40 protein-coding genes and 1 pseudogene (1 of these 41 running past the window's edge) are annotated in these 57,671 nt (G+C 38.7%); 26 read left to right on the top strand and 15 right to left on the bottom strand.

All coding sequences use genetic code 11. The annotated features are described in order from the left end of the window. Positions 1-45: 45 nt before the first annotated feature. Both EWM59_RS28425 and EWM59_RS17415 read left to right on the top strand, forming a co-directional pair. Positions 46-477, top strand: a complete 432-nt coding sequence (locus tag EWM59_RS28425; RefSeq protein WP_130021386.1) for a helix-turn-helix domain-containing protein — start codon at positions 46-48, stop codon at positions 475-477. Then, positions 417-1,067, top strand: coding sequence for an IS630 family transposase (locus tag EWM59_RS17415; RefSeq protein ID WP_229239289.1), 651 nt, complete (start codon positions 417-419; stop codon positions 1,065-1,067). The genes EWM59_RS28425 and EWM59_RS17415 overlap by 61 nt, the downstream gene beginning before the upstream one ends. 93 nt (positions 1,068-1,160) lie before the next feature. Here EWM59_RS17415 and EWM59_RS17420 read toward each other — a convergent pair whose 3' ends face one another. Further along, positions 1,161-4,457: a VCBS repeat-containing protein gene (locus EWM59_RS17420; RefSeq protein ID WP_130022516.1), complete on the bottom strand. Its 3,297-nt coding sequence runs from the start codon at positions 4,455-4,457 to the stop codon at positions 1,161-1,163. 321 nt (positions 4,458-4,778) lie between these two features. On the opposite strand from EWM59_RS17420, the gene EWM59_RS17425 reads away from it, so the two are divergent. The 22 genes and pseudogenes from EWM59_RS17425 (at position 4,779) to EWM59_RS17525 (ending at position 35,670) form a co-directional block, all read left to right on the top strand. Continuing rightward, positions 4,779-7,817 carry a SusC/RagA family TonB-linked outer membrane protein gene (locus EWM59_RS17425; protein WP_229239380.1) on the top strand — a complete coding sequence of 1,013 codons (3,039 nt, stop codon included), beginning with the start codon at positions 4,779-4,781 and terminating at the stop codon, positions 7,815-7,817. 32 nt (positions 7,818-7,849) lie between these two features. Next, positions 7,850-9,397 carry a RagB/SusD family nutrient uptake outer membrane protein gene (locus tag EWM59_RS17430; RefSeq protein WP_130022520.1) on the top strand — a complete coding sequence of 516 codons (1,548 nt, stop codon included), beginning with the start codon at positions 7,850-7,852 and terminating at the stop codon, positions 9,395-9,397. Between the two features lie 286 nt (positions 9,398-9,683). Further along, positions 9,684-10,277, top strand: a complete 594-nt coding sequence (locus EWM59_RS17435; RefSeq protein ID WP_374755953.1) for a glycoside hydrolase N-terminal domain-containing protein — start codon at positions 9,684-9,686, stop codon at positions 10,275-10,277. A gap of 45 nt (positions 10,278-10,322) precedes the next feature. Further along, positions 10,323-12,002: a glycoside hydrolase family 43 protein gene (locus EWM59_RS17440; RefSeq protein ID WP_130022521.1), complete on the top strand. Its 1,680-nt coding sequence runs from the start codon at positions 10,323-10,325 to the stop codon at positions 12,000-12,002. After that, positions 11,999-13,576, top strand: coding sequence for a glycoside hydrolase family 43 protein (locus EWM59_RS17445; RefSeq protein WP_130022523.1), 1,578 nt, complete (start codon positions 11,999-12,001; stop codon positions 13,574-13,576). Before EWM59_RS17440 ends, EWM59_RS17445 begins: the two co-directional genes overlap by 4 nt. 24 nt (positions 13,577-13,600) lie before the next feature. Beyond that, positions 13,601-14,416: pseudogene (locus tag EWM59_RS28275) on the top strand (sialate O-acetylesterase); the annotation flags it as partial. 69 nt (positions 14,417-14,485) lie between these two features. After that, entirely contained in the window at positions 14,486-15,310 is an 825-nt protein-coding gene (locus EWM59_RS28280) for an alpha/beta hydrolase (RefSeq protein ID WP_207220008.1), read from the top strand. An 11-nt stretch (positions 15,311-15,321) separates the two neighbouring features. Further along, the gene (locus EWM59_RS17455; protein ID WP_130022526.1) at positions 15,322-16,884 is read left to right on the top strand and encodes a carboxylesterase/lipase family protein; all 1,563 of its coding nucleotides are present in this window, start codon (positions 15,322-15,324) and stop codon (positions 16,882-16,884) included. Positions 16,885-16,911: 27 nt separating this feature from the next. Beyond that, positions 16,912-18,996 (top strand): alpha-L-fucosidase, encoded by a 2,085-nt coding sequence (locus EWM59_RS17460; RefSeq protein WP_165372206.1) that lies wholly within the window; start codon positions 16,912-16,914, stop codon positions 18,994-18,996. A 29-nt stretch (positions 18,997-19,025) separates the two neighbouring features. Further along, positions 19,026-20,135 carry an esterase gene (locus tag EWM59_RS17465; RefSeq protein ID WP_130022528.1) on the top strand — a complete coding sequence of 370 codons (1,110 nt, stop codon included), beginning with the start codon at positions 19,026-19,028 and terminating at the stop codon, positions 20,133-20,135. A 29-nt stretch (positions 20,136-20,164) separates the two neighbouring features. Beyond that, complete coding sequence (locus EWM59_RS17470) at positions 20,165-21,325, top strand: alpha/beta hydrolase (protein WP_130022529.1); 1,161 nt, start codon at positions 20,165-20,167, stop codon at positions 21,323-21,325. An 18-nt stretch (positions 21,326-21,343) separates the two neighbouring features. Next, positions 21,344-22,423 (top strand): esterase, encoded by a 1,080-nt coding sequence (locus EWM59_RS17475; RefSeq protein WP_130022531.1) that lies wholly within the window; start codon positions 21,344-21,346, stop codon positions 22,421-22,423. Between the two features lie 37 nt (positions 22,424-22,460). Beyond that, entirely contained in the window at positions 22,461-23,582 is a 1,122-nt protein-coding gene (locus EWM59_RS17480; RefSeq protein ID WP_130022532.1) for an alpha/beta hydrolase-fold protein, read from the top strand. Between the two features lie 76 nt (positions 23,583-23,658). Then, on the top strand, positions 23,659-25,581 hold the full coding sequence (locus EWM59_RS17485) for an alpha/beta hydrolase-fold protein (protein WP_130022533.1): 1,923 nt from the start codon (positions 23,659-23,661) through the stop codon (positions 25,579-25,581). An 87-nt stretch (positions 25,582-25,668) separates the two neighbouring features. After that, complete coding sequence (locus EWM59_RS17490) at positions 25,669-27,210, top strand: alpha-N-arabinofuranosidase (protein ID WP_130022535.1); 1,542 nt, start codon at positions 25,669-25,671, stop codon at positions 27,208-27,210. A 196-nt stretch (positions 27,211-27,406) separates the two neighbouring features. Next, positions 27,407-28,105, top strand: a complete 699-nt coding sequence (locus EWM59_RS17495) for an NUDIX hydrolase (protein WP_130022536.1) — start codon at positions 27,407-27,409, stop codon at positions 28,103-28,105. A 166-nt stretch (positions 28,106-28,271) separates the two neighbouring features. Then, a complete protein-coding gene (locus EWM59_RS17500; RefSeq protein WP_130022537.1) occupies positions 28,272-29,909 on the top strand; it encodes a ribulokinase in 1,638 nt (545 codons plus the stop codon). Next, positions 29,902-31,392 carry an L-arabinose isomerase gene (gene araA, locus EWM59_RS17505; RefSeq protein ID WP_130022539.1) on the top strand — a complete coding sequence of 497 codons (1,491 nt, stop codon included), beginning with the start codon at positions 29,902-29,904 and terminating at the stop codon, positions 31,390-31,392. The genes EWM59_RS17500 and araA overlap by 8 nt, the downstream gene beginning before the upstream one ends. Beyond that, positions 31,389-32,093, top strand: a complete 705-nt coding sequence (locus EWM59_RS17510) for an L-ribulose-5-phosphate 4-epimerase (RefSeq protein ID WP_130022541.1) — start codon at positions 31,389-31,391, stop codon at positions 32,091-32,093. Before araA ends, EWM59_RS17510 begins: the two co-directional genes overlap by 4 nt. Positions 32,094-32,124: 31 nt before the next feature. Continuing rightward, on the top strand, positions 32,125-32,781 hold the full coding sequence (fsa, locus tag EWM59_RS17515) for a fructose-6-phosphate aldolase (protein WP_130022542.1): 657 nt from the start codon (positions 32,125-32,127) through the stop codon (positions 32,779-32,781). A gap of 49 nt (positions 32,782-32,830) precedes the next feature. After that, positions 32,831-34,486, top strand: a complete 1,656-nt coding sequence (locus EWM59_RS17520; RefSeq protein WP_130022543.1) for a sodium/sugar symporter — start codon at positions 32,831-32,833, stop codon at positions 34,484-34,486. A 95-nt stretch (positions 34,487-34,581) separates the two neighbouring features. After that, a complete protein-coding gene (locus tag EWM59_RS17525) occupies positions 34,582-35,670 on the top strand; it encodes a Gfo/Idh/MocA family protein (protein WP_130022545.1) in 1,089 nt (362 codons plus the stop codon). A 73-nt stretch (positions 35,671-35,743) separates the two neighbouring features. On the opposite strand, the gene EWM59_RS17530 is transcribed toward EWM59_RS17525, so the two are convergent. The 8 genes from EWM59_RS17530 to EWM59_RS17565 all read right to left on the bottom strand — a co-directional run bounded on the left by EWM59_RS17530 (position 35,744) and on the right by EWM59_RS17565 (position 46,541). Continuing rightward, positions 35,744-36,082: a hypothetical protein gene (locus EWM59_RS17530; protein ID WP_130022546.1), complete on the bottom strand. Its 339-nt coding sequence runs from the start codon at positions 36,080-36,082 to the stop codon at positions 35,744-35,746. Positions 36,083-36,186: 104 nt separating this feature from the next. Beyond that, on the bottom strand, positions 36,187-37,290 hold the full coding sequence (locus EWM59_RS17535; protein WP_130022548.1) for an endo-1,4-beta-xylanase: 1,104 nt from the start codon (positions 37,288-37,290) through the stop codon (positions 36,187-36,189). A gap of 138 nt (positions 37,291-37,428) precedes the next feature. Further along, positions 37,429-38,259 (bottom strand): fumarylacetoacetate hydrolase family protein, encoded by an 831-nt coding sequence (locus EWM59_RS17540; protein ID WP_130022549.1) that lies wholly within the window; start codon positions 38,257-38,259, stop codon positions 37,429-37,431. A 102-nt stretch (positions 38,260-38,361) separates the two neighbouring features. Continuing rightward, positions 38,362-39,636 (bottom strand): mandelate racemase/muconate lactonizing enzyme family protein, encoded by a 1,275-nt coding sequence (locus tag EWM59_RS17545; RefSeq protein ID WP_130022550.1) that lies wholly within the window; start codon positions 39,634-39,636, stop codon positions 38,362-38,364. A gap of 71 nt (positions 39,637-39,707) precedes the next feature. Then, the gene (locus EWM59_RS17550) at positions 39,708-40,649 is read right to left on the bottom strand and encodes an RraA family protein (protein ID WP_130022552.1); all 942 of its coding nucleotides are present in this window, start codon (positions 40,647-40,649) and stop codon (positions 39,708-39,710) included. A 33-nt stretch (positions 40,650-40,682) separates the two neighbouring features. Then, on the bottom strand, positions 40,683-41,636 hold the full coding sequence (locus tag EWM59_RS17555) for a bile acid:sodium symporter family protein (RefSeq protein ID WP_130022554.1): 954 nt from the start codon (positions 41,634-41,636) through the stop codon (positions 40,683-40,685). Between the two features lie 187 nt (positions 41,637-41,823). After that, positions 41,824-43,344 (bottom strand): SusD/RagB family nutrient-binding outer membrane lipoprotein, encoded by a 1,521-nt coding sequence (locus tag EWM59_RS17560; protein WP_130022556.1) that lies wholly within the window; start codon positions 43,342-43,344, stop codon positions 41,824-41,826. 11 nt (positions 43,345-43,355) lie between these two features. After that, positions 43,356-46,541 (bottom strand): SusC/RagA family TonB-linked outer membrane protein, encoded by a 3,186-nt coding sequence (locus EWM59_RS17565; protein WP_130022558.1) that lies wholly within the window; start codon positions 46,539-46,541, stop codon positions 43,356-43,358. A gap of 294 nt (positions 46,542-46,835) precedes the next feature. On the opposite strand from EWM59_RS17565, the gene EWM59_RS17570 reads away from it, so the two are divergent. Continuing rightward, positions 46,836-47,993 (top strand): LacI family DNA-binding transcriptional regulator, encoded by a 1,158-nt coding sequence (locus EWM59_RS17570; RefSeq protein WP_130022560.1) that lies wholly within the window; start codon positions 46,836-46,838, stop codon positions 47,991-47,993. 169 nt (positions 47,994-48,162) lie between these two features. On the opposite strand, the gene EWM59_RS17575 is transcribed toward EWM59_RS17570, so the two are convergent. The 6 genes from EWM59_RS17575 to EWM59_RS17600 form a co-directional block, all read right to left on the bottom strand. Further along, entirely contained in the window at positions 48,163-48,864 is a 702-nt protein-coding gene (locus tag EWM59_RS17575) for a hypothetical protein (protein ID WP_130022562.1), read from the bottom strand. Between the two features lies 1 nt (position 48,865). Next, positions 48,866-53,098, bottom strand: a complete 4,233-nt coding sequence (locus EWM59_RS17580) for a DUF6443 domain-containing protein (protein ID WP_130022564.1) — start codon at positions 53,096-53,098, stop codon at positions 48,866-48,868. Positions 53,099-53,127: 29 nt separating this feature from the next. Next, positions 53,128-53,787 carry a hypothetical protein gene (locus tag EWM59_RS17585; protein ID WP_130022566.1) on the bottom strand — a complete coding sequence of 220 codons (660 nt, stop codon included), beginning with the start codon at positions 53,785-53,787 and terminating at the stop codon, positions 53,128-53,130. Further along, positions 53,784-53,978, bottom strand: coding sequence for a hypothetical protein (locus EWM59_RS17590; RefSeq protein WP_130022567.1), 195 nt, complete (start codon positions 53,976-53,978; stop codon positions 53,784-53,786). The genes EWM59_RS17585 and EWM59_RS17590 overlap by 4 nt, the downstream gene beginning before the upstream one ends. Positions 53,979-54,068: 90 nt before the next feature. After that, complete coding sequence (locus EWM59_RS17595; protein WP_130022568.1) at positions 54,069-55,112, bottom strand: hypothetical protein; 1,044 nt, start codon at positions 55,110-55,112, stop codon at positions 54,069-54,071. Positions 55,113-55,501: 389 nt separating this feature from the next. Next, positions 55,502-56,548, bottom strand: a complete 1,047-nt coding sequence (locus EWM59_RS17600; RefSeq protein ID WP_130022570.1) for a phage integrase SAM-like domain-containing protein — start codon at positions 56,546-56,548, stop codon at positions 55,502-55,504. Positions 56,549-57,162: 614 nt separating this feature from the next. Here EWM59_RS17600 and EWM59_RS17605 point away from each other — a divergent pair. Beyond that, positions 57,163-57,671 carry the 5' end (the start) of a tyrosine-type recombinase/integrase gene (locus EWM59_RS17605; protein ID WP_130022571.1) on the top strand. The gene runs 844 nt beyond the window's last position, so the window shows 509 of its 1,353 coding nt (coding positions 1-509); its start codon is at positions 57,163-57,165; its stop codon lies off the right edge, out of view.

Below are 57,671 nucleotides of genomic sequence, written 5' to 3' on the forward strand. Positions count from 1 at the left end.
TTAAGTAATGCGACAAAATTATTTTAAAATTGTTAACTTTGCTCTATGCGAGCAAAACGATATATTAAATTAGAGCCAAGTGAGGTCATCACAATGGAAGAAGGGTACAAAAATGCTACCCATCATCAATTCAAACAACGTTGTCATTGTCTATTGCTAAGTCATCAGGGGTATGATATGTATAGCCTAAAATCTATATTTCAAGTAAGCCACCCTACCATCACTAACTGGTTTGACAGTTGGGAAACGCATGGGATAGTAGGTTTACGCAATCAATTGGGTCAGGGTCGCAAACCTATTTTCAATGCAGCTGATGAATCATTGGTAAAAAGCAAAGTAAAATCAAGCCCTCAGACTCTGAAAAAAGTACGTCAAGAACTGAAAGAAGCATTACAGAAAGACTTCTCTCAAAGAACATTAGAGCGTTTTTTAAAAACACTTGTCGAGCCAGTTGGAAAAGAGCCAGAAAAAGTTTAAAGTCAAAGCAAAACACTTCTGAGTACGCATATAAAGAAGACTGCTTAAATGACTTACTCGAGCTCCACCAACAAAGTCATATTGACTTATTTTATGGTGATCAGGCTGGTTTTTCGCTCAATTGTGTCGTACCTTACTGCTGGCAATTTCCAGATGAACCCGTTTATATTCTGCCACAAAAAGGCAAGAATATCAATGTATTTGGGTTGATGAATGCTGATGGAAATGAACTTTACACTTTTGATGTAAAAGGTACTATTAATGCTGATTTTGTCATCAATTCAATAGAAATATTTATTGATAAAATTAGAAAACCAACAGTTTTAGTAATTGATAATGCCAGAATTCATCACGCCAAAGTTTTTCAAGAAAAGTTAGAATTGTGGCAAAACAAAGGGCTCTATATTTTCTATTTGCCTGCTTACAGTCCACATCTAAACAGAATCGAAAGGCTTTGGAGGCATACTAAATATTATTGGCTTAAGCCTAGTGATTATCAAGATTTGGAAACCCTCAAAAAAGCCCTTGACAAAATTTGGTCTAAATTTGGTTTTGACTATCAAATCGACTTTTCTAAAATTAAAATTTAAAATAATTTTGTCGTATTACTTATTAATTTTTCAATATTTTTCGCACCAACTTACGAAAGTACAATTTGATTATATTGTATCTTATGTAGTTCCTTAGTAAAGAATTTTCAATTTGTATGACTGAACTCTGCCTGAATTAGAAAAAACCTGTAAGATACCATTATCTTTAAAAAACAAGCATTTACGAATATCACCAATAAGATTAAGCCCACTTTGTTCAAAATTCAAGGGCTGAAATCCTCCTTTTCCATTACCTAACAAAATAGTTCCTCTTGAAGCATCCTGCCTGCCTTGATGGGCTTCATTGGCAAAAAAATTACCTGCCAGCAATAAATCAGTATTACCGTCATAATTGTAGTCTTTTGGTATTATTGAGAAGACAGGAGATTGTTGTGCCTGCCACGGAAGTGGCGTAAGTTGAAAATTACCTTTGCCATCATTGATACCTATACAACTTCTTAACTCATATACTTCCTTTTGAATGGCTCCCTTTTTATCGCTTGCAGAAAATAAATTATCAAATAATACGCCTGAATAATCTTTGAAAGTAGTGAATCGTTTCCGAAAGTTATTGATTTGCAAATTCAGGTTTTCGCGAGGATGAACAGGAACTAACTGGTTATTGATATACTGACCCATTATGGGGTCAATTCTGTTATTGTTATCAAAATCTTTAGCCAATAAAATTATGGGTTGTTGAGAACTTGCTTTATAAAATGAGTTTAAGCCTTCATTGCCAAGTATTAAGTCATCGAAACCATCTTTATTCAGGTCAGCGGCTTCAACAGTGTTCCACCAGCCCTCTGTTTTTTCTTTTTGAGAAAAAGATAGCTGACCTTTGTTATTCTTTAGAATAGTCAATGGCATCCATTCACCAACTACTATTAAATCCTTATATCCATTATTATCTACATCAATTGCTTTAGCATCACAAACCATTCCGATTTTATTCAGAAATGGAGCAATTTGAGCAGTCGCATCTACAAATTTCCCTCCATCATTTCTAAGAATATAGCTTTGGGTTTCATTAGGATATTCGTTGGGTAACATACGGCCACCTATGAAAACATCGAAATCAGTATCGTTATCTATATCAAGTGTTGTAATAGCATGGCTGCTTATATTAATCGCCGGGAAATCTTTTGTGATTTTGAAATTCCCTTTACCATCATTGAGCCATAACTGAGGCTGAAATGCTTGCGGTACATTTAATAGCCGCTCACAACTTCCTCCGACAAAAATTAAATCCTGATCACCATCTTTATCTGCATCAAAAAAATGGATGGCGCCTACCTCCATATCTTTGCTGGTAGGTATTTCTAAAACCCTTTTAAATTTTCCTGATTTATCCTGAGTAAAAATCTGTGTTTCACTACCCAGTAATGACCCTCCGATAGCCAGGTCTTCTATCCCATCACCATTGATATCTGCTTTAGCAACAGCCGGGCCAAGTTTAGAAAGCATCTTATGAAGAGTAGCCGTCTGATTAAAATCTACATAATTGAATTCTTTGTGTTCAAAGTCCAATACTTCATTACTAACCTGAAAAAGCTTGTTGGTAGAAATAATTGGATTACTTATTTGAGTAGCTTCAGCATATTTTACAGTTAAGTTTCGGGTTGTACTATCAATCGAATATTTTTTCTGAATCTTACCATCAGGCCAGGTAATAAACAATGAATCAATTTTTTTATTTTTGCCCAATCCTATTAAAATATTTTGAGGTACAGAAGAAAGGTAACCTCTGACCGGATAATTTTCAAATAAAAGCAACTCATCGCCAATCCAGGCACTTATTTTAGCTCCAATTCCTGAATTATTAGCTTTATTTCCTTCAAACTTTATTTTTAGGCTACGATTTTTATTTTGTTGGTCAGATAAATTTCTGAAAATAGAAGCTTCACTATCTACATTGTTTACAATTAAGTCTAAATCACCGTCATTATCAAGGTCAGTATATGTAGCACCGTTAGCGTAAGAAAGTTCATTTAATCCCCATTTTTCAGATACATCTTCAAAATTAAGATTACCACTGTTATGATAAGCGTAATTTCTGAGAGGTATCTCAGGAACTTTCTTGATTAAATTCTTTCGATTTTCTGCTCTTGCTTTATCAGAGCCAAACATATCTTTGTTGCGGTAATAGCTGATAAAATCAAGGTCTGTTACATTTTTCCTGTATCCGTTAGAAACGAAAACGTCTTTCAATCTATCATTGTCCAAATCGCAAAGTAAGGTGGCCCAACTCCAGTCTGTTTTGGCGATTCCTGCCAAAAGTCCGTTTTCACTAAATTGAGGGATATTATCCTCATTGCCCAGATTTATTTGCAGCATATTTCTCATGTACTGCAATTCATAGTTATAAGGAGCCTGAATACTCATTTGTTTTTTATCATAATCAGGCTTTCCGAGCATTTGTTTTTGTCTGGCATTATCTTCCGGCAGCATGTCAAGCTGAAAAATATCTATTTTCCCGTCCTGATTAACATCTGAGGCATCTATACCCATACCTGATAGGGCAGTGTGAGGCATAGCGCTTTTAATTACATTTTCGAATGTACCATTACCCTTATTTAAATAGAGTACATCTGAACTTAGAAAATCATTAGAACAGTAGATATCTGGCCAACCATCACTATTATAATCTGAAACTACTACCCCGAGCCCTAATCCTTCATAAACAATACCTGCCTCTTTTGAGACATCCTTATAAATAGGGTGATTATCTGCAATACCATAATTTTGAAATAATTTACTGGTTGAGGGATGAGAGCCATCATTAATAGGAGGCCTTAAATAACTTGGATTTTGTGTATCTGGCGAAGTATTTAATAAAAATACGTCCAGGTCTCCATCAATATCATAATCAAAGAAAGCAGCCTGGGTAGAGTATCCGGCATAATCAAGCCCATAAGCCGCCGCTGTTTCTTTGAAGGTCGGAACCGGTGTTTTCTGATTAATATATAAGAGATTGTGAGTATTTGCCATAGATGGATGATATGCCACTGAAATATAAATATCGTCCCAGCCATCATTGTTAATATCAACTATCGAAACTCCGTTGCACCATCTGTCTGTAGTAAGGCCTGCCGCTTTGGTGATTTTTTCAAACTTCAAATCACCCTTATTCATATATAGTTCACAACTAACCTGATTGCCTGTAAAGAATATATCATCAAAACCATCATTATTAAAATCTCCAATGCCAACACCTCCTCCATTATAAAAATTGGTGAAAGTAAAGGCATTTAAATTCTCATTGTCTTTGAGTGTATTTATAAAATCAACTCCCGTTTTAGACCCTGATAGTTTTTCAAAGAGTTTGTTGGGTTCTGTTTTGCATCCTGATAAAAATAATAGGTAGATTAGGATAATTAGAATTGGTTTCATAGGTAAATAATAGAAATTGATTGTGATTTTAATGAAATATTTCAAGAGTAACTCAAGCAATTGTTAAAATAATACTAGCTAATAAAAAAAAAATCATATTCAGTTTGATTTTATATTATTATGTGTACATTTGACACATATTTATTTGTGTTAAATTGACACATATCAAAATTACACAAAAAAAATAATAAAGTTTCTATTCTTACAATTTATTTTAACTTTTTAAAAATGAAGGTAAACAATTACAAACCGACCATCCAGCGAGGTTTATCACGGAAGTCGATAAGGCTACTGCTGTTTTTTTCATTGTCTTTATTTTCTATGGGAACACTACTGGCGCAGGTCAGAGGTGTTGTTAAAAATGAAAATGGTGAGGCATTTCAAGGAGTGAATGTCGTGATTAAGGGCGACAACAAAGGTACAATTACAGATGCCAACGGGCGCTATGAAATAGTGGCTGCTAATGGCTCGACCTTGGTATTTAGTTTCTTGGGGTACAAGTCTCTTGAAGTACAGGTAGGCAATCAGCAGGAGATTAATGTTTCATTAGAAGTAAATGCAGACATGATGGAAGAAATTATTGTGGTAGGATATGGTACACAAAAGAAATCATCTCTTACAGGTGCAGTATCATCTATCACTACTAAAGAACTTTCAACACAGCCTGTAATTAGTGCTACCCAAGCCATGCAAGGCCGTGTGCCGGGGGTATCTATCGTCAATAACAGTAGCCCTGGTGCAGAACCAACAGTACGTATCAGAGGGGTAGGGTCTATCAGTTTAAATCCGAACCCATTGTATGTCATTGATGGTGTTCCGGCAGGAGGACTGAATACCATTTCTCCGAATGATATTGAATCAATTGAAGTACTGAAAGACGCCAGTGCTGCTGCTATCTATGGCTCACGAGCGGCCAATGGTGTAGTGCTGATTACTACCAAAAAAGGTAAAGCAGGAAAATTAAGCATCAGTCTTGATTCATACATAGGTACGCAATCAGCCTGGAAAACGCTCGATTTACTTGACAGAGATGAATACATTAAATATGGTACAGCTTTGTTGACAGCTTCAGGACAACCGGTTCCTGGTCGTTTTGCAGCTATGAATACACCTATTTATGAAGGAGCTGCAACAACATTTGCGCAGACCCAAACCAACTGGCAAGATGTGATGTTCAAAAATGGCCCGATTCATAACAACCAACTTTCATTGGCTGGCGGAACAGATAAATCGAAGTTCTATCTGTCTTTAGGCAACTTTAAGCAGGAAGGAATTCTGCCATTTACTGAATATGCCCGCCAGAGCATTCGCTTAAACTCTGACCATAGTGTGGCAAGATTTATTTCAATTGGGCAGACCATGATGGTTTCAAGAGATAAGCGTATCGCTGAAAGAGATGCAGGTGGCAGAAGCATGGTGATGAACATTATGCGTATGACTCCCTATTGGCCGGTAAGTGACCCAACTAAATTAGGTGGTTATAGTACAACTGCCCAAGGACTTGATGCAACTGACCCGGAAAACCCCATGCGTATTGCCGTACAAGAACAGCAAGACCAGATAGACCGCTCATTCAAGATACTGGGTACGGTATATGCTGATGTCAAGCTCATGAATTGGTTGAAATATAGATTTACGATGGGTGGCGATTATTCAAGTTCGATTTTTACCGGATTTGTTCCTATCTACAATGATGGTAACCGTAGTCGTCAAACAGCTGAACTTTCTCAGAACAGAGGGCAGTATTTCTCTACTATTTTCACCAATCAACTCACCTTTGATAAAACATTCGGAAAGCACTATGTGAATGCGATTGCTGTATTTGAAAGACAGGATGCTACTTTCAAGTCTATTAACCTTACAGGGCAAAGACCTGACAACAATGTGAAGGAGATTCAGGGGGCAGCAAATATCAACGGTAATACATCTACTTCAGAAAATACTTTACTCTCTTATGTAGGTCGTTTGAACTATGAGTATGATAATAAGTATCTCCTGAGTGCTTCAGTACGCCGCGATGGTTCATCAAAGTTTGCTCCGGGTAATAAATGGGGCACTTTCCCGTCTGTATCTGTAGGTTGGCGAATCAGTGAAGAAGCATTTATGAAAGATGTACTGGCAATTAATGAACTGAAATTGAGAGGTAGTATTGGGGTAACAGGCTACAATGCTATTGGTGATTATGACTGGCAACCATTAATTTCAGCAAATAATACGAATTACTCTTTTGGAAATGCTTCACAATTAGGTTCATATTTTAATAGCCTGGGTAATACCGGATTAAGTTGGGAAGAAACAACCATGAAAAATATTGGCTTAGATCTTTCTTTATTCGGTAATAAAGTAAGCATCTCAACAGAGTTTTATTCACGTAAGACAGATGGATTATTGCTCAGAGTTCCGCTTCCGGATTCGGAAGGGTATTCAAACAGCCCCTTGGCTAACGTAGGTAGTATGCAGAACAATGGTTTTGAATTAGCATTAGGGTATCATATTGATAAAAAAGACTTTAAGTCAACTATTACAGGTACATTCGACCTGGTCAGAAACAAAGTGTTGAGCTTAGATACGCCGAATGCTACAATCAATGCAGGTAACAATGCAGATTTCGGAGGATTTGATATTACTCGTACAGAAGCAGGGCATCCGTTGCAATCTTTTTACGGCTGGCAGGTAGAGAAAATTTTTCAGAATGAGGGTGAAATAGCCGCAGCTAATGGGGCTGATGGAAATGCCCAAACTCCTTATCAGAATGAAATGACAAAACCCGGAGATATTAAATTCAGAGATTTGAATAACGACGGTAAAATTGATGCGAATGACAGAACCTATCTTGGCAGCTATCTGCCTAAATTCTCTTATGGACTGAACTATTCAGGAACTTACAAAAACTTTGATTTTAGTGTATTCTTCCAAGGAGTTTATGGTAATAAAATTTATAATGGAACTAAGGTGATTGGTCAGGGAATGCTAAGATTATTTAATGCTACTACTGATGTATTAAATGCCTGGACACCAACTAATACTAATACAGATGTGCCAAGAGCAGTAAGTGGAGACCCTAATCAGAATGCCAGAACTTCTGATCGATTTATTGAAGACGGCTCTTACTTAAGATTAAAAAACCTTACTATTGGCTACACTTTGCCGTCTGACAAGATTGCGAAACTGACCAATAATGTATTGACTAAAGCAAGAATTTATTTCACGAGCCAAAACCTGCTGACTTTTACAAAATATAGTGGCTATGACCCGGAAATTGCATCCAGAAATAATAACCTGCTTACCAACGGTGTAGATTACGGAATGTATCCGCAGGCACGCACACTTACGATTGGTTTGAACCTTGGTTTTAATTAAGAATTGCCAAAAAAGATTAAAAATACTTCGAAATGAAAAAAATAATATTTCTAACAGGTTTCTTTGGCTTATCCACCGTGATGAGTTGTAATGACTCTGTATTGGATAAGGTAAATCCAAATGGGGTAACTTTTGAAACATATTTTACGAATGATAGTGAACTTGTTGCAGGGGTAAATGCGGCCTATGCTACTATACAGGGCTTTGGGCTTGCGGCCAGAGAATGGTTCTTTGTGCATGACCTGAGAGGTGATGAAATGGCAACCGGTGGTGGTCAGTTGGAAGCACCTCGTAATCAATTACTGATTGGCGTAAATGATCCGGCAAATGGTGTGGCAAATTCAGTTTTTACCGGTTGGTTCAGAACTATCCATAGGGCTAACGTAGTACTTGAAAGTGCTAATAAAAAGGATGTTTCTTTTTCGACCGATATCAAGAATCGTGTTACGGGTGAGGCAAAGTTTTTACGGGCATGGGCTTATTATGAGTTGGGTACTTTATGGGGTGGAGTGCCTCTCTATACTGAATATGTTAAGTCGGTTGAAGGCGCAAAGGCAAGAGCAAGTCAGCAAGACGTTTATAAACAAGTAATTGATGACTTAAAGTCAGCCGAAAGTTTATTACCAGCTACCTATCCGGCTACTCAATACGGAAGAGCGACCAAAGCTGCTGCACAGGTACTTATGGCGCGTACTTATCTTCAGATGGGCGATTATAATAGTGCTAAAACAGAGTTAGAAAAAGTAGTGAGTTCAGGTCTTTATAAATTAGTTGATAATTATCTTGACCTGACTAACGAAGAAGGTGAATTTAATGCGGAGTCAATTTTTGAGGTGGTATTTTCACCTTCTAATGGCGCTTTTAACTGGAGTGGACCAGATGGAGACGGTACCAGTGCTCAGGAAGAGACTATCAGAACACAGGAGTATTCGCCAATTGGCTGGAGAAACCTTATTCCATCTGATAAAATGATAGACAACTATGAAAGAACTGCCAAAGGAGACGCTAAAAATGACCCACGTTTTGATATGTCTTTCTGGAAAGCTGGTGATAAATTTAACAATGGAAATGATGTAATCAACGATGATAATGTTCAGGGTAACTCATCAAAAATGGATGGAAAGACTTTTAAAATCAGTTGGAGAAAATACTCTGTGCTTTATAAATCAAACTCCGGATTTATTACCAGTGGCATTAATATGAGAATCATGCGTTATGCAGATGTATTGTTGATGCTGGCAGAGTGTGAAAATGAATTGGGTAACTCTGCCAAAGCTATTCAATTAATGAATCAGGTGAGAGCAAGAGCATCGGTAAATATGCCGCCTTATCCAACCAAAAATTACCCTTGCGATTCAAAAGCGAGTGTATTTGCCGCACTTCAGCACGAGCGTTATGTTGAATTAGCTGCCGAACAGGTACGTAACTTCGATATTATCAGATGGAGAAAGAATAAGAAGGCAACTTCTGAGCCTATCTCTTATTTTGTGGCAGGTAAGCATGAATTATTGCCACTTCCTCAGACAGAAATAGATAATAATCCAAATATTGACCCAAAAGATCAAAATCCAGGGTATTAAGATTATGCAAGAATAGACCGTTGCATGGCGGTCTATTCTTCTCAAAATATTATGTGTTATTAGATACACGTTCTTCTTTAGTAATAAAATTTGGTTTCAACAGCGTAATCAAGATAGGCCTATATATGAAAGCTCATAGATGAGCAACTTTCATAAAAGGGTAGTAGCTGCCTGAAAAATTGAAATTGTAAAATTATTTCTTTTTTTCCTACAATTAATTTGGCTAATAGGCAATAATACCTAAATTTGTGTATAAATGACACATATAAAATATCCATAAAACTGAATGCTTACAGGTGCTATAAATGCTTTTGAGTACGCATCAATTTCTAATGAAAAAATACTATTAGTACTTTTCTTTATTGTAAAAACCGGACTGTCGCAAGGACAAGCGCCCTTAAAACTTTGGTATAAACAACCTGCCGGAACCACATGGGAGAATGCCTTGCCCATTGGTAATGGTCGTTTAGGGGCAATGATTTATGGAAGTGTAACAAAGGAAATCATACAACTCAATGAACATACGGTTTGGAGTGGTAGCCCAAATAGAAACGATAATCCATTGGCTCTTGAAAAATTAGCGGAAATCAGAAAACTGATTTTTGAGGGTAGACATAAAGAGGCTGAAAAGCTGGCCAATGAAACCATTATTTCAAAAAAATCACATGGGCAAAAATTTGAACCAGTCGGCAACCTGAACCTGATTTTTAAAGGCCATATTAAGTCTGGGACAAAATTAAAGGCGGCTACAGGCAAAAACAGTAACCCTTTTTTTGCTTCTGAAATGATTACCTCAGCAATCATTTCAGAAAAATCAACCATCCAGCCACTCGTTTTGAAAGAAACTCAATTATTTGATTTACCAACACAAAAGGGATAAATTATAAATTTTGTTGGTATATAACTCTAAACCTATCAATCAGAAATGATAAATAAAATATCTAAATACTTATCCATAACACTTTTATGCTTAACAGTAAGCATAGCCCATTCACAAACCACATTAGTGAATCCGATTCTTACAGGCTTTTATCCTGACCCAAGTATTGTCAAAGTAGGGCCAGATTATTATATAGTCAACTCAACGTTTTCTTATTTTCCGGGTCTTCCGGTCATGCACAGCAAAGATCTCAAAAACTGGAAGCAAATCGGAAACGTAATCGACCGCCCGTCTCAATTAGATTTTATGGGCGAGCGCATGACACGCGGGCTTTTTGCTCCGGCTATCAGCTACTATAAAGGTACCTACTATGTAACCTGTACAGATATAGACCACGATGGAAACTTTGTAGTAACCGCCAAAAATCCGGCAGGACCGTGGAGTAACCCCGTGAAAATCCCACAAGTAAGAGGCATTGACCCATCTATTTATTTTGATGAAGAAACGGATAAATCTTATATCATCTATAATAGTGATGCCCCTGACAGGAAACCCTTATATTCTGGACACAGAACTATCAGAATGTATGAATTTGATTACCAGAATCTGAAAGTAATTGGCGAAGAAAAACAACTGGTAAATGGGGGAGTAGACCTTTCTAAAAAACCTGTATGGATAGAAGGGCCGCATATCCTGAAACGGAATGGCTGGTATTATTTGTATGCCGCCGAAGGAGGAACTTCGGTCAATCACTCAGAAGTAATCTTGCGAAGTAAATCAGTATGGGGACCTTATGTGCCTTATGAAGGAAACCCCATCTTAACCCAGAGAGAATTGCCTGCTGACAGGAAATATCCAATCACCTCCGCAGGTCATGCTCAGTTTGTAGATGGTCCTGATGGAAAAATGTATTGTATTTTCCTGGCGGTGCGTCCATATGAAGGTGATTATTACAATACAGGTCGCGAAACATTTATCGCTCCGGTTACATGGAAAGATGAATGGCCGATGATTGAACATGGCGAAAAGGCCATTGAATATAGCTACCAGACCAATATCAAAGAAATTAAACTAAAGGGGGGCTTACCACAATCAGGCAATTTTCAATATACGCTTACTTTTGATAAAGGGCTTGACCCTTCAATACTGTTCATGCGTACGGTTGACAGCAGTTCATTTAAAACGTCAAAAGTTGATGGCTTAACTTTAAAGTTAAAGCCTGAAACTATTTCAGAATTCAAAAATCCTTCTTTTGTTGGCAAGCGCCAGCAACACCTGTATAGCACAGCAGAAACCGAGTTACATTTCTCTCCAAAATCTGCCAACGAAAAAGCAGGATTAGTGATTTTCCAGGACGAGCGACATTTCTACTTTATAGCCAAATCTAAAAATGAAGACAAAGAAGTAGTACAACTTTATAAAAGCCAGCCTAAAGAAAAAAACATGGAGTTGTTGACAGAAGTCCCTATAGCTATGAATGTAAAAAAACTTACTTTCCGGATTAAATCTGAAGGGGCTGACTATAGTTTTTATTACTCGACAGATGCAAAAAACTGGCATTTGCTGAAAGATAAAATAGATGGTAAATTTTTGAGTACCAAAGAAGCAGGCAGTTTTATAGGCTGTGTGTATGGAATGTATGCAACCTCGACGGGCGAGAGTTCTACCAATAATGCTTCCTTTAAATTTCTGAAATACAGCGGCAATGACCCTATGTTGAAATGAGAATAATAGTAGCAATCATCATAATACTATTTACTGTAAATGTAAGTAAAACAGTGCTGGCACAAGAAGGCAAGGCAAAAAATCCAGTCATTTTTGCCGATGTGCCTGATATGTCTATGATACGTGTGGGTAAGAATTACTATATGAGCAGCACTACTATGCACATGAGTCCGGGCGTTCCTATCATGAAATCCAATGATTTGGTAAACTGGCAAATGTTAGGCTATGTGTACGATACGCTGGCTAATATTCCCTCCCTAAATCTTACAGATGGTAAAGGTACTTATGGACGAGGCTCATGGGCCAGTTGTATCAGGTATCATAACGGAATATATTACGTAACAACTTTTGCACAAACCACAGGTAAAACCCATATCTATACCACAAAAAACATCGAAAAAGGCTCGTGGAAAGCCGTCTCTTTTGCGCCAAGTCTACACGACCATTCTTTGTTTTTTGATGACGATGGCAGAGTATATATGATTTATGGCAATGGTAAAATAAAAATCATTGAATTGAATGCTGAGGTTTCAGGTATCAAAAAAGGAGGGCTTGACCAGACGATTATTGAGAATGCCAGTGTTCCGGCAGGTACTAATATCATGTTAGGTGCCGAGGGTTCGCAAGTATTTAAAGTAAATGGAAAATATTATTTGTTTAATATTGCGTGGCCACGAGGCGGAATGCGCACAGTCATTATCCATCGAGCAGATAAAATCACAGGACCTTGGGAAGGAAGAGTAGCCTTACAGGATTTAGGCGTAGCCCAAGGCGGCTTAATTGATACTCCGGATGGTAGATGGTTTGCTTACCTGTTTCGTGATTTTGGTGGTGTAGGACGGATCCCCTATCTGGTACCTGTTAAATGGGAGGATGGCTGGCCTGTGTTGGGAGAAAACGGAAAAGTGCCTGAATTACTGGATTTGCCTGCAAGTAAGGGCTTGATTCCGGGTATTGTTCATTCAGATGAATTTACACGTAAAAAAGGAGAAATGGCATTGCCTTTAGTCTGGCAATGGAATCATAATCCTGATAATAGCTTATGGTCAGTGACTGAACGTAAAGGTTTTTTAAGATTAAAAACAGGTAGAATAGATACCTCTTTTGTATTAGCCCGAAATACACTTACCCAAAGAACCATTGGCCCTGAATCGTCAGGTATCACATCACTGGACATTTCAAAGATGAAAGACGGGGATTTTGCCGGATTAGGTTTGCTCCAGAAAAACTATGGGCTGGTTGGTATTAAGGTAAATAATACTGCTAAATCAATTGTGATGGTTAGTGCCAATACGGGCAAGCCTGTGGAGGTTGAGCAAATACCATTAGCGCAGAATATAGTCTATCTGAAAACTGAATGTAATTTCAGAAACAGAGCCGACATCGCTCATTTCTTTTATAGCCTTGATGGCAAGACGTGGAAGCGTATCGGAGAACCCTTGAAAATGCCTTATACCATTCCTCATTTTATGGGTTATCGGTTTAGTCTTTTTAATTATGCGACCAAAGAAGTAGGCGGTTATGCTGATTTTGATTATTTCAGAATTTCAGATACTATTTCATCAACCAGGTAAATAGTTTACAGCTATTTTAACACTATGAAAAAAAACTTTTTTTATCTGTTAATATCCCTCTTGCTCTGTCAGGAAATAGCGGTTTTTGCCCAAGACCCTAACTTTCATATTTATCTCTGTATCGGGCAGTCGAATATGGAAGGAGCCGGGCGGATAGAAGCACAGGATACCATTAATATCGACAGTCGTTTCAAAATATTGGAAGCCTTGGATTGTCCTGAACTGAATCGGGTAAAAGGGCAATGGTACACTGCTAAACCGCCTTTATGTCGCTGTAAAACAGGGCTTTCACCCGCTGATTATTTTGGCCGCACAATGCTTGAAAATATGCCTCAGGCGCAGTCAATAGGATTGGTACACGTGGCAGTAGCAGGGAGTAAAATAGAGATTTTTGATAAAACAAAATATCAGGTGTATCTCGATTCATCGGCAAAAGAAAAGCCGTGGATGATTAACATGGCCAACCAATATGGTGGCAATCCTTACGAAAGATTGATAGAAATGGCCAGAATTGCGCAAAAATCAGGAGTTATTAAAGGCATCTTATTGCATCAGGGGGAATCAAACACAGGTGATAAAACCTGGCCTGCGCAAGTCAAGAAATTGTATGACGATATATTAGCTGACTTAAAACTGGCACCTAATTCCATTCCTTTATTAGCCGGAGAGGTAGTAGGTGCTGATCAGGGTGGAAAATGTGCCAGCATGAATGAAATCATTGCCACTTTACCCCAAACTTTACCCAAAGCCATCATAGTATCTTCCAAAGGTTTACCTGCCGTGCCAGACAAACTACATTTTAACAGTGCCGGAGTCAGGATTTTCGGTAAACGATATGCTGCGGCCTTGTTGGCATCACAAGGAAAAAGAATAACTATCGACGAAAGCAGCATTGCGCCTTCAGAAAAAATGCTACTCTATCCTGAAGGTGTACCTAATTCAAAACCGGCTACAATGAAAGAAACCGGGGCAGAGAATGGGATTTACAAAGGCATCACCACACCAACCTTAGAGTATTATAAAGCCGAGCCAAGTCTGTCGACAGGTACTGCGGTTATTGTTATTCCCGGTGGCGGATATGGTGTGATAGTCTATAACGGTGAAGGAATTAATATAGCCAAAGCACTGGCCGAAAAGGGAATTGCGGCATTTATACTTAAATATCGCCTTCCGAGCGATGAAATTATGCCAGATAAGAAAATAGGCCCCCTACAGGATGCCCAGCAAGCCCTGAAAATGGTGAGAGAAAATGCTGAAAAATGGGGCATTGACAAGAATAAAATCGGTATTATGGGATTCTCGGCAGGTGGGCATCTGGCCAGTACAGCGGCCACTCACTTCGAAAAAACGTGGGTAAATAACCCAACCAATACGAGTGTCAGGCCAGACTTTCAGATTCTGGTTTATCCGGTAATCAGTATGAGCGATAGCCTGGCACATAAAGGCTCCAGAGAAAATCTATTAGGCAAAAATCCATCGAAAGAGGATAAAGACTATTTTTCTAATGATTTGCAAATCAAAGCCAATACACCTCCGGCCTGGATTACGCACAGTGCCGACGACAAAGTGGTAGATGTAGATAATAGCATCGCTTACTTTGAGCGTTTGCGTAAAAACAAGGTAGATGTAGAAATGCACATTTTCCCGAAAGGTGACCACGGATTTATATTCAGGCACCCGGGCTGGATGAATCCACTCTTTGACTGGCTGAAACGTAATGGATGGACAAAATAAGAAACAAAACCATGAAAAAATACACGCTGATACTTTATTGCTTATTAATAATCCTGCCATTTACGGGTATTTGCCAGCTTTCTGCCCCTATAAAAGTAAATGAAGGATTAGTGCAGGGTACAGTCGAAAACGGGTTATCTATATTCAAAGGCATACCGTTTGCTGCCCCTCCAACAGGCGAACTCAGATGGAAAGCACCTCAGCCTCCTGCAAGTTGGGAGGGTGTGAAAGCCGCTACACAGTTTGCGCCTGCACCTTTTCAAGGGGGTAATCCACCGTCAGGAAAGAGTGAAGACTGCTTGTATCTGAATATCTGGTCGCCAGCCAAAACACCACAGGATAATTTACCTGTTCTGGTCTGGATATATGGTGGTGGTTTTAGTTTTGGGTCAACTTCCGAGCCTGTTTACACAGGCGAAAATCTGGCAAACAAAGGAGTGATACTGGTAAGCATTGCTTATAGGGTTGGTCAACTGGGTTTTTTAGCGCATCCTGAATTAAGCGCCGAAAACCCGCCTCATGTATCAGGCAACTATGGCCTGTTAGATATGATAGCAGGCTTGCAGTGGATTCAGAAAAATATCAAAGCATTTGGCGGAAACCCTGGCAAGGTTACCATTTTCGGTGAGTCAGCAGGGGGCATAGCCGTAAGTATGTTATGCGCTTCACCACTTGCCAAAGGGCTTTTTCATGGGGCTATTTCTCAAAGCGGAGGGTCTTTCGGGCCATATAGAAACACTACCTATCCTGGTGAAAACCTGAAATTATTACCCTTTGCCGAGCAGCAGGGGCTCGAATATATGCAAAAGGCCGGTGTGAATACGTTGGCTGAATTACGAAAAATTCCTGCCGATAAACTGCCGATGGGTTTTGGTATGCCGGGTGCCTGGCCAATTATTGATGGGTATGTGATTCCGGACGACCAGCATATACTTTACCAGAAAGGTCAATATAATCATACCCCCATTTTAATCGGCTATAATTCTGATGAAGGAGCCAGTTTTTCTCCGCCTAAAACACCTCAGGATTATATCAATGGTGTAAACAAGCGCTATGGGAAATTTGCAGATGAACTGATAATGGCTTATCCGGTTGGAGAAACTACTGTGCCTAAAACTGCCCGTGATTTGGCACGTGATGCTGCCTTTGGCTGGCATACCTGGAGTTGGGCAAGACTACAGGCTCAAACCAGCAAGGCAAAAGTATATTACTACTATTTCGACCAGCATCCCGATTTCCCTACCGATTCTCCCAGATATGGTTATGGCTCTCCTCACGGACAAGATGTTGGCTTTGTTTTCGGGCATATAAATCCTTCAAGCCCTGACAAGACCGCTACAGATGCAGCTATATCTGAAGCAATCATGACTTACTGGACAAACTTTGCCAAATATGGTGATCCTAACGGAAAAGGTGTACCTGTATGGGAAACATTTACCAATGATAAACCTCGGGTAATGTATTTTCAACAGAAAGCGATGATGGGACTCGTACCCAGTGAAACAGCTTTAAAATCATTGGATAAATATTTTGAATGGAGAAGAACCCCGGAGGGTAAAGACTGGGCAAAATGAGATTTTTAATTGATATTTTTAGTACTAATGAAGCGCATAATCATATATATTCTATTGTTTAATCTTTTATCGGTAGCAACTTTCGGACAGGTTACTGCACCCGAACCCTTAGGCCCCATACCGAGTGCCAATCAACTGCGTTGGCAAAAAATGGAGTATTATGCTTTTATTCATTTTTCAATCAACACCTATACAGATATGGCCTGGGGATTTGGTAATGAAGACCCGGTATTATTTAACCCTACGAAACTTGATTGCAGACAATGGGCGAGAATCTGTAAAGAAGCCGGAATGAAAGGCATCATATTTACCGCTAAACACCATAGCGGATTCTGCTTATGGCCTTCCAAGTATACTGATTACTCCGTAAAAAATGCCCCTTGGAAAAATGGCAAAGGAGATGTAGTGAGAGAAATGGCTGATGCCTGTAAAGAGTACGGACTAAAATTCGGGGTTTATTTGTCTCCCTGGGATAGAAACCACCCCGACTATGGAAAGCCGGAATATATCACCTACTTTCGAAATCAATTAAAGGAACTTTTGACTAATTACGGAGATGTTTTCGAAGTATGGTTTGATGGAGCCAATGGGGGCTCAGGGTATTACGGTGGGGCTAATGAAACAAGGAAAATAGACGCTAAAACCTATTATGACTGGCCTAATACCTACCAATTAGTGCGTGAGCTTCAACCCAAAATTGTTATATGGAACGACGGTGGCGACAGAGCCGATTTACGTTGGGTGGGTACTGAAGCCGGCTATGTTGGAGAAACCAACTGGAGTTTATTGAATAAGACAGGTGATGTACCCGAGCAAATGCTAAGACATGGTCTGGAAAATGGAGATACCTGGGTACCCGGAGAGGTAAATACATCTATTCGCCCTGAATGGTTTTACCACGAACGTGAGGATAGAAAAGTAAAAACGCTTCCTCAGCTGATGGATACCTATTACAATTCTATAGGACGTAACGGGACATTATTACTCAATTTCCCTGTGATGCCTAACGGATTAATCCATCCAAAGGATGAGCAAGCCGCTTTGAGTTTTGCCAAAGCAATAAAAGAAGCATTTGCCGTTAATTTAGCCCGCAATACCCGAACAAGTGCTTCACAGATTCGTGGAGGTAAACCGGAATTTGGCAGTATGAAAGCCATTGATGCAGACAAAGAAAGCTACTGGGCTACAGACGACACCACAAGAAAAGCATCGCTTACGCTGCATTTTAATGCGCCTACATCGTTTAATCGTTTTTTGGTGCAAGAGCCTATATGGTTGGGTCAGCGTGTCAGAGCATTTAGTGTAGAGGCGCTTATGGACGATAACTGGAAAGAAATTGCCAAAGAAACCACTATTGGCTATAAACGCATTCTCCGGTTTCCGATGGTTAAGGCCACACAGGTAAGATTAACTATTCTTGATGCGAAAAGTAATCCTTTAATATCAAATCTTGAAATTTATAAAACCCCTATCATACTTACACCGCCTACAATTACACGTGACAAATCAGGCGATATACGTATCACACCAGGTGATACTGAGTCAGAATTATATTATACACTCAATGAAGCTATGCCTGGTCCTCACTCTGGCAAATACACTACTCCGGTTAAAACCAGCGACGGAAAAGTAAATGTAAAAGCCATTGCTTATAATCCATATACTAAACAAAGTAGTATAGTAAGCGAGGAAAAATTTGATGTATCACGCAAAGACTGGAAAATTATAAGCACCGATAAACAACAGGCGTATCAGGTATTAGATGGTAATCCTTCTACCTCATGGCACCAGAATAAAAGTCAGGGCATGCCTGCTGATTTGATCATTGACCTGGGCAAACTGGAGAAGCTGGTAGGTTTCAGATACTTGCCCGATCAGAACTGGTGGGCTGATGCGAGCATCATAACACATTATCAGTTTGAGGTCTCGATGGATAACAAGATATGGGAAATGGTAAATGAAGGAGAGTTTTCAAATATAAAAAATAACCCATTCTGGCAAACCAAAAGTTTTAAGCCGATACAAGCCAGATACATCAAATTGCGCGCACTCAAAAATACGCAGGAGGGTTCGGCTTCTGGTTATGCAGAAATTGACATTATTACTCCATAGAATCTGATAACATTTCAATATAGTTAATTATGGCAAAGAATCTTTTGATATTTCTATTATTTGTCGTTTTTACAGGTAAGGCTCAGCCTAATGCACGACCCGTAATTATCTCACCGGAGGTGCATGCAGATAATACCGTTACGTTTCGTTTCTATGCACCTGCTGCCAAAGAAGTAAAACTGAATGCTCAGTTTGAAAAAACGCCATTGCCCATGAATAAAGACGAACGTGGTATTTGGAGCATTACTACAAGTGCTGTAAAGCCCGATATGTATCCTTATGCCTTTAATGTAGATGGAATTCAGACGGCCGACCCTAATAACTCAGCTATTTTTCCGAATGAAGGCTTTCAGAATAGTCTCGTAGAAATTACCGGAAACTCGCCTTTAGTGCATACAGTGCAGCATGTACCGCATGGCACTATCTCTTATCGTTATTACCAATCTGCCGAATTAGGCACTCGTCCGGTAGTCATCTATACACCTCCCGGCTATGAGGCTAATGCTAAAGTTTCCTACCCTGTGCTTTATCTCTTACATGGTACTACCGACACAGAAGAAACCTGGACCAAAGTAGGAAGAGCCAATATTATTCTGGATAATCTGATTGCTCAGGGAAAGGCCAAACCTATGATTATTGTTATGCCTTATGGTCGGGCATATCCGGTCATCAGCAAATCATCAGGAAGCCTGAGAAACTGGGATAATTTACAAGAGTTTAAGAAAGACTTCTTCAATAACCTATTGCCATTTGTTGAGCAGAATTACAGAACCATCAAAGATAAAAATAGTCGGGCTATTGCAGGTTTTTCTGGCGGTGGAGGTACTACCTTATACTTTGGACTGAACAACACCGATAAATTTGGCTATGTATGCGGCTTTGCGCCCGGCATGCTTAAAAATGAATTTGACAGAAACAACGAAGTAGCGTTTAAGAATCCTGAGTTGGTTAACAAAAATCTGAAATTATTCTGGATAGGCGTAGGTAAAGATGATGGCTTATATGGCGTAAATCAGGAATTTATGCAGGTGCTTGACCAGAAAAAAATTAAATACGAAAGCCTGATTTCTGATGGTGGTCATACCTGGATGAACTGCAAGCTCTACCTCAGTACCATTGCGCAGAAATTATTCAAATAACAAATTGATTTTACCGAAAAACCATAACTATGAAAATTAAAGTAATCATTCAGTTTTTGGCGTTTTATATCATACTGGCAATACCCGGTATTGTCAGTAGCCAGCCACCACGAGGGCCATTAGTGATTTCTCCACAGGTAAATGCCGATAAATCGGTAACCTTTCGTTACCTGGCGCCCTTGGCAAATGAAGTAAAACTCAGTGGGCAATTTCTAAAAGCCCCTGTAGCCATGACAAAAGATGCACAGGGTATCTGGAGTGTAACTACTGAGCCTATCAAACCTGATATTTACCCTTACAACTTTCAGGTAGATGGGATAGGGGTAATGGATCCGGCCAATGTGGCTTTCTTCCCGAACGAACGTTTTAAAGCAAGTCTGGTAGAGATTCCAGCAGATGTGCCTTCGGTTTATTCATTAAGAGAAGTGCCTCACGGTACCATCAGCTACGAATACTATCCTTCTGTAGAAGGCTCAACCGGGACTTTGGTTGTGTATACACCTCCGGGTTATACCAAAGAAAGAGCAAAAAAATATCCTGTTTTTTATCTGATTAGCGGTACAACAGATACAGAAGAAACCTTTTACAAAGTAGGTAAAACCAATTTTATTCTCGACAACCTGATTGCTGATGGCAAAGCCAAGCCTATGATTGTAGTAATGCCCTACGGAAATCCGGCCGCACGCATTGCCGAGCAAAAAGGTCTATCTAAACCTGCTGATATCATGAATCGTGACAGTGAAGATGCAGTCAAGAGAGCCAAGTTTTTTGAAACAGACCTGATTACTAATATTATCCCTTATATAGAAAAAAATTACCGCACCCTAACCAATCGTGAGAACAGAGCCATTGCCGGTTTTTCTCGGGGTGGTGGACAAACGTTGAGAGCTGCTTTTAATAATATGCACAAATTTGCCTGGGTTTGCAGTTATGCTTCCTATATCTCACCTGCCGAAATGGATAAAGGGTTTAGTCATATTGGCGGCGATGCCGCAAAAACCAATCAGCAGTTGAAACTACTCTGGTCGGGTATCGGAACTGAAGACTTTTTGTACAAAGGTACTGTTGAATTTGAAGATTACCTGAAAGCGAAAAAAGTAAACTTCAAAAGCTATGTAACCGATGGCGGACACACCTGGATGAATGTGAAAAAGTATATGAATGAGACTTTACCTCTATTATTCCAATAAATGATGGCTATGATACCCATGAAAAAATATATTCCTTTTGGTTTTTTAGTGTTGCTGTCAAGCCTATCGCTATTGGCGCAGCAAAGACCACCTGCCATTAGCTCACCGGATGTTCATGCTGACAACAGCGTCACTTTCAGGTATTTTTCTAAAAAAGCCCAGAGAGTTACGCTTTCAGGCGAGTTTCTCAAAGCACCTGTATCATTAATGAAAGATACTTCCGGCATATGGTCAGTGACGGTTCCGAATATTAAGCCTGATATTTATCCATATAGTTTTTTTGTGGACAGTGTACAGATTGCAGACCCGAACAATACTTACATTTTTGCCAATGAGCGCTTCAAACGCAGCATTGTAGATGTGCCGGGTAATACGCCATTAGTACATTCTTTACAAAATGTGCCGCATGGCAAAATTCATTACCAGTATTACAATGCTAAAACTTTAGGTCGTACCCGTGATTTACTGGTATATACTCCACCGAATTTTGATGCCAGTGGTAAAAGCAAATATCCGGTGCTTTACCTGATTCATGGGGGCTCTGATACGCAGGAAACCTGGACAAAAGTTGGTAGAGCCAATCTGATTGCAGATAATCTGATTGCCCAAGGCAAAGCAAAACCGATGATTATTGTGATGCCCTATGGGAATGTTCGTCCAAGTCCTATGCCTGACTTTACCAAAGAAATTGTCAATGATATTATTCCATTCATTGAGGCCAATTATCCGGTAGCTACTGACAGTAAAAATCGGGCAGTAGCAGGGTTTTCAGTAGGGGGCGGCCAGACGCTCAATATTGGTTTTACAAATACCGACAAGTTTGGGTATATCTGCTCTTATGCACCTTACACGGCCACCGACGAATTTAAAAAGAATTTTACAGACTGGAATCCCAATGCTGATCTGATAAACAAGCAAGTAAAGAAATTTACCATCAGTGTAGGTACAGAAGATTTTCTGTATGAAAGCGTAAAACAGAATATTGCGATGTTTCAGGAAAAGAAAATCAAAGTTGAACCCCTGATTGTATCAGGCGGACATACCTGGATGAACTGTAAGTTATTCTTAGCCCATTCATTGCAGGAAATTTTCAAATAAAATTTAAATCTATGCAGAACAATCAACCCATCAAACAATGAAAAACAGATTTATAAAAATAGCACTTTTCACTGCTCTGGCAGGGAGTGCCTGTCTGGCGCAAACACAGCAACCTGCCATCATTGAAGACTTTAAGCCTTCAACTTTGAACCAACCCGGACAAGAGTACCCGATGGTCAACTCACAGCGCTATGCCCGTTTTAAAATAGTAGCGCCTGCTGCCGACAGTGTAAGGGTAAGCCTGGGTCTTGGCGGGCGAGGTGGCACAAAACTAAGTAAAGCAGAAGACGGCACCTGGATGGGAACTACCGAAGGACCGATGGATGAGGGGTTTCATTACTATAATGTAAGAATAGATGGAGGTAAATTCAATGACCCAGGTACGCTTAATTATTATGGTTCTGTCCGTTGGGAGAGTGGTATTGAAATACCTGCCCATGACCAGGATTTCTATGCACTGAAAAATGTACCTCATGGCCATGTGCAACAAGTACTTTTCCCGTCACCGAGTACCAATACTTCAAGAAGAGCGTTTGTATATACACCTCCCGGCTATGAAAAAGATAAAAAGACCAAATATCCTGTGTTGTATCTGCAACACGGCTGGGGAGAAGATGAAACCGCCTGGAGTAATCAGGGGCGGGCAAATCTGATAATGGATAATATGATTGCTGAAGGAAAAATTAAGCCTTTTATCATTGTAATGACTTATGGCATGACCAATGATGTAAAACCGGGAGGTATCCGCAATTTTAAAATTGAGCCATTTCAAACAGTGCTTATCAATGAACTGATTCCTTATGTCGATGCCAATTTCCGTACTATTGTCAACAAAGACAGCCGTGCTATGGCCGGGCTTTCGATGGGTGGGATGGAAACCAAAACCATTACGCTTAATAACCCTGATGTATTTTCTTATTATGGATTGCTAAGTGGGGGAATTTATGCCTCTGCTGATATTAAGGATAAATCGAAGGTGAAACTCATTTTCTTGAGTTGTGGTAGTAAAGAGCGCCCGGATGGGGTAAGAAAAGCAGCAGAAGAACTGAAAAATGCGGGCTTTAATGCGGTATCTTATGTTTCAGAAGGTACAGCCCATGAGTTCCAGACCTGGCGTCGCAGTCTTTATCAATTAGCGCCATTGCTTTTTAAAAAATAGTTATTTCTGAAACAACTTTGCACAATACTTCCTTAAAATTACATATTTATAAATTGATGATAAATTAGTGTTAAGCATGAAAAAACTCATATCACTTTTCGGTTTTTTGAGCATAATGATTTCTTCATTTGCTCAAACCATCGAAAAAGAAGCACCCAGGGGATTTGATAAAGAACGCACAGGCATAGCTAAAGGTAAACTGGATTCTATAGTTTATGAATCAAAAACCGTTGGAAATAGTCGCAAGGCATTGATTTATACCCCTCCGGGTTTTGATAAAAAGAAGAAATACCCTGTATTATATCTTTTGCATGGCATTGGTGGAGATGAAAAAGAATGGGTCAAAGGAGGTAATCCGCCAGTGATTCTTGATAATCTCTATGCTGATGGCAAAGTACAGCCCATGATAGTAGTGATGCCTAACGGACGAGCCATGAAAGACGACAGGGCTATTGGTAATATATTTGATAAAGAAAAAGTAGAAGCGTTTGCTACTTTTGAAAAAGATTTATTGAACGACCTTATTCCATTTATAGAAAAGAAGTATCCTGTGCTTACCGACCGTGAGAACAGAGCTATTGCTGGTCTTTCGATGGGAGGGGGGCAGTCGCTTAATTTTGGTTTGGGTAATTTAGATAAATTTGCCTGGGTAGGAGGGTTTTCTTCAGCCCCTAATACCAAGCGTCCGGAAGAACTCGTACCTAACCCCGATGAAGCCAGAAAAAAACTTAAATTACTATGGATTTCGTGTGGCGATGGTGATGGCCTTATTACTTTCAGCAAGCGCACACACGATTATCTCTATGAAAAAGATGTACCGCATATCTATTATGTTGAGCCAGGCGTGCACGATTTTAAAGTCTGGAAAAATGGACTGTATATGTTTTCTCAGTTCTTGTTTAAACCTGTCAGCACCAAAGACTTTACCAGCTATTCAGTATTAGGAACGCCCGCAGCAAGCAATATCAGAAATGCCAAATACCCACAGATTTTGCCAGATAACCGGGTGATATTCAGAGTAAAAGCGCCTGACGCCCAAAAGGTTCAGATTGATTTAGGGAAGAAGTATGACATGGTAAAAGATACCAGTGGTTTCTGGATGGTTACAACAGATTCTATCATCCGGGGCTTTCATTACTATTCGTTATTAATTGATGGAGTTCCTGTTGCTGACCCTGCCAGTGAGAGTTTCTATGGTATGGGTCGCATGGCGAGTGGCATAGAAATTCCCTATAAGGATGGTGGATTCTATGCTTTGAAAGATGTGCCTCATGGCGATATTCGTATAAAGAAATATTTTTCAAAGGTTTTAAATGCCTGGCGTGAAATGTATATTTATACGCCGCCGGGTTACGATGCCTCTGCCAGTAAGTATCCGGTATTATATCTTTTGCATGGAGGAGGCGAAGATCAGCGCGGATGGGCAACCCAAGGGAAAACCGATTTGATTTTAGACAACCTCATTGCTGACAATAAAGCCAAACCGATGCTAATAGTAATGATGGACGGGAATATAGGCATGGGTGGAGGCGTAGCAGGTTTTGGTGAAAATGCGCTGAAGGCATTTGAGAATGAATTGAAAAATGCGGTCATTCCTTTTGTAGAATCCAATTACCGGGTTTTGGCAGATGGTAAAAACCGTGCTTTGGCCGGACTTTCTATGGGTGGATTGCAGACGCTTCATGCGGGTGTCAGAAACTCTGACCTGTTTAATTATCTGGGAGTTTTTAGCTCAGGTTGGTGGGCTAATAATAGCAAATTATCAGATCCTCAATATGAATTTATGAAGACCAACAGCGATAAGATAAACACTAATCTCAAAGAATTCTGGATTTCACAAGGAGGTAAAGCAGATATAGCCCATGCCAATGGACAGATTATGATGAAAAAATTTGACGACATGGGCATTAAATATAAATACAGCGAATATGGCGGCGGGCATACCTGGCCGGTCTGGCGACATGATTTGATGATGTTCGCCCAATTGCTTTTCAAGTAAATTATCAGAAAAAGCGATGAGCGCATATAATTATCATTGAAAATATTAAATTGCCCTAAAGAATTTACAATCATAACTATAAGTAAAGTGAAAAAAGCCTTTCTTTCATTCATTGTCGGGTGTATAGTTTTTACAACTTCTGCCCAGACCAGCATTACACTTAATACCGATTTGGCTAAGACACAAATCAACAAACATATCTACGGACACTTTGCTGAACACCTCGGAAGATGTATTTACGGAGGTATCTATGTAGGTGAAGGGAATACTAAAATCCCTAATACTGCAGGAGTGCGGAACGATGTAATCAAGGCTTTGAAAGACCTGAAAATCCCTAACCTTCGTTGGCCGGGTGGTTGCTTTGCCGATACTTACCAATGGAAAGATGGCATTGGCCCTAAAGCCAATCGTCCTAAAATGGTGAATGTTTGGTGGGGTGGTGTAACAGAAGATAACAGCTTTGGCACACACGATTTTCTTGACCTTTGTGAGCGTATAGGCGCAGAGCCTTATCTGGCAGGGAATGTAGGTAGCGGTTCTGTTAAAGATTTGTCTGATTGGGTTACCTATGTGAGTCATCCGGGTGGAAGTCCGATGTCTGAGCTTCGTAAACAAAATGGTCGTGAAAAACCCTGGAATGTTAAACTATGGGGTGTAGGCAATGAAGCATGGGGTTGTGGCGGTAATATGACCGCTGAGTACTATGCCAATATCTATCGGCAGTATGCTACATTTATGACTGACTGGGATAATACCTCACAAATTTTCCGGATTGCTTCTGGTGCAAGTGACGGAGATTATGCCTGGACAGAAACACTGATGAAAAACATTCCGCATAAAATGCTCGCAGGCGTAGCCTTGCATCATTATTCAGTAATCAGCTGGACAGACAAAGGGCCATCGATTGACTTTAATGAAGGGCATTACTTCAAGATTATGCAAGAAGCCTGGCAAATGGATGAGTTCATTAAAGGACATAGTACGATTATGGATAAGTATGACCCACAGAAAAAGGTAGCTTTAATTGTTGACGAATGGGGAGGCTGGTATAGCGTAGAGCCGGGAACAAATCCGGGTTTCTTGTATCAGCAGAATACCATGCGTGATGCCATGATAGCCGGCTTGACACTTAATATTTTTAATAACCATGCAGACCGTGTGCGTGGCGCAAATCTGGCGCAGATTGTAAATGTATTGCAATCAGTAATTCTGACAAATGAAGAGAAGATGCTATTAACACCTACCTATCATGTTATGAAAATGTATAATGTGCATCAGGATGCTATGCTTGTCCCTATCAGCATTGAGTCGCCGTCTTACGAATATCAGGGCAAAAAACTGACAGCCGTTTCGGCATCAGCTTCAAAAGATGCTTCGGGTGCATTAAATATCTCGTTGACAAATATAGATTACAGTAAACCGCATGAGGTTACCATTAATCTGAGAGGGGAAGATTTTTCGAAAATTTCAGGACAAATTCTGAGTTCGGCAAAAATTAATGACCATAATACATTCGAGCAACCCAATAAAGTAGCAGTAAAAGACTTTAGTGGCGCAAAGCTCGAAAAAGGCGTATTAAAACTAACAATACCAGCCTATTCGGTTATTGTTCTGAATGTGAAAAAGTAAATTTTAAAATACTTTAATACAATTTTCTGAATAAAAATAAATTGTGTTATATTTACACAATTTGATTAAGGATTGAATATTGAATATTTATTAGGTTAAGATTTGATTCGTGAAAATCATTGATTTTCACGAATTTTATTGATTTTGAGTATTGGATTACTAAAATTTGTGCAAATATTAGGCAGCACATTAAATAATGAATAAATATCCCCATTCTACCAGAATACTGGTTGCCCTTGATTGTATAGTCTTTGGTTTTGACGGCGAAGAACTTAAATTACTTTTAATTAAAAGGAATTTTGAGCCCGAAAAAGGGAAGTGGTCTTTGATGGGTGGTTTTTTAGAAGCTGAAGAAGACCTTGAAGTGGCGGCTAACCGTATTTTGTATGATTTAACAGGCTTAAAAGATATATATTTTGAAGAAATCAAAACCTTTGGGAAAATAGGAAGAGACCCGGTAGAACGAACAATCTCTATTTGTTTTTTTGCTCTGATAAACATCCATGACCATAATCAGGACCAGGCAAAGGCACAAAATGCCCATTGGCTCAACCTTAAAAACAGACCCAGTTTGATTTTTGACCATAACCAGATGGTAGATATGGCTTTGGAACAATTACGTTATAAAGCTGCTTTACATCCGATAGGTTTTGAACTTTTACCAGAGAAATTTACTATTCCACAGCTTCAAAAATTATATGAAGCTATTTATGACACACCACTTGACAGACGTAATTTTAGCCGTAAGATTCTTTCAACCAAACTTTTAATTGATACCGGCGAAAAGAATCAGAATTCAACCACCAAAAAGGCTATTCTTTATCAACTTGATAAAGAAAAATACCAGAGTCAGTTTAATGCCTTTCATAATTTCATGTCAGATGCCATGATATAGAAACAAGCCTTTGTAGAATAAAGGAGAGAGTTAAAGGATTTTTTCTGAAATAAAATGTGTCATTGTAACACTTTTTAGCTTTTAGAAATATCCATAATTAGTGAGAATAGAACAATCGGTATTGAATATTATATATTATAAAATGTGTCATTGTAACACATAAAAGATGAGCCACAAATTTACTTTAGGAATTGATTTTGGAACTGATTCTGTCAGAGCATTATTAGTTAATACTTCCAATGGACAATGTGTAAGTACGTCTGTCGCCCACTATACCCGTTGGATGAACGGAATGTATTGTGATGCTTCTATCTCACAATTCAGGCAGCACCCGTTAGACTACCTCGAGGGAATTGAAAGTGCCATTAAAGGTGTATTAACTAATATTTCAGAAGAAGTCAAACAAAATATTGTAGGAATTTCTATAGATACAACAGGCTCTACACCTGTAGCAGTTGATGAAAATGGCATACCGTTGGCTTTGTTGCCGGAATTTTCTGACAATCCTAACGGCATGTTTATTCTCTGGAAAGACCATACAGCTAATGCCGAAGCAGAAGAAATTAATCATCTGGCACATCGCTGGGATACTGATTATACCAAGTATGTAGGCGGTATTTATTCATCAGAGTGGTTCTGGGCTAAGATACTTCATACATTGAGAGTAGATGAAAGCATTCGTGAAAAAGCATTTTCTTGGGTAGAGCATTGCGACTGGATATCAGCAGTACTAACAGGCAATACCAATCCTCTGACACTGAAGCGTTCGCGTTGTGCGGCAGGTCATAAAGCTATGTGGCACGAAGAATTTAAAGGGCTTCCCTGGGAGGATTTCCTTTATAAACTCGATCCTCTTTTAGCCGGATTACGCAAAAGGCTATTTATAAATACCTATACTTCTGATGAGCCAATGGGTCTGATTTCACCTGAATGGGCTGAGAAATTAGGTCTTCCAGCAAATGTCGTGATAGGTGTGGGGGCTTTCGATTGTCATATGGGAGCCGTAGGTGCTGAAATTGAACCCTATGATTTTGTGCGTGTGATGGGTACTTCAACCTGTGATATGCTCATTGCCCCTAACGAAGAGATTGGACACCTGTTAATTAAAGGTATTTGCGGACAAGTAGATGGTTCAATCATTCCGGGGATGCTTGGCATGGAAGCCGGGCAATCGGCGTATGGCGATTATTATGCCTGGTTTCAGCGATTAATCACTGAACCAGTCCGTGAACTATTAGGTGAAAAAACAGCCGATGAATTAGCACAGAAACTCATCCCTCATCTATCAGAGAAAGCTGCTCTTTTACCTGTTACCGAAAACGACCCCGTAGCTACTGACTGGATCAATGGTCGGCGCACACCAGATGCCAATCATTTACTGAAAGCGGCCTTTATGGGCCTGAATTTAGGAGCAGATGCTACAAAATTGTTTAAAATGGTGGTAGAAGCTACTGCTTTTGGCTCAAAGGCTATTGTTGATAGATTTATTGAGGAAGGTGTACCAATCAGGCAGGTAATTGCTATTGGTGGCGTAGCTAAAAAATCACCATTTGTGATGCAAACACTTTCTGATGTATTGAATATGCCTATCAAAGTAGCCAGTTCAGACCAGGCTTGTGCCTTGGGGGCTGCCATGAATGCTTCAGTAGCAGCAGGAGTTCATAACGATTTATTTGAGGCGCAAAAAGCAATGGGTTCAGGGTTTGATGCCCACTATGAACCTCGACCTGAATGTGTAGAAGTATATCAGAAATTATATAGAAAATATCAGCGTTTAGGAAAATTTACAGAAAATAATGCTTAATCTAAAATCCTTTGAAGTTTGGTTTGTAACAGGCAGTCAGCATTTATATGGAGAAGAAACTCTCCGCCAGGTTGATGAACATTCTCAAATTATAGCCAACTCGTTTGATAATTCGTCAACGATTCCTGTAAAAGTTATATTCAAGCCAGTCGTAAAAACGCCGGATGAGATACTTGCTATCTGCAAAGAAGCTAATTATACACCCAATTGTGTAGGCATCATTACCTGGATGCATACTTTTTCACCTGCCAAAATGTGGATTCGTGGGCTGAATGCTTTACAGATTCCGATTCTGCACCTGCATACCCAGTTCAATCGCGATATTCCATTTGAAACCATAGACATGGATTTCATGAACCTCAACCAGTCGGCGCATGGCGACCGGGAGTTTGGGCATATTATGTCAAAAATGCGACTGAACCGTAAAGTAGTGGTCGGGCATTGGCAGGATAATTCAGTACACGAAAAAATCAATATCTGGGCTCGTGTCGCAGTGGGTAAATACCAGATGCAACACATGAAACTCGTGCGCTTTGGTGACAATATGCGTCAGGTAGCTGTAACTGACGGCGATAAAGTAGCCGCAGAAATGAAATTCGGTTTTTCGGTAAATACCCATGCAGTTGGCGATTTAGTGGAGGTAATCAATCAGATTTCTGAGGCTGAAATTGCTCAACTCATACAAGAGTATGAAGATACTTACGAACTGATGCCAGCATTAGCGAGGAATGGCGAAAGACGCAATTCATTAATTGAAGCCGCCCGTATTGAATCAGGGTTGAAGGCATTCTTACAAGAGGGGGGCTATTCAGCTTATACCAATACTTTTGAAGATTTACACGGCATGCGCCAGTTGCCAGGCATAGGATCACAACGCATGATGGCAGCCGGATATGGGTATGGTGGCGAAGGTGACTGGAAAACAGCTGCGATGGTACATGTCATGAAACTGATGGCCAGCGGTATGAAAGGTGGCAATACTTTTATGGAAGATTACACCTATCATTTCAATCCGGAAAATGCTATGGTATTGGGCTCTCATATGCTCGAAATATGCCCATCTATTGCAGTTGGTCAAATAAAATGCGAAGTACATCCTTTAGGAATAGGAGGGAAAGAAGATCCGGTGCGTCTGGTATTCAATGCGGCTTCCGGCCCTGCTTTAAATGTATCACTGGTTGACTTAGGAAACCGTTTCCGACTGATTGTGAATGAAGTTGAGGCAATAGAAGTTACAGAATCATTTCCTAAATTACCCACAGCCCGTGCTTTATGGAAGCCTCAGCCCAATATGAAAGTAGGCCTCGAAGCATGGATTATGGCAGGTGGTGCGCATCATACGGTATATAGTCAGAACCTTACTGTTGAATACATGGAAGACCTGGCAGATATGCTTAACACAGAATTGGTGGTAATAGATAAAGAAACCACCATCAGAGGGATAAAAAACGAATTGAAAGTTAACGAAGTATTCTACAAATGAGCAACTATCAATCATTAAAAGAAGAATGCTACGAAGCCAATATGATGCTTCCGAAACTGGGTCTGGTTCTGTTCACTTTTGGTAATGTGAGTGCTGTCGATAGAGAAAAAGCAGTGTTTGCTATTAAACCGAGCGGTGTGCCTTATGATATACTAAAGGTAGAAGACATAGTGATTGTAGATTATGATGCAAGGCTGGTAGAAGGTAAACTTCGCCCCTCATCAGATACCAAAACGCATGCGCAACTTTACAAAAACTGGGAAAGCATCGGGGGTATAACCCATACCCATAGTACTTATGCAGTAGCATGGGCTCAGGCAGGGTTAGATATTCCGATTTTCGGTACTACTCATGCCGACCATACTCATCAGGATATTCCATGTGCACCTGTATTAACAGATGAAATGATTCAGGGAGATTATGAATTTGAAACCGGTAATCAGATATTCGATGTGTTTAAAGCAAAAGGCTTATCACATAATGAGGTAGAGATGGTTTTGCTCCAGAATCATGGCCCGTTTACCTGGGGGAAAAATGCAGAGAAGTCGGTTTATAATGCCGCTGTTTTAGAAGAAGTGGCACGCATGGCCATGCTTACTTTACAAATTAATCCGGATACACCCCGTATAAAAGATACTTTGCGTATGAAACACTATGAACGTAAGCACGGTAAAAACGCCTATTACGGGCAAGGATGCTAACTAATTTACTTTAATTTTAAACTTTAAGCAAATGCAGTTTTTTATTGATACAGCCAATTTAGCTGAAATTCAGGAAGCGAATGATTTAGGTGTGTTAGATGGTGTAACCACCAATCCGTCTTTAATGGCCAAAGAAGGCATTTCCGGCCATGAAAATATACTGAAACACTACAGAGCTATTTGTGAAATTGTAGATGGCCCTATATCAGCCGAAGTGATTGCAACCGACTTTAATGGAATTGTGAGAGAAGGAGAGGAGTTGGCAGAAATCCACCCTAATATTGTAGTAAAAGTACCAATGGTAAAAGATGGAATAAAGGCTATCAGGTATTTTTCTGAAAAAGGTATCCGAACTAATTGTACTTTAATATTCTCGGCTGGGCAAGCCTTATTAGCAGCAAAAGCCGGAGCCAGCTATGTTTCGCCTTTTATCGGAAGATTAGATGATATTTCCGTAGATGGGTTAGAGCTAATCCGGCAAATTCGTTTGATTTTTGATAATTATGGTTACAAAACGGAGATTTTAGCCGCTTCAGTTCGCCATCCTATGCATATCATTAAGTGTGCTGAATTGGGCTCTGACGTCATGACCGGTCCATTGAGTGCTATCACAGCCTTATTGAAACATCCATTAACAGATATAGGTTTGGAGAAATTTTTAGCCGATTATAAAAAAGTAAATAGTTAAAAAGCTATTTTACTACATCAATCATATTCAACCTAATAGTTTTACTTAAATGACTCTCGGACTCGAAAACCTCGACTATCTTATCTTTTTGGTATACTTTATTATTGTTTCTTCTTACGGATATTGGATATACAAAAACAAAGGCAAGCAATCAGCCGATAGCAAAGATTTTTTTCTGGCCGAAGGTTCACTAACCTGGTGGGCAATCGGTGCCTCCATTATCGCTTCCAATATCTCGGCTGAACAATTTATCGGGATGAGTGGGCAAGCATTTCAGTTAGGTATTGCTATTTCGGTTTATGAATTGCTGGGCGGCGTTTCCTTATTGATAGTGGCAGTTTATTTCCTGCCTATGTATCTTAATAACAAGATTTTTACGATGCCGCAATTCCTTGCCAAGCGTTATGATGGACGCTTATCGACCATTATGGCGGTCTTCTGGCTTTTTCTATATATTTTCGTAAATCTCACTTCCATTATCTATCTGGGCGGATTGAGTTTAGAGAAAATGACAGGCTTTAGCTTTATGTCCTGTGCTATTTTTCTGACGATTTTTGCCGTAATCATTACCCTGGGAGGTATGAAAGTAATCGGCTATACAGATGTTATTCAGGTGGTTTGCCTGATTTTTGGAGGATTAGCTACTACTTACCTGGCACTCGGTTTGCTCTCTGATAAAGTAGGTACAGGTGCAGGTGTATGGGAGGGCATGAACCTGATTGCACAAAAAGCTGAGGGGCATTTACACATGATTTTCAAACCTGACCAATATCAGGTACATGATGGGAAAGGTGGGTTTATCGATGCATATCGTCAGGTGCCGGGTATTATGATGTTTATTATTGGTGGTCAATGGGTAAATAACCTGAACTATTTTGGCTGTAACCAATATATTACCCAACGTGCATTAGGAGCGGATATCTCTACTGCCCGAAAGGGTGTTTTATTTGCGGCATTCATGAAAATGCTGATGCCGATTATTGTGGTTCTTCCGGGTCTGGCAGCGTATGTTATCTTTCAGGAAAATGCTGATGCTACAATCGTCAATGGTATTACGCAAAACGGTATTGTAAAACCTGATAATGCTTATCCCGTATTGTTAAATCTATTACCAGTTGGCTTAAAAGGTTTGGCTTTTGCAGCCCTTACAGCAGCCATTGTAGCTTCTTTGGCAGGGAAAGCCAATAGTATTTCGACCATTTATATGCTGGATATTCATAAAAAATTCTTCAATAAAAATCTTTCTGAAAAACAAACTGTCTGGACAGGCCGGGTAGTGATTGTCATTGCTTTTATTATTGCCCTGATTGTAAGCCCACTTTTAGCTAATTTCGGACAGGCCTTTGAATACATTCAGGTCTATACAGGATATGTGTCACCGGGTATTCTGAGTATCTTCCTGCTGGGTTTCTTCTGGAAAAAAGCCACAGCTAATGGGGCATTGTCAGCTGCTGTACTTAGTATCGTTTTATCAGCTATTATCGAAAGCCTTTATCCTGAGTTTCCATTCATGAATCGTATGGGCGTTGTATTCTGGATTTGTTCATTAGTGCATATTACTGTCAGCCTGATTGAAGGAAAAGGCAAAAATCAGACGAATGCTTTTGAAGTAAAAAGAGAATGGTTTAAGGTTGAAACACCTTTTGCTATTGGGGCATTGCTGGTAATAGCTATATTTACAGTGGTTTATGCAGTTTTTTGGTAAAACCTGTTTAAACCAAAACAATCAGCCTTACATTCATTTTTCACACTTCTCTAACTGATTTCAAGAATTTAGTATTCACTTAACGCTTAAAAACTATGTTTACCCGACGTGATGCCATTAAATCTTTAGCAGTAGGAAGTGCTGCTACCTTATTTTCGCCTAATACGCTATTGGCAAGTTTAGCCAAAAAGAAAGACAAACTGGGGATTGCACTGGTTGGCCTGGGTTACTACAGTACCGACCTACTGGCTCCTGCTTTACAAATGACAGATAAATGCTATCTGGCAGGTATTGTAACAGGTACACCTGCCAAAGCCGAACAATGGAAAAAGAAATATAATATCCCTGATAAAAACATCTATAATTATCAGAATTTTGATTCGATAGCTAATAATCCTGATATCGATGTCGTATATGTTGTGCTTCCACCAAGCATGCACCGTGAATATGTGGTAAGAGCAGCGAAAGCAGGTAAACGCGTATTCTGCGAAAAACCAATGGCTACAAGTGTAGCCGATTGCAAGGCCATGATTAAGGCTTGCGAGGACAATAAAGTAAAATTAGCCATCGGCTACCGATGCCAGCATGACCCTAACACACAGGAATATATGCGCATAGGAAGAGAAAAGATATATGGCAAACCTATGATGATTGCTTGTGGCGCAGGTTATGTAGATGGGAGAACAACCCATTGGAAACAAAAGAAAGCGTTAGGCGGTGGTTGTATGCCTGACATGGGTGTATATGCTTTGCAGGGAGCAAGATTGGCCACAGGCGAAGAACCCATCAGTGTTACAGCTCAGGCGCATGTGATTCGCCCCGAGATATATAAAGAAGTGGAAGAAACTATGCTGTTTCAGTTACAGTTTCCGAGTGGCGCTATGGCTTCCTGTTATACCAGTTTTGGGATTAATATGAATTACCTGCAAGTCAATTACGAAAAAGGCTGGTTAAAGATGGAGCCGTTTTCGGCATATGGTGGTAATAAAGGAAGCCATTCGGGTGGGATAATTGATTTCCCAATCAAAAGTCAGCAAGCTAAACAGTTGGATGAAGATTGTCTGGCATTAATGAATAATACACAATTGATAGCACCCGGTGAGGAAGGATTAAGAGATATAAGAGTAGTGGAAGCTATCTATCAGGCTGCTAAGAGCGGAGGAACAGTGAAGATTTCTTCATAAATTAATGTCCCATTCTTATAGCAAAAGACCATCTCCTCTCGTGAAAAATACTGAGAAGATGGTCTTTTTTACTTTATTCTTTTACTCTCTTTAATTTCATTTCGCCTCTTTCATTTTTAACCACTATTTCGTTTTCGGTGATTAATTCACCTGTGCTGTTAATCTTCATATCGTTGAATGAAATGCTGTAGGAGATTTTTTTGCCCTCTACTTTGCCGTTTTCAATTTTGGCTTCTCCAAATTGTGTTTTCCAGGTACCTTTCAATTCGTTTCCTTCCACTTTGAATGTATAGTTGACTTCAAAAGTACCGTTATCGGTTTCGCGCGTTCCTTTCCAATTACCATCAATCGGATTTTGTGCAAAGGCTGTAAAGGTGCCTAAGAATAGAAGTAATACTAAAAACTGTTTCATAATGAATAAATTTTGGTTGAATAATTAAGTGAATACTTATACAATTTAAGTCTTAAGTTCATTATCTGCAATGACTTAGGTAAGAATAAATCTTGCGATCATCCTTACTCTTTCAGCCCTATCACTTTGAAATAAGCAGGTTTAGGTTGATTATTTCTATCAAAGAGCAGAGGATAATTGGTTCGGCCTCGGATAGGCCAATTGTTCAGCCAGCTATCGCCATCATTCACTCCCCAAAAAGTAACTCTTGTAACTTTATCTTTATGTTTCAGAAATAGTTTGAAAAGCGTTTCATAGTCATCAGCTAATTGTTTTTGAATCTCATCAGGTAAACCATTTGGATAGGGGTTAGATTCAGCGTTATTGGCCATGCGCTGGCTTACCTCTGCTCCCTGAAAATTGCGTGGCAATATTTCAATATCCAATTCTGTAATCATTACTTTTATACCTAATGCAGCGTACTGAAGGATGCTCTCCTCAATGTCTTTGAATGGTATTTTCCCAAGATGCCAATGCCCCTGAATACCCACACCATCAATCCGGACACCCGCTTCCTGAATCTTTTTAATCAACCTGATACATCCGGCTCTTTTAGCAGGCTGTTCGTTATTATAATCGTTATAATATAACTCGGTATTTGGTGAAGCCTCTTGCGTCAGGCGAAACGCCTCTGTAACATAGTTTTCTCCTAATTTTTGAAAAAATACAGAGTTCCGTAAGGTTCCATCTTCGTTTAAGGCTTCATTTACTACGTCCCATGAGAAAACTTTTCCTTTGAAATGTGAGGCAACAGTTTTAATATGGTCCGTAAAAAAGGTTTTAACTGAATCACTGCTTTGGATGCGTCTCATAAAACCTGGCAACTGACTGTGCCAGATGAGTGTATGCCCATTAATTTTGATGTTATTTTTATGCCCGAATGCTATCAGTTTATCAGCCATAGTGAAGTCATAAGTATCCCATTTAGGATGCAGTAAAGCTGATTTCATGACATTTTCGGGTGTAGCCATATTAAACTGCTGAACGATAAGATTATTGACCCTTGGATTCCGTTCTTCAATCTGTGCTGAATTAAGAGCGGTGCCGATAGCAAAATCTTTTTTAAAGGCTTCTTTTAAAGACTGAGCTTTATAGGTGCTATCCTGAAAAGTGAAGTTTGAGAACAAGACTATTGCCCAAACAAACAGAATAAATATTTTTATTTTCATGTATCAATGATAAGTATAAACTATTGAAAAATCAGTAATATTTAAAATGAAATCTAACGCCTGTAAATTACAGACGTTAGACCGGTTTTAATGAAACAAAACAATCATTATATTAATATATGATTTCCTTATTATAAATTATTCTACTGTATTTGTTAAAGTGCCGATTCCCTCAATTGAAATATGTATGGTATCTCCCTGTATCAATGAAAAGCTATCCGGTGGAACAATGCCTGTCCCTGTCATCAGAAAACAACCATTGGCAAAAGTGCAATCAAAAGTCAGGTATCTGACCAGCTCATCAAACTCTCTTTTCATTTGGTTTAAACGAGTAGTTTGTGAGAAAATATTGGTTTCGTTTCTTTCGATTTCAAGTTTAATTTCTGTCTCTTTAGAAATAGGATGCTCCAATACTAAAATGCAAGGGCCAATTGCTGCGCTTTTGTCATAAGATTTGGCTTGTGGAAGATACAAAGGATTTTCTCCTTCAATATCTCTCGAACTCATGTCATTGCCAATGGTATATCCGGCAATTTTTCCCGTTGAATTAACAAAGAGCGTAAGTTCAGGTTCTGGCACATTCCATTTAGAATCTCTGCGTATTTTCACGCCTTGCTGATGGCCGACTGTACGGGCAGCTGTAGCTTTAAAGAATATCTCAGGGCGCTCGGCCACATACACTCTGTCATAAAAATCTCCGCCTCCTGCATCTTTCGATTCTTCCATTCTGGCATTTTTACTGCGCAGGTAGGTAACACCTGATGCCCATACCTCTTGGGAAACAATGGGTGGGAGAAGGATACCATCTAAGCTAAAATCTTTTTCGGCGGTTTTAGTAGTAATTGTTTGATTAAGAAACTGGTAAAGATTGGGTTGGTTTATCAGTGAATCGAAACTGTGTTCAATATAAGAGTAAAAGTTGTCTTTGTATTCGAGATAAGGACCAGGTGTTGTATTGTAAATTTTCATTAGATAGTAAAATATTTGTTTTTGAGGATTAAAAGGCGAGCTAAGAATAGACGAATCGGAACATTTTTCTATCACGATATTCTTAGCTATTTACATAAATGACTATTCAAAGAAAGGTACACCTGGTGTAGCATATTTTTTCATTCCTTCTTCATTGATTTCTACACCGATACCCGGTTCATCTCTTACTCTGATGAATCCGTTTTTTTCAACCATATCACCTTTGAACGTTACAATTTCTTTAAACATAGGGTCTTTGTGGAAATATATCTGCCACTCCATAATCATAAAATTCGGTACTGAGGCGCAAACATGGGCACAAGCCATTGCTCCGAGATAAGATGCCACCATATGTGGAGCAAACGGCACATAATAAAGGTTGGCTAAGTTAGCAATACGTTGTCCTTCACCTAAACCACCACATTTTTGTAAATCAGGCATGATAATATCCACAGCTCCGCTTTCGAGCAATGGTCTGAATCCATAAGCAAGGTAATGGTTTTCGCCTGCACAAATGGGTGTCGAAGTTGAGGCAGTTATTTTTTTATACGCATCTGTATTCTCGGCAGGAATTGGTTCTTCGAGCCACATTAAACCAAGAGGTTCGAGTATTTTAGCAGCTCTTTCGCCCGTAGTAGCGTCGTACCGTCCATGCATATCTGCACATATATCAATATTAGGACCTACTTCTTTTCTGGCAGCGGCCATCTGGTCGTACATACGTTGGAGTTCTGCCGGGCTTGCAGTCCAGTTGAAACGGTCATATTTATTAGGGTCATTGCCCTGGTCTAAATCAAACTTAACAGCGTTAAATCCCATATTAACGGCCTCACGGGCTGCTTTGGCAAAGTCTTCAGGTTTGGGTAGTTGATTCTGATATAAAGCGGTATCCATATATACTCTTACAGTATCTCTGAATTTTCCTCCTAAAAGCTGATAGACAGGTACGCCGAGTGCCTTGCCTGCTACATCCCAAAGGGCAGTTTCAATAGCTGTCAGAACGGCCACATACATACCTGATTGTGCTCCTTCAAAAAAACCGGATTTTCTGATGGTTTCAAACAGTCGATGTACATTCAAAGGGTTTTGTCCCTGAATTCTACGCCCCATTGATTTTACAAGATGATAAGTACCCGGGGTTGCATCAACCCCTTCTCCATGACCCACTATTCCCTGATTGGTATAAATTTTTACAAAAAGGCTATGACCTCCACGAATATATCCGGCTTTAATATCAGTTATTTTTAAATCTGAAGGAGCCGAACTTTTAGGCGCTTTATCAATAGCCTGTATAAACTCATTGCCGAATGTTGAAAATGAGGTGGCTGCTAAAGCCGAACTTACGGCGGCTTTCTGGAAAAAATTTCTTCTGTTCACTAAAGTGTAAAGGTTTAAAAGAGGATTTCCCCTTCGGTTGGATAGTAGTTTTTAAAAATACAAAGATTGAATTACCAGGTTCTTTGCTTTAAGATTTCCTGAATCTGAGCCGGGTCTACGGGTAATTTATTGATATGTTCACGAAGCCATTGGGAGAAATCTTTCTCAATTTCATCCGACCATCGGGTATCAATCTGTCCAGGAGTATATTTTTGTTCACGGAGCCTTTGATGACCAAACATATCACGGAGCCGAACTACTTCTGAGACTTTAACTACTTCTTCAGCTAAATGGGGAGGGATAAATACTACGCCGCCTTCTCTCCCTAATACAATATCGCCGGGCATCACTGTAGCCGCTCCAATACGGGTAGGTTGGTTAATACCCACCAAAGTAGTATTTAAGGCTCTCTTGGCCTCATTCAGATGATGCGATGGATGATAGCTTCGATAGAAGGAGGTAAATCCACCTATTTCTTTCAATCCACTCAAATCCCTTACAGCACCATCATACACAATTCCGTTTCCTGTTTTGGCATAGATAGAATTACCCAGATTATCACCAATCGTAGGGCCATCTTCGTAGGCATTAAACTGGTCAACCACATACACATCTCCTTTCACCAGCAAATCAATAGGCCAGGCATTCTGAGACTTGATACGACCATCTTTTTCATGGCCTTTGTCATCAATAGCAGTTTGCAAATCCGGTCGTCCGGGCGTAAAAATAGCCGTTACCGCCCTGCCAACCAGTACAGAATCAGGATTGATGGTTTGCCAGTTTCCTTCAAACTGGTATTTATAGTTATGGTTTCTTAAAACGGCCCATGCTTCTTCTAAAGTTACTTTTTTCATCCGTTTCAGGAGTGCATCATCTACTTTAGGCCTGCCGTCAGGAAATCTTTCGCCTTTCCATTCACGTGTAAGATGGAGTAGATATTCTTTCGGAATTTGCTGTGCATGTAGGGTTGATAACCTAAAAAGAAGGAGAAATGCTAAATAAATTTTTCTCATAGCTATCAGGGAGAATAAGGTTTTAATTTGGTTTCAATGATTTGTTTTATCTGAAAATGGTTCATTCGGTGGGTGTTTACTCCAGAAATTCGCTAACATTGATCCTGTAATATTCATTACAGGTCCGAAAATAGCAGCAGCCAATCCAACCGTGGCAATGCGACCCATTTCGTTGGCTAAAGCAGATGCCAGCCCTGCATTTTGCATACCTACCTCAAAAGAAACTGCACGTGCATCTTCTTCCTTGAATTTTAACAATCGAGAGAAAAAATAACCGAGAGCATAGCCAAAAATATTATGAATTATGACAACAATAACCAATAGCAAACCAACTGTTTTGAGAGAACTTGCACCACTGGCAGTAACCACCAATATTACGTAGGCAATACCTAACATGGAAAAAACAGGTAGTACTTTGTTAAATCGGGCTATTATTCGGGGTATTATTTTATAGATAGCTAACCCTAAAATTATAGGTAAAAGCACCATTTGGGACATATCCCAAAACATAGCCCAGAACTCTACCTCTATCAGCCCTCCTCCCAATGATTTCATCAGAAAAGGAGTCATAATCGGTGCTATCAACGTTGACAAAGTGGTAATAGTAACTGATAGTGCTACGTTTGCTTTGGCAATGAGTGCCATTACATTTGAGGCAAGCCCACTCGGGCTGCTCCCGATTAGAATAATTCCGGCTGCAATTTCGGGCGGAAAACTAAAAACCTTTGATAGTACCAGTCCTGAAAAAGGCATAATTGTGAAATGACATACTAAGCCTATAAGTACTATCTTAGGTGATTTAAAAACTTCTGTAAAATCATTTACTGTCATTGTTGCACCCATTCCAAACATAATAACCTGTAAAACAGGTTTAATAAATGTGTTGAGTTTAACTCCAAAAAAACTGCTGAACGTATCAGGGAAATTATAGCCAAGTATTACCAGAAAAATGATGCTTATGGTGTACCAGTAGTCTTTTAGTTTCATTAGAGTTAATAGAGAGTTATTGAATAATGTTAATAGGCTGTCTCTATGTTGAAAAACAAGATTCTCATTGGTTTTCAACATAGAAGACGGCCTCTTAAATTAAATGTACCCAAATGCTGTCAAACTATTTAATAGCTTAATTCGTAAAAGAAATGCAAACAGCGATTTATGTTTATGTATTACTGGTTTATTTATCCCACCATACTTTAGAATCCAGATCGTCATTTCCTTGTCTGCCTATGGCTTCTTTCACATTCGCAGAATTAACAGAAATCTCAGAGTTCGGATAAGTCAGTCGTCTGATAAAATCACCCTTGATACTTTTTCCGGGAAAAGGATTAGGCGTTAATTTAGGAAAACCACTTCTTCTGAAGTTGGCAAATGCTTCCGGCCCGTTTAAGAAAGAAGCCACCCAATACTGCGTATTGATTTGTTCTAAAGCATCGGCAGGTACAAAAGGATGATCTTTCAGATAGGTATCTATGGCTTCTGCCGGAACAGTAGAATTGACATCATAAGCAGCTAATTGTTCCATGTGCGCCCTGACACCATTTTTGTAATACTCTTCCACCGAACCGGTTGCCCATCCTCTTTGTGCTGCTTCGGCTAGTAATAACTGGGTTTGTGCATACGTAACAAAAAACATAGGGCTTGCTACTTTGGTCATACGGGTTCTGTCCACCTGGCTATATTCGTAAAAGCTCGCCAGACCTGCGGCAGCAGCAGGCGCTTTAACGGTGTTGTTATCATAACCCAAAGGCATACCAATCTGGATTGCAGGGTCGGTAGAAGCTCTGGAAGCTACATGATCAGAACCTGACCCTGCCCCAACATATCTAACAGCAATAGCTTTTAACCTTGGGTCATTAGTTTTCTTGAGATAATCTACAAACGGAGCAGCTAAGAAGAAGTTGGCAGCTTCGGTAGAATTAAGCATCTGGCCTACACCATTCACATAGTTGGCATCATGTTTAATAAAAGCATTATCAGCATTCGAACTGAATACTCCTCCCTGAATGGCCTTTTGTGTCGTCTCTTTGGCCAATGTCGCATCAACTTTGGTTAGTCTCATGCCCACACGTAGCATCAAAGAGTAACCAAATTTTTTCCACTTGGCAATATCGCCCCCATACAGCACATCTGCTGTTTCACGGGTTTTGGCTGCATCAAGCGCTGCGGTTGCTTCTGTCAGTTCTTTAATAACATTAGTATAAATTGCTTGTTGCGTATCATATTTTGGCAGAACTATCTGATCTGTGAAGCCTTTACCGGCCTGGTCGTAAGGAACATCGCCGTAAGTATCCGTCAGGATTATAAAAGCATAAGCCTTCCAGATACGAGCCATGTTAAGCAGGTTGCTTCTTGCCGGAACATCTTTCACTGTTTTTATGACATCGGTTGTAAACAAAACTACTGTTCTGTAATACCGTTGCCATAGCTGTTGCGTGGCATCTCTGTTATCCTGATTAAAGTTGGCTCCGGCTACCACGCCAGAATTGGGCGTTACCATTTGTTGCACAATTCCCATTTCATACTGCACAATACCTGCCGGAAAAGACGCATTAATTAAAGCATTATTGAATATAAAGGCCGGGTTGATGGCTGTGGCTGCTGTTTTATTGACATTGAGTTCATCAAAACCTTTGTCGCACGAGGAAGCCAATACAATAAAAAAGCTTATTAATAAGTAACTATATATTTTTTTCATGATTATTAGCATTAAAATTTAACGTTTAAATTGAACCCTAAACTGCGGGTTGTTGGCAGACCCGTAGATTCCAGTCCGACAAGGTTGTCAGAAGAGTAGCCAAAAGACTCAGGGTCTATATTAGGCACCCATTTTTTTAGCATTAATACATTATTTGCCACGAAACTTAGTTTTACTGCTTTAATTGGAGAATTCTGAGGCAGGAATTTAGTAAAGTCATACCCGGCAGTAATCTGACGAAGTTTCCAGTAGCCACCGTTATAAATGACCGGCTCAACCAAAGCAGCAGTTCTTACAATTTCCCAATAAGGTTGTATATTGGCTTTTACTGTATTGGGTTCTCCCTTTTCATTGACTCCATCACCGATAATTCCGTCTCTTCCTTCCAGCGTAATTTTATGTAACCCTTCTCTGATAAGGTTGAAATTAGTGCCGGATAACATCTTGTTACCCAATTTGAAATCAATCAGAAAGGAAAGATTAACTCCTTTGTAATTAAATGAATTATTAATACCCCCTACCCATTTTGGCAGAGCACTTCCGAATGAGATAAGGTCTGGTGTACGGATAGGCAAACCACCTGTGCCAAATATTTTTCTGCCTTGTGCGTCTCTCTTGTATCCAAAGCCATATATCTGAGCCATTTCCTGGCCAACTATTTGTCTTAATTCTCCATTGAACACGTGCGTACCAACGGTAATTCTTTCACCCGGGGTATCGGTCAGTAAACTTAAAACTTTGGTGATATTATAAGAGCCGTTAAATGTCAGATCCCATTGAAAATTTCTTGTTCGTAAAGGCACTAAATTAAGTAAGAACTCAACCCCTTTATTTTCGCTTTTACCACTGTTAATCAATGTATTAGTAAAACCGGAGGCATCAGAAATCTGGGCAGATACAATCTGGTCATTGGTTATTTTTCTATAAGCAGCAAAGTCAAGACCTACCCGATTCTTAAATAATTTCAGTTCTAATCCGATTTCAGACTCGGCTGTTTGCATCGGTCTTAAACCAGCGTTTGGTACAGTGGTACCCTGCGAACCACCGACAGGTTGAGCCGCTCCCGAAGGATTTGGAAACAGATTAGCATTGATGCCATAAAAAAGGTTATTTGAATAAGGCGCCACATCTGTATCGCTACCCACTTCGGCATAGGCCAGTCGTAATTTCCCGAAGTTCAACCAGCTTGGTGCTGACTGAAACGCCTGAGAGAATACAAAACTACCTGAGACTGAAGGGTATAGAATACTTCTGTTTTCGGGCGAAAGTGTAGAAAACCAGTCGTTTCTGGCCGTAACATTCACAAAAAGGAAGTCTTTATAAGATAATTCTCCTGAACCATAGATGGAGTTAACAGCTCTCTCGGTCAAACCATAAATCGGGTCTTTTACCCGACCATTCATAACCGTATACAAGCCTCTTACGACAAAATCCTGAACCAGTACACTGTTCAAATCAGAACGACGATACATCTGATTCCCCCCGGCATTGATGTCAATACCAAAATCGCCGAACTTTCTGCTGGCCGAAATCAATACATCAGCATTGGTCTCTCTGAATCTTCTCGATTCCTGCGTAAATGTACCATTCACAAACCCGGCAGGTGCAGGGCTTAAGGAAGCATGTCCTGTCGGGAAGTTGTTAAATTCCTGGTCACGAGACCAGAAATCCTGACCAATACGTCCCTGAATAAATAACCAGGGTAAAATGTTATATTTTGCTGAAATATTTCCAAAAAGCCTATCACGGCGAATATTCTGAAACTGTTCAGCTAATACCCAGTAAGGATTGGTACGATTCTTAAATCTTGAATAAACATACTCATTCCCATCAGCGTCATATTTCTTTTGATCCAGCAAATCCAAAGGCATGGAATTAGCCATATTATAAAGTGCTGTTGGAATAGAGTTATCCTGATTGGCTATATTCGGAGGATTTTTGTTGAATTCGTTAGAATAATTTACATTTCCCGAAAAGCTCAGTTTTTTAGACAAATCATAAGAAAAGCCGAGGTTCACAGTTTTACGGCTGAATGAATTATTAGGCACAATACCTTTACTGTCCATATTAGCAAATGAAAGATTAAAACCACCTTTTTCACCACCTGCTGATAAACTGATGGTATTGGTAAAATTCGAGCCATTTCTAAAGAATTTCCTGATTCTGTTATAGACAGGTTCATACGGAACAGTAACCCCATCAAACAATACTTGTGTCATACCGGGTTGAAATTTCTCACCAAAAGACCATTGACCGGAAGTAGGATTAGGTGTAGTAGGCCGAACACCATTTTCTCCCTGACCATACTCGTATTGATAATCGGTAAAGTCGAGAGGTGTTTCGTTGGTGTAATTTGAGTTGAAACTTACGCCAATACCACGCCCGCTCCCTTTGGTTTTAGTAGTAATCATAATTACGCCATCTTTGGCACGTGAACCATACAAAGCTGCTGCGGTAGCTCCTTTAAGCACAGTCATGCTTTCAATATCATCAGGATTTACACTCGATAAACCATCACCGCCATCAGAAGTATTTCCTCCACCTCTCACGCCGATAGAGTTATCAGAAGCGGCGTTTCCGGGATTTGTACCAAAGTTGGTATTGTCAATAGGCACACCATTAATAACAATTAATGGGTTGTTTTGTCCTGCAAAAGAAGATTGACCTCTTATCCTGATTTTTGATGTGCCATTGGGGCCGGTACCCAGACCAGAGATATTTACTCCGGCTATTTTGCCCTGCAGGGTATTCATAAAATTGGGAGAACGGTTTTCTGTAATGGCATCTGCAGAAATCGTTGAAGTAGCATATCCTAATTTCTTAGCATCTTTTTTAATACCTAAGGCCGTTACTACTACTTCTTCCAATGCTTGGGTATCTTCCAGTAGATTTACCTCAATTGCAGAACGGTTGCCAACTTTAATTTCCTGAGCTAAATAACCGATAAAACTAAAAACGAGGGTTTCTTCAGAAGAAGCATCAATCTTAAAGTTGCCTGAGGCATCTGTGGTAGTTCCCCGTTGAGTACCTTTAATGGTAATACCAACCCCTGGCATTGGGTCTTTAGTTGTTCCACCTATTACACGCCCGCTGATTGATCTGGTCTGCGCTAAAATCACTAATGGGCTGAAAAATAGCAGTAATAATAGGATTTTCTGTTTAAAACTGTGGGTTCTTAATGGGTAATTCTGTTTCATTTTTGTAGAAGTTTTATTTGATTAGTACAATTTTTTATGTTTGAAATACTAAAATTTCAGGTTCTTTGAAAAAATAGGATTATCGAAACTATATGCAGAAATTTGATTTCCAAATAAAGCGTGTCAATTTGACACCTACTATTGAACGCCAACTATCAGAAACGTTTGTGATAATCATTTTTTTTAGGTTTTTTGTAATGAAGTGGTAAGAGAAAAGGAATATTAATGGTTATAAAGAAATTTTTGCGTAATTTGATTATTGATAAGTAATCTTAAAAAAGTGCAACATCAGGTATGCAAAAATGTATTAAATGTAATTCGGTAGATGGGGTAATCAGATCTGGTTTTTTAAGAGGAAAGCAGCGTTTTTTTTGTAAACTATGTAATTTCCACTTCATTTTAGAAAATGAAAATGCCAGATTACCCCAAAAAGCTACTCAGGCCACCATTGTGGATCTGGCGAAGCATTTGGGTATTGCTGCTTCTACCGTTTCGAGGGCTTTAAATGGTAAAGCTGATATTAGTCCATTTACCAGAAAGGCAGTCATGCAAGCGGCCATTGACTTAGATTACAGACCTAATTTATTAGCTCAGAGTCTGAATAAAGGTAAGACGAACACGATTGGTGTAGTGATTCCGAATGTTGAACTTCCTTTTTTTGCAACTGCTTTAGCGAGTATTCAACAAGTGGCTATTGACACGGGTTATAGAATAATGGTTTGTCATTCAAGTGAAAGTGAAGCTATTGAAAAACTCAATACAGAAACGCTCATAGCATGCCGTGTAGATGGGTTATTGGTAAGTCATTCAAAAGAGACCACCTCTTTTGAACATATTCAAAGGGTATTAGCAAAAAGTATCCCCATAGTACACTTTGATAGAGTTTGTAACGAGATAGATACCCCAAAAGTAATTCATGAAGACTTTAAAGGAAGTTTTGATTTGGTAGAACATTTAATTTTACAAGGTTGTCGCAAGATTGGTGTCATGCTTGGACCTCAGAAGTTTTATATTTCACAGATTCGTTTGGAAGGGTATAAAGCGGCACTTCAAAAATATGGTATTGAAGTAGATGAGAAATATATTTATTATTCAGAAATGAATAAAAATGATGGAACGAAGGCCTTTGAATATTTCATCAATCTGCCAAATCCACCAGATGGACTTTTTGCTATGCTCTCAAGAAATGCCATAGAAATGATGGTGGAGGCTAAAAAAAGACAAATTAAAATTCCTGAAGATATGGCATTTGTTGGTTTTGGTGATGATATTCTGTGTGAGTTATTTGAACCCTCTTTGACAGTCTTTAATCATTTTCCAACCAAAGTTGGCGAAGCTGCTATAAATCTGCTTATTGAAAACATTAAGAACAAAAATACTACCAGCTCTACTATTCAATCTGTTCAGGGAGAGTTAGTGATTAGAGATTCTTCCTTTAAGGGAAAGAGTTAACTTATGATAGAATTTCATTTAATACCCTCTTTATATCTATTGCTAAATTTTTTTGTAAATAGCCTACTTAACTTTAAATGAAATAGTCACGATTTAATCTGACAGTTAATTTTAGCACCCTGCTGTCAGATTAAGTCTTATCTATTACACTTAAAATAATCAACTTTTTTCAGGGAAGGATAATCCTATCAGTATGAAGAATTTCAGCTCCAGTTATATTTTTTTCGAATAAAGCATTTTTTAAATTTTCTTTAATATAAATTTTGTTATCAAAAGTTCCTCTTACGCTAAAAAGGTCAAAGTCTATGGTGTATTTTAAAGCTATTTTTTTTGCCCAAAGAGAATAATAAATATCTTGGATTTTTGATTCTTTTTTTACCTCCTGATCTTTTCTAATATATGCCTCTTTATCATCTAATATTATTTCTTCAAGAATTCTATCTCGAATATCTTTTTTAATAAATATACTATTAGGGTAGTCCACAATATCAGATAAATCACAAACTACTTTTAAATAGTAATAATTTTCAATGAAATCTTTTCCCCTTAACAGCCTAATTTGATAAAACCTGTGTTCAGGTAAAAGAAATTTTTCGAAAATTTCTTTTACCTGAACACTTAGGATAAAACCTGTTGAACCCATCAAGCTACAGCTCAAAAAATCACTTATTTTTGACTTTCCATTCATTACAAAATGATCAAAGTTTGGTATAAAGGGAGGTATTGAGTTATAATATTGCCTTGAAAATATATAAATGGAATCCTTAGCATTATAATCATACCCTTTCCCCATCTTCGTAATTTGAGGATAGTATGCACCTGTTTCCTTTGTGGCACAGGCTTCTTCTAATATATATATATTCTCTTTCATTTTAGGTACAGTTAGGGTCTCCTTGACAAGGAGATATATCCATTTTTTTTAATTGAATTTGAACTTTTGTGTTGTCGGTTGGCATAGTTACATTTGTTTTAAACAAATCGTTTATTTTAATATCTGGTTTACTATTAATTAAATTTCTCGTATCAGAGACAGATCCTCTTACAAATTTTGTAGATTGGTCTATAGTTCTATTTGGGTTATTTTCTTTAAATTCCTCCAATTTTCTAAACATTTCCTTATTATACTCAGGATGGTTGCTATGTCTACCTTCTCCTGTTTCTTTATTAAATTTCTCGACTTCTATTTTGTTTTCTTTACCATCTTGTTTAAACCCTCCTTGACGTGCTTCTTGAACTACAGGATGCCCCTTTAAGGCATTAGGTGAAATATGATGCTCTTCTGTTGCAGGTAATAGTACGGGGCTACTTGGTTGTAACGGAACCGTATTAGGAATAATTCTTGGTGCGACCATAGGCCTTACCAAGACTCCACTACTTGAAAAGATTGGTGAAAATGGAGCTAACTCTTTTCCCTCCAACTCAATACCTTTTCCAAACTTATTTTCTTGTAAAGCATATGGAGAATTGTAAACATATTTCTCAGCCAGTGGGTCAATTTGCCAGAAACGACCAATTTGATAATCTGATGGTCTGAATTTAAATAAATCTATACCTAGTCCAAATTCATCAATTCTCTCTTGCTTTTGATATTTCCAGTTGTTGGTTTTTTCCCCACTAAGACTATTTATTTCATACCCAAATACATCGTAATCATTCGATTGTACTACGACAGGTGGCTTGTAAATCCCACTCACAGGAGCTGCTGAACTATCTCTAAAACTTACTCTTAAATTACCCCAAATATCTCTATATTCAAACTCTGATACCCATTTTTGAGTATTTTTATTGAAGATAAATCTCCCCTCATCATGAATAATCTGATATACGGAATCATTCTTCATAATCAGATTATCCCGATACATCCATACGTCACCGTTGGAGAGTTTGCGTTTTAATAGAGTTCCATCGGCATCATAATAAAAATTTACCCAATTGCCATTAGTGAACTTAACTCTACTAACTTTTTTCAGATAAGAATGATAAATAATACTATCAATGCCTTTGTTTTTGTCAAATTTCAAAGCTCCATTACTCCAATAACCATAATCGTTGCCTGACGTATTACCATCATTAAATCCTACACTTGTACCAGCATCAGTTACCGAAAGCAGTTGATTGCCACTGTAGGCATAACTTAGGTTATCTATCGTATTTCTTTTGAGTTGTAAGATATTACCATTCCTATCATATCTCACAGTATCTAATGAATAATTACTTCCTGAAACCCCACCACTATAGCCTGATTTGATTAAGCGACTTGCGCCGTCATAATAATGCTTATATTGTTGATTTTTAGCTATATTGGGTGTTTTCCACGTCTGGTAGCTGATATTTCCATCATAGTAACGTTTATCATCCTCAAATGCCAATTTCATCGAAAACAGGTCATTTTCTTTAGGGTCTGGTCGTACCAACTTGTTTCTACAGTTGATACAGTTTTGTTGTCCTCTGATATGGTACTCGTAATTGATGGTTTGCAGGGCATCCACCAGTCCATTACTATGCGTAGTATCAATCTCAGCAATATAGGTTTCAGTAGTACCGTCAGCCACGAATATATCACTGATAATCACGGCTTTATTAGCAATATCCTGTGTAGTTGGTTGGTCTAAAGCAGGAGGACGATTAATATAATCTGCTCCCTTAGTTGCTATTTCATAGTTTCTGTTTGGTTCAAATTTCTTTGTTACTAATTGCCCAATCTCGTTATAGATATATTGGATGGTTGATTGTAAATTGTTCAATGAATTGATAATCTGGACACTGTAGCCATTTTTTCTCTCACCCTTTCCGTAAGTATTAGAAATAACATATGTAATACTTCCCGCTCCGAAATATTGAGGTGCAAAAATTCGTGAGTAGCTATCAATACCACCTTGCAATCTATAGAAAGTAAATGGATGCTCTACATTGTTCTGCAAGTTCTGCTTGGCAGATTCCATTACCCTCCCTTTAGTATCATAATAAAGGGCTTCAACCAACCATTTCCTGTTTTCAGTATAGCGTTTCCATGTTCCGGTCAATAAGCCTTTTGTATTGCTGTAATACGTATTCAAAGGTAGAAAATTATTACTTCGCCACGTAGCATAGTTATCGAAATAATTTACCCGCATAACCTTACTGCTATCTGCACCAATCGGAAAACTATTATTGGTGTAGTAGAAGTATTCTGGCTTATTGCTGTCAAAAGTTTCAGATAAAGTGGTTTGCGCATTAAACTGGCTTTGAATGGTACTCCTGCTATTTGCATTGGTTAGTTCACCAGAAAGGATTTCACGGCTTATCGCATCATATTTAGTGAAACTCCAAAGGTTGAGGTTTCTTTGGTGGGCATCCTGATTGAGTACCGGACGGTCTAATTTATCGTATATGCTATACGTAAATCCTCCATTTGGTACATGACTTTGTATAACCCTGCCCCTTACATCATATTGATAGAAAAATACCCCTCCTATCCATGCACTCGTGTTTTGGGCAATTGAACTGTTCAAAGCATAGGCTTTAGGTTGGAGAATTGCGACAGTTCGACCAAAATCATCATTGATGTAGTACGTAGTTAGATAATTACCTCCAACCTGTTGCTGCTTTTGTATGAGTTTGCCTTGATTGTCAGTAATTTCGATTTGAGTATTACCCTGTTCATCAATTACCCGTCTTTTGTATAAGCTATTATTGGCATAAGTACCACTCAATGTAATATTCCCTGTGGCATCTGCTGTATAATAGCGAATATCATTACCTGCTATTTCGTCAAACGTTTGAATTTTCTTATCGGTACTATGCCACGCATTACCTAAGCCAAACTGGCTTCGAGGTCGGTTCAGCATCGAATTTTCATAAATAGTTTTGGTATAAGGGGCTATGTCTTTATAAAAAGTTTGAGCTAAATCAAGTCCATTACTAACAAAAGCACCATTATCATTTTCAGTTGGATAAATGGTTAATAGTGAATCTAACCGGCCATACGCATCATAGTTTTGAGTAGCTAAAACAATATCCTTTGCTTGCGGGCTTAGGGCTTGCCCTACAGTTTGAATAGGCCGACCCAAACCATCAAAATAGGTATGGGTAGTTGTGTAATAGGGGATACTTTCAAATGAATTAGTAATACCAGTAGTAGGTAAAACATACTGCTTAGTAGTTACTTTATTAGTAGTACCATAGTAATATTCATATTCTGCAAGAATATTTCCATGATGGTCTTGTGTGGAACTAAGCCACCCAAAAGTATCATAAAAAAAGCTATTTTTAACACCATTTGGAGCAATCAATTGTTTAACACCAATCAACGGTAATCTATATTTAAAAGTAGTCGTTAATTCTGGTGTACCACCCAAGTTCTTTGTACTTGAAATAACATACGCATGATAGACGCTATCCAAGAAAGTCGTGTTATAGGTAAAGTTGGTCGGAGAATCACCTACCAATTGATAATCTAATAATTGCCCATAGGTATCATAATTTCCAAAGTCTATTCTCATGGCATAATGGCTATCCTTAACAATACTGCCACTTACTACATCAGCGTTTGTAAAGTTACTTTGAAACACACTTGGAGAGGAGGGAATTTCAAGTAAAGAAATATTATCAGGTAGGAGGTACTTACGGGAATCAAACGTATGAACCTGATAATTGGTTAGTTTACCTCCTAATACTCGTGGCTCGCTATCAGCCGCATTCTTTCGCCATGCTAAAACCTCAATAGGAGTACTTACCTCATTATTGATTTTCATCTGGTACAGAGCCAAAGCATTACCTGTAAGACTACTGTTTAGGTTACTAAAATCTGTTACATACCTAAATCTTTGTAAATCAATATTACCATCCGAAGTATAGTCCCGTACTTCTTTCGGCTGAAAATAGGTGGGGTCAAAATCCGTTTCAGATTTTTTATAGACAAACTTAGTGGTGTCTGTATCATCATAAGTATACTTCTCTGAACGAATAAGTTTAGAGGTGCCATATTCAAAATAATAAATCTGATTAGGAGAAAAATCATTTGATTGAGAATAGCAAAATTCGCTATCCATTTGGCGGTAATTCTGATAAATATTCTGCGCCTGCACCAGACGACCACATAAATCAGGGGTCGTACCGCTACCCATCACCTGATAGGTATGTTCTTCTTTGTATTTTATTTTATTTTATTATCTTTTCCATACACTCTTTTTTTGCTCAATTGCCCTCGGTTCCAGTGCTTGCTCTGAACATAAAACTTTGAACTGTTAAACAGGCTTATTTTCGTATCACTTGCTTGTCGGAACTCATAAATAGTTTTACCGTTGGCATGTGGTGCTTCATCATCATATTCAGTTACATAGGTGTAGGTAACGGGGCTTCCCTCATTAGGCATAAGTGGGCCGGTAAGATTGGAACTGTAGCGGCGGCTATCGTAACTATATTCAAAATAGGGATTACTTCCGGGAGGGATTGATTGTTGGTATGAAAGGATTTTCTGCTTGGATTCATATTGCAAACTCAGGTTAGTTTGCAAATCTCCGTTGCCATCTTGGGCTTGGCCATATATATAATATTTTACAATGGCTTGAGAAGTATCTGATGCAAAACTTGAAATCTTTTTGATACGCAATCCCCCCACTTTTTTACTAGCAGTGCCATCAAAGTATTGGTTCGCTTCAAAATCAAAAGTGGTAAAACCATTGGTTGGATAGGTAATTTTATTAAGCGTCCATGTTTTTAGATAGGCTTCCTGCGTATTTCTATTACCACCACCAATCGTAATAGTAGTTGGAGAACCCCCAAGATATACCGAAACGTCTTGAGTAGGAATCAAAGAAGTATTAGCAATGCCATTGTAATACCCCCAAAAGTCTTTGCCTTTGATTGGATGCCCGGCAAAGCATAAGTGGTATCATACGCAAGGCTATATTTCCCTATCTGTGTGCCACTATTATCTAAGAGTCTTACCTCCGAGAGAAACAATACTTTAGAAGTATCAGTACGTTGTTTGTAGGTATGTACCAAATCAAAGGTCTTGATGAGTTCATAGGTACTGGTGCTGTCTTTGTAGGAGTAGATTTCAATTTTATCGAGTGCTTTGTCAAAACCATCCAGTCAGTCAGTTGATTCCAAAACAAAGTTTATTTTACCCAAAGGAAAATAGATGGTTTTCGGAAGTCGTTGCTGAACGGCATTGTTCGCAGAAACAAAATTAGGTGATGGAGTTCCAGAGGTAAGTATTCCTGACGGCACGATGCCACTCGGGTTATCATTAATAGTAACCGTTTCAAATATATCATGGGTAGTTGAAAAACTGGCAGCAGGATAATATTCATATAAAATCTTATCGACAGCGCGCTTGCCTTGTATCTTTTTTAGTAGCCAAGCAGTAGTACCAACATCAACGGTTGCCTCCTTTTCACTGAAAACATACTGATTACCTCCTTCATCAGTGAGTTCAAAAAAACTGTTACTATTACTCGGATTGGTAGCACGGGTAAATTTAATTTTAGATGGTTCCGGCATGAGCCATTGAAAATTGGTCGTATCTCTTAAGATAAACTGATTACTTTTAGAGGGGATATTTACCGAAAATAAATCTCGTTCAATATCTATGGTATTTGAGGCCATTCGTTCAAAAGCAAATCGTACACTTTCGTTATAACACGTGGCTCCAACATCTTCTTGCACATTAGGTGCAATGGTTTTACCTAATAAACCTACATTAACTTCATCTGCCAAACCTCGTACTTGACGTGTCACCGCACCACCGTAAGTGAGGCTCCACCCCATACCTGTAAACGTGGCCATATCCGTTACTTTAATACCGCTCGCATGATAGGATAATTTAATAGGAATACTCAGGTTTCCTGCTGTAATTTCAAAGATGGGTATTTCAATAGTTGGCAAGCCATTGAATAGGTTAACCTGATAACTGCCATACCGCTCCATAGCTGCTACATTTGGAGATTTTGGACTTAGCTGTGGAATTAGATTTTTGATGTCTGTTAAGGCGGAGACATTGACAGCACTTGTTAAAGGTTTGTTTTTAGTAGTGTCTTTAGGAGTTTGTGGATTTTCTTTTTTCTGACCAAAAACTGGAGAGACAGCAAAATAGAGGAGGCTCATGAGCCACAGAAGTAGAGTTTTCTTTTTCATGCAACAACAAAAATTTGAGTTAAGGAATTGTGGAAATTAAGAAGCCTGTCGTTACTTACTTCGTATCTGAGGGAGTGAAAACCCTTGCATACAAAGCAAAGCAATGTAATGTACACGCTATTAGGAACTTTAGATTTAAACTTTTGTAAACTGAGTCTTTAACCTTTTAGCTACAAAGTTTAAGCAAATATATGAAAGTTAGTTAATTAATAACTAAGAAGCAAGGGGTATTTATTTTCCGGTAGTAATTTGTGTGTATTTCCTACTATAAAGATTATATTGATGAAAAATAGTATCTATGTGGATTGAGATTTCTATAATGCAGTCATTTTTTATCAACAGCGTCCGTCTCACAATACTTAAGTATAAAGGTTAATTTAATTTTATAATTATCTTTCAATTAGATGTATAGATTCTCTAACAGTTGTTTCAGGTTCAATTTTTATATAATCTAATTCAGACCTTGAAACTTTTTCATGTCCCAAAATTGTCGCAGAAACTGTTTTAAGTGGTACGCCATTATTAACATAGAATGAGCTGCCACTTTTTCTAATATGTTTGGTGCTAATTTCTTGTGCGTGTTTAATGCCCACTCTGGAGGCAAGTATTTTGTAAATACGTCTTACAGTCTGGTCAGGGTATTTTGGTAAAGAGTCGTATTTATTTAATATTTCCTCTAAAATATTATTAACTAATACCGTACATAATAATGGATCTTCTTTTCTTCTTTCCTTATATCTGATTTTTTGAAGAACTTTTTGTCCATCAACTTCCACCACGTGCTTTGCTTTATCAAAATCAAAAAAATAATCAGCATAATCCCAGGAGGTATAAAATAAAAAAGTGGAAATGTCTGCAATATGCCTTTCGGTTTTAGTTAGATGTGGTAAATTGTAAATATCTAATTGCAGGTTCTCTTTAATAATTATCTTCTTTAATTTTTTACCTTTGGCTCTTGGAGAAGCATCCTTCAAAGGACTTTCTTTGATTTTTCGTTTAATGATGGCTAACTCTAAAGCACTTTTAATATAATTTAGATACCGTTTGGCAGTCTTTTGATTACAGATCGGATCAGTACCTTTTGATAGAAAATCAAAGAATTGATAACCGAAAACGGTATCAACGAGATAAATATCAATATCCCCTAAGTTGTAAGATTTAGAGATAAAGGATTTTAAGTGTCCCTTACAATAATCATATTTATCTAAAGTCTTTTTAACTATTTCGCCTGTATCAAATCTTTTAACTTGCTCCCTATAATAGTCATCATACAATTCTAATAAAGTAACTCGTTGACGATTGGGCCTTAAATCCTTTAAAAATTGCTTTTTAAGTGTACGGCAATTAATTAGCTGTTCCAGCCTTGACATATAGACGAAACTCTGATTGAGCTTGGCTCTCATTTCATCTAACAAAGCATTATTTGATTCAGCCAATGCGGATTTATTAGTAAATTTTTGATTAGTCTGATTCTACCTTAATGGAGGCTTAACTCTGATTTGAGTTGAAAATTTAGATGCTTCTTCTCCATATATGCTAATATAGCCTTGAAGAGTAGGAATAGAATAGTTTTCTTTTCTGATTCGAAAATTGATAACTGGGACACTCATTTTTTTTCATTATATATACTGTTTTTTGATTGAAACAGTAATTAAATTAAATGTGGGTTGGTAACAAAAAAATGTGGGTTGGAATAAGGGAGAATTTTTTTTTCGGTAGTTTTCTGTCAGAAAGGCTATAAAAGCAAAAAAGCAAGGATTTTTCCTTGCTTCTGTGCCAAAATCTCTGATTTTTCCTTGCTTTTGCTCCCGAAGCTGGGCTCGAACCAGCGACCCTCTGATTAACAGTCGTATCCTATTCTATTTGTTTCTTATTTGATATTAATTGATGTTCTTGTAATATGTTGATTATTAATACTTTAATCTTATTTGTTTATTGCTATTTATTGTTTTTATGTTTTGAATTTGTACTTTTGTAGTGATACTTGTAGTGATACTGAATTTTGGTGTCACCAAAAATTGAGGTTTATTACAATTTAGATTTTAACTATATGGCTACTGTAAATCATTTCCTTGATACTCGAAAAACTGATAATGGTTTCGGAATCATTAAGTTAAGAGTAACTCATAATAGAGAGCAAAAAGACTATTCTACAAAGCTTAAAATACCAACAACACTTTATGATAAAATAAAGAAGCAGGGAAGTGAAATTGATGGTAGAGTTAAGGATTTGGATTTAATTAATTATCATAATCTGTTATATGGTACTAAGAACAATAATACGATTTATTCTGACGGATTTATTGTCAGAGCAAAAAGTATAATTAAAAAACTTGGAAACAATTTTAATTTTGATACTTTTAAGCATGAGCTTGATAACTATGGTAAAGATATAATTCTTGTTGATGAGAGGACTGATATTCTTAAAGCACTTATTCGTAAATCCGATAATCTAAAGTCTAGAGGACAAATAACACATGGTACCAACTTCGGTTTAGTAGCAAAATCGTTCAGTAGATTTGTTGAATATTTACAAAATGTTGACCCCTTTAGACTTAA

The sequence above is a fragment of the Emticicia agri genome, from assembly GCF_004168285.1.
In the GTDB taxonomy this organism is placed as follows: Bacteria; Bacteroidota; Bacteroidia; order Cytophagales; family Spirosomataceae; genus Emticicia; species Emticicia agri.

What these genes read in the sequence shown, in the direction of transcription:
- EWM59_RS17555 (WP_130022554.1), bottom strand. Translation starts at nt 41,636, where the DNA reads ATGAAACTAAAAGACTACTGGTACACCATAAGCATCATTTTTCTGGTA.
- EWM59_RS17570 (WP_130022560.1), top strand. Translation starts at nt 46,836, where the DNA reads ATGCAAAAATGTATTAAATGTAATTCGGTAGATGGGGTAATCAGATCT.
- EWM59_RS17575 (WP_130022562.1), bottom strand. Translation starts at nt 48,864, where the DNA reads ATGAAAGAGAATATATATATATTAGAAGAAGCCTGTGCCACAAAGGAA.
- EWM59_RS28425 (WP_130021386.1), top strand. Translation starts at nt 46, where the DNA reads ATGCGAGCAAAACGATATATTAAATTAGAGCCAAGTGAGGTCATCACA.
- EWM59_RS17595 (WP_130022568.1), bottom strand. Translation starts at nt 55,112, where the DNA reads ATGAAAAAGAAAACTCTACTTCTGTGGCTCATGAGCCTCCTCTATTTT.
- fsa (WP_130022542.1), top strand. Translation starts at nt 32,125, where the DNA reads ATGCAGTTTTTTATTGATACAGCCAATTTAGCTGAAATTCAGGAAGCG.
- EWM59_RS17550 (WP_130022552.1), bottom strand. Translation starts at nt 40,649, where the DNA reads ATGAGAAAAATTTATTTAGCATTTCTCCTTCTTTTTAGGTTATCAACC.
- EWM59_RS17470 (WP_130022529.1), top strand. Translation starts at nt 20,165, where the DNA reads ATGAAAATTAAAGTAATCATTCAGTTTTTGGCGTTTTATATCATACTG.
- EWM59_RS17580 (WP_130022564.1), bottom strand. Translation starts at nt 53,098, where the DNA reads ATGGGTAGCGGTACGACCCCTGATTTATGTGGTCGTCTGGTGCAGGCG.
- EWM59_RS17530 (WP_130022546.1), bottom strand. Translation starts at nt 36,082, where the DNA reads ATGAAACAGTTTTTAGTATTACTTCTATTCTTAGGCACCTTTACAGCC.
- EWM59_RS17455 (WP_130022526.1), top strand. Translation starts at nt 15,322, where the DNA reads ATGAAAAAATACACGCTGATACTTTATTGCTTATTAATAATCCTGCCA.
- EWM59_RS17535 (WP_130022548.1), bottom strand. Translation starts at nt 37,290, where the DNA reads ATGAAAATAAAAATATTTATTCTGTTTGTTTGGGCAATAGTCTTGTTC.
- araA (WP_130022539.1), top strand. Translation starts at nt 29,902, where the DNA reads ATGCTTAATCTAAAATCCTTTGAAGTTTGGTTTGTAACAGGCAGTCAG.
- EWM59_RS17425 (WP_229239380.1), top strand. Translation starts at nt 4,779, where the DNA reads ATGGGAACACTACTGGCGCAGGTCAGAGGTGTTGTTAAAAATGAAAAT.
- EWM59_RS17520 (WP_130022543.1), top strand. Translation starts at nt 32,831, where the DNA reads ATGACTCTCGGACTCGAAAACCTCGACTATCTTATCTTTTTGGTATAC.
- EWM59_RS17435 (WP_374755953.1), top strand. Translation starts at nt 9,684, where the DNA reads ATGCTTACAGGTGCTATAAATGCTTTTGAGTACGCATCAATTTCTAAT.
- EWM59_RS17495 (WP_130022536.1), top strand. Translation starts at nt 27,407, where the DNA reads ATGAATAAATATCCCCATTCTACCAGAATACTGGTTGCCCTTGATTGT.
- EWM59_RS17510 (WP_130022541.1), top strand. Translation starts at nt 31,389, where the DNA reads ATGAGCAACTATCAATCATTAAAAGAAGAATGCTACGAAGCCAATATG.
- EWM59_RS17480 (WP_130022532.1), top strand. Translation starts at nt 22,461, where the DNA reads ATGAAAAACAGATTTATAAAAATAGCACTTTTCACTGCTCTGGCAGGG.
- EWM59_RS28280 (WP_207220008.1), top strand. Translation starts at nt 14,486, where the DNA reads ATGCTACTCTATCCTGAAGGTGTACCTAATTCAAAACCGGCTACAATG.
- EWM59_RS17500 (WP_130022537.1), top strand. Translation starts at nt 28,272, where the DNA reads ATGAGCCACAAATTTACTTTAGGAATTGATTTTGGAACTGATTCTGTC.
- EWM59_RS17445 (WP_130022523.1), top strand. Translation starts at nt 11,999, where the DNA reads ATGAGAATAATAGTAGCAATCATCATAATACTATTTACTGTAAATGTA.
- EWM59_RS17485 (WP_130022533.1), top strand. Translation starts at nt 23,659, where the DNA reads ATGAAAAAACTCATATCACTTTTCGGTTTTTTGAGCATAATGATTTCT.
- EWM59_RS17475 (WP_130022531.1), top strand. Translation starts at nt 21,344, where the DNA reads ATGAAAAAATATATTCCTTTTGGTTTTTTAGTGTTGCTGTCAAGCCTA.
- EWM59_RS17540 (WP_130022549.1), bottom strand. Translation starts at nt 38,259, where the DNA reads ATGAAAATTTACAATACAACACCTGGTCCTTATCTCGAATACAAAGAC.
- EWM59_RS17560 (WP_130022556.1), bottom strand. Translation starts at nt 43,344, where the DNA reads ATGAAAAAAATATATAGTTACTTATTAATAAGCTTTTTTATTGTATTG.
- EWM59_RS17565 (WP_130022558.1), bottom strand. Translation starts at nt 46,541, where the DNA reads ATGAAACAGAATTACCCATTAAGAACCCACAGTTTTAAACAGAAAATC.
- EWM59_RS17420 (WP_130022516.1), bottom strand. Translation starts at nt 4,457, where the DNA reads ATGAAACCAATTCTAATTATCCTAATCTACCTATTATTTTTATCAGGA.
- EWM59_RS17465 (WP_130022528.1), top strand. Translation starts at nt 19,026, where the DNA reads ATGGCAAAGAATCTTTTGATATTTCTATTATTTGTCGTTTTTACAGGT.
- EWM59_RS17440 (WP_130022521.1), top strand. Translation starts at nt 10,323, where the DNA reads ATGATAAATAAAATATCTAAATACTTATCCATAACACTTTTATGCTTA.
- EWM59_RS17430 (WP_130022520.1), top strand. Translation starts at nt 7,850, where the DNA reads ATGAAAAAAATAATATTTCTAACAGGTTTCTTTGGCTTATCCACCGTG.
- EWM59_RS17460 (WP_165372206.1), top strand. Translation starts at nt 16,912, where the DNA reads ATGAAGCGCATAATCATATATATTCTATTGTTTAATCTTTTATCGGTA.
- EWM59_RS17525 (WP_130022545.1), top strand. Translation starts at nt 34,582, where the DNA reads ATGTTTACCCGACGTGATGCCATTAAATCTTTAGCAGTAGGAAGTGCT.